We start from the raw sequence: 57,671 nt of genomic DNA on the forward strand, positions 1-57,671 counted from the left end.
TCCAGAGTTGGAAAATAGACAGTGGCATCCATACTGTAATCGACCACCACATTTCCCGCAACCGGCCAGGTCAGCGGTACGCTGTCATCATACGCTACGGTTGGCTGGATATTGGCTGAGGAGGCATCCACACTGGCTTCGGTCTCATTCTCTGCCTCAGCACTCAGATCCGTCTCCTCCTCCTGAGGAAAGCTGGCGGGGTCCACATCCATCTCATTGGCCAGGGGCAGGTCAGCCTGAGCGTCCGCGTTGTTTACGCGCTGTGCATCCGTCTCCTGTTCTGTGGCTTTTGCCGCATCTTCCTCTTCTGCATCCTCTTGCCTGGCCTCCTCATTTAAGTCAACCAGCTGTTCCTGTTCCTCTTTTGCTTTTTCTGCGCGGTTCATGGTGTAAAATGTAGTAAACGCCGCTCCCCCCACCAGACAGAGGCTAAGTATCAGCATAGCCCCTTTTTTTCTTGTAAATTTCTTTCCATCCTTATTCTGCATAATCTTCACCTCATACTATAGTCAATTAGTTCAACTATAGCATTTCCAAAAGCTATACAATTATACATTTCGGAAAGTAATATTGTAAAATCTGAACATAGGTTTTTCCCGATTCCGCCAGGCTTTCGGCCCCATACTGGCTCATACCCAGACCATGCCCCAACCCCTTTGTAGTAATCCGAATCCCCTTCTGATCTTCCTCAATATAAAAGCAGCTGGAATTGAGGTTCAGCAGACTACGGAACTTTTCACCGGACATCTGGGTATTTCCCACCCGGACCTGCTCTACATAGTCTCCGCTGTCTCTCTTAATCACCTCTATCTGATCCGCCAGATCGCCCTCTGCAAGGATATCCGGACCGGCTTGTGAGATGGCATTCCTTACCTGCGAAGGGCGCAGGAATTGTACGTCCAAATAGCGCTCTGCCTCAACATCCTGGTGGCTGGCAACGGAGGAAAGCCACTCATACTTCCCTTTTCCGAACGCCTCCTCCCCTGACCGGGTGGTGCCGCTGCTGACGGCGTGAAAGGGAGCATGAATAAGTCCGCCCTCATAGGTCAACACCTGCCCCATAGTTGCCTCTGCAGCCTGCATCATGGCCTGGGCGGTTCCCCGTTCCTCAAGCTCCTCCAGGGTTATGTACGGCTCAGACAAAAGCTCCCCGGGATTGTCCTCCAGCTGCTTTTTCAGTTCCGTTCTCGCCAAAACCATCTGGGCTTTCAAAGCCTCGGGCTGGGTGTTTCCATCAATCTGCGTTGCCGCCACGCCCATCACATAATCCTCAAAAGAGACCTCCTGTATGGCCTCCCCCTGGCGTATAGAGATAAAGTCCTCTGTGGCTGTCTGCACCACATAACTGTCCCTTTCTTTACCGGAAAAGAAATTAGTGATCATATATGGCAACACTAGTATCAGCAAAACTGCTGTCAGAAAGGTCTGCGCCGTTTTTCTCATATTCAGCATATCCTTTTTCTTATTATTCTATGACATGCTGTCCACAAAAATTGATAAATCCTTTAATATTTTTAATATATAAATCATTACCGGGGAGCCAATACATGAACCTGCAAGAAATTTCCTGAATATATTAATAAAAAAGGATTATATAAAGAATCTTATGGTAACTGAACGTTATTTAATTAATTTTTACAGCATAGATGAAAAGAGCTTTACCAAAGATACAATCATGGACTTATGGCGTGCGGCAGCCTCAAAAGAATGTAACCACGGCGGGTGCTATATTGATGCTGTTGTGGAGGAAGCTGACCTTATATACAACATGAACAGCGGTTGTACAAACGGTAAGACCATACGTCTAACCACAACAAGAAATCCTGCTTTTACAGACAGCAGCACACAGTATTACGATGCTATACGTAAAATCATCTTTGAAATCAAGCATAAGCTGGATCATCCTCCGGTCTCCATCAGCATCAACACCACTAATTTCTTTTTCTTTGACAGCGTATAAATCATTCGTTAAACAAAAATTGACTAAAAAATGAAATTTTACCTTCTGGCATCCAATAAACCATACCACAATCCGCTGCCATCCTGGCAGCATCCACACAGTAAGCGGACATACAGCAGTCCTGGGCAGTGGGGCCGGCAGACATTGTGAGGCCGGTTATTCCCTGCTCTTTCACTTTATCTGTCAATTCTCTTGTCATAAGGTTGTGACGGCCTTTCATAGCCTTGATAGCCTTTGTATCACCATAGTCCTCCAAATCCCAGACAGACTGCATAATCAGCGCAGTGGTAAACTGGCCCGCCCTCTCCCTCATCTCCTGAACCGTTCCGCACTTGGGGGGACAGTTGGGGAGCTTATTGTAATTGCCGCAGACATTCTCCTCGCAGTATATTCTATACTTTTCCACAAAAACGAGCTTTCTTACAGGGAGAAATGCTGTATGTGCAAATCCTATATTCAAAGCATTATCTCTCATAAACTTTTGTATATTATTCATAAAAATCTCCATTTTGACCGGGTCATTTTTGAAAAACGACCGGGTCATTTCCGAAAATGACCCGGTCGAAATTGACAAGTATTTTATTGTACGGTTACTTTATCCAGATGCCATATCTCATCCACATACTGCTGGATGGTTCTGTCAGCCGTAAACTTCCCGCTGCACGCCACATTCAGGATTGCCATTTTAGCCCATCTTTCTTCATCCCTGTATGCTTCCTCAACCCGTTTCTGAGCCTCGGCATAAGGTTTGAAGTCTGCCAGTATAAAATAGGTATCCGCCTTCGCACTACTGTTTGTATTCAGCAGGGAATCGTAAATATCGCGGAAACGCTCGGGATCATCCGGTGCATATTCACCGTTGATAAGCTGCATCAGCACACGGCGGATATCCTGGTCGTTATTAAAGTAATCCATGGGATGATAACCACCATTTTTCTCGTAGTTGATCACCTCATCGGAGGAAAGGCCGAAGATAAAGGCATTCTCCTCTCCCACTTCCTCAACAATCTCCACATTGGCACCATCCATGGTGCCCAGCGTGGGCGCTCCGTTGAGCATAAACTTCATGTTTCCTGTTCCTGAAGCCTCCTTGCTGGCTGTGGAGATCTGCTCAGACACGTCCGCTGCCGCAAAGATAATCTCTGCGTTGGATACCCGGTAGTCCTCTATAAAGACAACCTTCAGCTTGCCCTTGATGGACTGGTCATTGTTGATAACCTCCGCAACTGCATTGATCAGCTTGATCGTCAGCTTCGCACGTCGGTAACCTGCCGCTGCCTTAGCGCCAAAGATAAATGTTCTGGGGTAGAAATCCATCTCCGGGTGATCCTTGATGGTATTGTACAGATGCATCACATGGAGAATGTTGAGCAGCTGACGCTTATACTCATGAAGTCTCTTAACCTGCACATCAAAGATAGAACGCGGGTCTACATCCACTCCATTGTGCTCTTTAATGTATTTTGCCAGGCGCACTTTGTTCTGATATTTGATGTTCATAAACTCCTGCTGTGCCTTTTTGTCATCGGCGTAGAGTTTCAGTCCGGAAATCTTGGAGAGATCTGTAATCCAGTCATCTCCGATATGCCCTGTCACCCAGCTTGACAGCAGTGGATTCGCATGGAGCAGGAATCTTCTCTGGGTAATACCGTTGGTCTTATTATTAAATTTCTCCGGCATCATCTCATAGAAGTCTCTCAGCTCCTGATTCTTCAGAATCTCTGTGTGCAGACGCGCCACACCGTTGACGGAATAACCTGCTGCAATGGCCAGATGAGCCATCTTCACCTGTCCGTTGAAGATGATCGCCATCTTATTGATCTTCTCCTGATTACCGGGATACTTTGCCTTGATGTCCTCTATGAATCTGCGGTTGATCTCCTCAATAATCTGATAGATACGGGGAAGCAGTCTGGAAAACAGCTCAATCGGCCATTTTTCCAGAGCCTCTGCCATAATAGTGTGGTTCGTATAAGCACAGGTCTTTGTAGTAATCTCCCATGCCTCATCCCACTCCAGTCCTTCCTCATCCAGAAGGATGCGCATCAGCTCCGCCACTGCCACTGTTGGGTGGGTATCGTTGAGCTGGAAGGTCGCCTTCTCGTAAAATTTATGGATATCGCTGTGTTTCTTCTTGTATTTTTCAATCGCTGCCTGGACACTTGCGGAGATAAAGAAATACTGCTGTTTCAGGCGCAGTTCCTTGCCTGCATAGTGCTCATCTGCAGGGTAAAGCACCTCCACAATATTCTTTGCCAGGTTCTCCTGCTCCACAGCCTTCATGTACTCGCCTTTGTTAAAGGAGTCCAGCTGGAAGTCAGAGATCGGTTCCGCATCCCATACGCGGAGCGTGTTAACAATCTTATTTTTATATCCTACTATGGGAATATCATAGGGTACCGCGCGTACAGACTGGTATCCCTTCTGGATAAACCGGTTTCTGCGAGCGGCAGAATCATACTCCACCTGCACGTATCCGCCAAATTTCACTTCCTTGGCATATTCCGGGCGGCGCAGCTCAAAAGGATTCCCGTCCTTCAGCCAGTTATCAGGGATCTCTACCTGATACCCATCCTCAATCTTCTGCTTAAACATACCGTAACGGTACCGAATGCCACAGCCATATGCACTGTAGCCCAAAGTGGCAAGAGAGTCCAGGAAGCAGGCAGCCAGACGTCCCAGTCCGCCGTTTCCAAGCGCTGCATCCGGCTCCTGATCTTCAATTACATTTAAATCAAAGCCCAGCTCATCCAGAGCCTCCTTAATCTCATCGTAATCTCCCAGATTGATCATATTGTTTCCCAGAGCGCGCCCCATCAAAAATTCCATGGACATATAGTACACGGTCTTTGGATCATCTTTCTCATACTGGGCCTGTGTTTCCAGCCAATTGTCAATAATCGCGTCCTTCACTGCGTAAGATACCGCCTGAAACACCTGCTGCTGGGTTGCCTCGTCAATCGTCTTGCGGTAAAGCGCCTTTACATTGTCCTTTACCTCGGCAATAAATGCCTTCTTGTCGAACTTCTTTAACATTCAAATCCTCCTTGTGCAGACGTGCACCCCCACACACGCCTGTTTGAGTTAGTTTTGCTTTTTTACGCCCATGGTCACTGTCTCGCCATTGATGTTCCATTCCTTCACATAGCCATCCGCAGTCCCTAAAGTGATGTCATCTGCCAAAACTTCAGATTTGATTTTCTCTGCGTGTGTGTTCAGGATATCTTCAATCTTCTGATTTCCTGATGCATAAATAATGATTCGGTCCGTTACTTCAAAGTCAGCTTCCTTACGCATGGTCTGGACCTTACTGATCAGCTCACGCACAAATCCCTCCTCAATCAGTTCGGGAGTCAGGTTTGTATCCAGCACAACCGTGATCCCGCCTTCCTGCTGGGACTCATATCCCTCTGTCTGGGCTGTGTCAATGAGCAAATCTTCCTCTAATAATACAACCTCGGTTCCCTGAATGTCAAGCTTAATACTGCCGCTGGCCTTCAGCTCATCCATAGCAGCATTTCCGTCCAGGGCCGGAAGTGCCTGGCGGATGCCTCCCAGCAATTTCCCGTACTTGGGTCCCACAGTCTTCAGCTGCGGTTTGAAACTGTAGGATGTAAATGCCCTCACATCCTCTGTAAAGGTCACTTTTTTGGTATTCAGCTCCTCACGAATAATATCCGTAAAGAACTGGGGCAGCGGGGCAAAAGCCTTCACAAACATATTGCCGATGGGCTGTCTGTTCTTAATGTTGGCCGCATTTCTGCAGGCACGCCCCATCACAACTACCTTCAGCACCTCATCCATATTGGCCTCCAGCTCCCTGTCAATCCGGGCTGTATCCGCCTTGGGGAAGTCACACAAGTGCACACTCTCCGGAGCAGACTTATCGATTCTGCACACCAGATTCCGATAAATATCCTCCGTCATAAATGGTATCATGGGAGCCGCCGCCTTGCTCACATTCACCAGGGCCGTGTACAGGGTCATGTAAGCATTAATCTTATCCTGCTCCATCCCCTTTGCCCAGAACCGCTCACGGCTGCGGCGCACATACCAGTTGCTCATGTCATCCACAAACTCCTGAAGCGCTCTTGCTGCCTCCGGAATCCGGTAACTGCCCAGGCTGTCGTCTACATTCTGGATCATGCTGTTCATCTTAGAGAGCAGCCACTTGTCCATTACAGACAGCTTGTCGTAGTCCAGTTCAAACTTCGTAGCGTCAAATTCATCTATATTCGCGTACAGCACAAAGAATGCATAAGTATTCCAAAGCGTTCCCATAAACTTCCGCTGCCCCTCCGTAACCGCCTTGCCATGGAAGCGGTTGGGCAGCCAGGGTGCACTGTTGATATAGAAATACCAGCGGATCGCATCCGCTCCGTAGGTATCCAGAGCGTCAAAGGGATCTACCGCATTCCCCTTGGATTTACTCATCTTCTGTCCATTTTCATCCTGCACATGCCCCAGGACGATAACATTCTTATAGGGTGCTTTGTTAAATATCAGCGTTGAAATTGCCAGCAGAGAGTAAAACCAGCCTCTCGTCTGATCCACAGCCTCAGAGATAAAGTTTGCAGGGAACTGCTGCTCAAACAGCTCCTTGTTCTCAAAGGGATAGTGGTGCTGCGCAAAAGGCATTGCCCCTGAATCAAACCAGCAGTCAATCACCTCCGGAACCCGGTGCATCTCCTTGCCACACTCGGGACATTTGATGGTCACCGCGTCAATAAATGGGCGGTGCAGTTCAATATCCCCTGGGCAGTTGTCCGACATACTTTTGAGCTCCTCAATGCTTCCGACAGAGTGCATATGCCCGCACTCACACTCCCAGACATTCAGCGGCGTACCCCAATAGCGGTTCCTGCTGATGCCCCAGTCCTGCACATTTTCCAGCCAGTCCCCAAAGCGGCCTTTACCAATGCTCTCAGGAATCCAATTGATCGTATTGTTATTGCGGATCAGATCATCTTTTACAGCCGTCATGTTGATAAACCAGGATTCACGCGCATAGTAGATCAGCGGCGTATCGCAGCGCCAACAATGGGGATAGCTGTGCTCAAACTGTGGCGCCGAAAACAGCAGACCTCTTTCCTTCAGATCCTTCAGAATCAGAGGATCTGCCTTCTTGCAGAAAGTCCCCTTCCAGGGTGTGTCCTCCGTCATCTCGCCTTTACTGTCCACCAACTGTAAAAATGGAAGGTCATATTTCCTGCCCACCTTAGAGTCGTCCTCACCAAAGGCGGGGGCAATGTGTACCACTCCGGTACCGTCTGTCAGTGTAACGTAGGTGTCACAGGTCACGAAGTACGCCTTTTTCTTCAGCTCCACAAAGGGGAACAAAGGCTCATACTCCTTGTATTCCAGGTCTTTGCCCACATAGGTCTCCAGAACCTCATAAGCGCCCTCTCCCAGAACCTTGTCGCAGAGTGCCTGTGCCAGATAGTAAGTTTTTCCATCCTCTGAGCTCACTTTTACATAAGTCTCCTGGGGATTTACACAGAGAGCCACATTAGACGGGAGGGTCCAGGGCGTTGTGGTCCACGCCAGGATATAAGCGTCCTCCCCCTTCACCTTAAAACGGGCAATGGCAGAGCGCTCCTTCACATCCTTGTATCCCTGGGCAACCTCATGGCTGGACAGAGGCGTCCCGCACCGGGGACAGTAGGGCACGATCTTATATCCCTTGTAGAGCAGCCCCTTTTCCCAGATTTGTTTTAATGCCCACCACTCAGACTCAATAAAATTATTCTCATAGGTGACATAGGGATGATCCATATCCGCCCAAAAACCCACAGTGGCGGAAAAGTCCTCCCACATTCCCTTATACTTCCACACACTGTCCTTGCAGTGCTTGATAAACGGCTCCAGACCGTACTCTTCAATCTGCTCCTTGCCATCCAGGCCCAGCATCTTCTCCACTTCCAGCTCCACCGGAAGCCCGTGTGTATCCCATCCTGCCTTTCTGGGAACCATCTTACCCTTCATGGTCTGATACCTTGGAATCATATCCTTAATCACGCGCGTCAGCACATGGCCGATATGAGGCTTTCCGTTGGCTGTGGGCGGTCCGTCATAGAAGGTGTAAGTCTCACACCCCTCCCGTTCTTTGATACTCTTCTCAAAAATATGGTTATCTGCCCAAAATTTTTCTGTTTCCTTTTCCCGGTCAACAAAGTTTAAATTTGTCGATACCTTTTCATACAACATGACATTCCCTCCTTAGCGTTTTTTGCTGCACAGAGAAGTCCAAAGGACGTTTCTGTGTAATAAAAAACCCCGCCCTGAACTAGGACGGGGTAAAAGCTTCCGTTAACCACCTGTTACAACATACTATCATACGCGTTCCCTGTAACGGGGGAAAACCGTCAGAGCCTACTATCGGATGCGTCTGTGCCTCCGCTTCAGCCTGCGACTCAAAAGTGATCTTCTACTTATCCTACTCATACCAGGCTTCCACCGCCCCCGGCTCTCTGTAACTTTCAAATAAATATACTGTCTTTCTCACCGTCGTTTTACTCTTTTCCTACCCATGGCCCCTTTCCGGTTATCCGGCAGGCACGGATAGGTTTGTGTATTATTATATATGCGAAAATCCCCAAAAGTCAAGGCATTTTTCGGGATTGTACATTACTGTTTACACGTTCACAGTAACATGCATGAATCCATGCAAAATCGCCTTTGGCAATGAGGTTATTGCACCCTCCGCCTTAGTCTGCTATAATCAAAACCAACAAAGGAGGTATGAATATGGTAACAACATACAAAACGCATGGTGTCTGCTCCCAGGCAATCCACATAGACATGGACGGGGACACCATCAAAAAAGTAGATTTTATCGGAGGCTGTTCCGGCAACACTCAGGGCGTAGCCAGGCTGGTGGAGGGAATGAAGGCGTCCGAGGCCATCGCAAAGCTGGAGGGAATCAAGTGCGGCCCACGCCCCACCTCCTGCCCGGACCAGCTGGCAAAGGCCCTGAGAGAAATATCAAAATAACCACAGATTCCATAATTCATGGAACCCTGCCTCAGAGGGGAGGACTACCCGCAGGCTTTGCGCCTTGGGGAAGCCCTTCCCTTTTCTTTCGCATCTTTGATTTGCTTCCATATCCAAACCACTCATGCAAACTACTGCCAAAATATGCAAAAAACAGCCATTTTCTGAAGAACTTATTGAATCTTTTTACGCAGTCTGCTATAGTTTACTAAGACAAAATATGACCTTTTTTCATTTTTTCCTCATCTTTATATATTGGAAACTAATTTGCGACGGTTGTTCGTTAAGATATAAATGCAAAAAAGGATTTATTTTGACGCGTAAGGTTGGTATAAGGGGGAATAAACTTGGATGACACATTGAAAATTCAAATGTTTGGAGAGTTTTCGATTTCAAATAAATACTATAGTATGGTTTCTACCACGAGCAACAGCATGCAGGTTCAGATGCTGCTATCCTACCTGATCGCAAACAAAGATACAAAGGTTTCAAAGCAGAAGCTCATGGAAATACTCTGGCCCGGCGATACCTGCAACAAGCCAGCAGGTGCCCTGCGAAATCTGGTATATCGGGCGCGTAAGGAGATGGCAAATTTTTTTCCGGATGGGAATGAAGAGTGCATCATGCTGGTACAAAATGCCTATGTGTGGAACCCGCAGATCCCGTGTGAAATCGATATATATGAGTTTGAGATGTATTACAATCTGGCACAGCGTGAGGAAAACCCCGCAAAGCGTTATGAATATAGTCAGAAGGTTCTGAATCTCTATAAAGGTGCCTTTCTCCCTCTCCAGTCCGGGGAAGAGTGGGTAATGTACCGCAGTGTATACTACCACCGTCTGTTTACCAAGTGCGCCCTGTCCATGATTAATTACCTGGAAATTTACAGCAGCTATGACGAAATCCTGCAGCTGTGCGATCGTGCGATTGAGCTGGAGCCCTCTGACGAACCCTTTCACAGAGAAAAGCTCTGTGCTTTGCTTAAAATGGGGCGTATACAGCCAGCCATTGAATATTACCACAACATTACAGAACTCTTCTCGCAGAAATACGGGATAGATATCACAGATTCTCTGCAGGATATTTACAAACAGCTGGTACACGCCCTGCCCAACAGCAATCTGAGTATGGATACCCTGGAGGAAACCCTGCGCGTGGATACACCGCAGAAGGGCAGCTTTTACTGTAATTTTGACATCTTTAAAAATATCTACCAGATCAATCTTCGCTCTGCAAGGCGTTCACAGAGCCGGCGTTATCTGGTGCTTCTCACTTTGTTCGACACCAAAAATGACGGTATCTTTACAACAGATATCCGTGAAGAGATGGATACCCTTTACGCTGTGCTCTCCAAGAATCTGCGAAGCAACGATGTATTCACACAGTCCAGCATCTCACAGCTCTCCTTGATTCTCACTGTGCCCAACGAAAGGGGCTGTCACGTGGCACTGAACAGAATCACAGAAAAATACGAAAACAAAAAGACGCATCTTAACATAGAATTACACGTAGATGTGAAACAGATCATATAACAAAACCACCCCAGGCACAAGATGCCGGGGTGGTTTTTGTTATAAATATAGGTTCCGAATTATTTTCTTTTTGGCATTTCCCTTATCGGTCCCACTTGTCACACATGGAGTCAATCTGGTCAGCAAATTTCGCCAGATCTTTATTGGCTCCGCCCTCATTGTGGCGGATCACTGTGAGCAGACGCTGGCCTGCAGCCCAAAGTCTGGAATAGACGGTATTGCCCCTGGCAGCCTTTGGAATTTTGGTCAGTGCTTCTGTCTTCTGAACCTTTACGGGTACTTCTTCTTTTATGAACACATTCCTTGCCAGATCATAGATGGTTCCGCTGTACGGCGCCATCGCATCCAGCCCCAGTTCTCTTCCCAAACGCTCTGCAAAGAGATCACAGACACCATCCTCGCCGTGTACAATAAATACCTTTTGAGGCTTTTTCTCCATCGCACGCATCCAGTCCATCAGTCCCTCATTGTCCGCATGCCCGCTGATACCTCCGAGCCTGCGTATCTTGGCCCTAACCTCAATCTCTTCGCCAAAGAGTTTCACTTTGGTGGCACCTTCCAACAAAGCCCTTCCCAAGGTGCCATAGGCCTGGTAGCCTACAAAGAGCACGGTGCACTCTTCCCTCCAAAGATTGTGCTTTAAATGGTGTTTGATACGGCCAGCTTCACACATTCCGCTGGCGGACACAATGACCTTTGGCTGTTGATCAAAATTGATCTGTTTGGACTCGTCACTGGTCACAGAAGTCCTGAGGCCGCTAAAACCGATGGGATTGATTCCCCTATGAACCAGTTCCAGTGCCTCATCGTCAAAGTCATCATACATGTGTTCCATAAAAATATGGGTTGCCTCTATAGCCAGAGGACTATCCACATAAACCGCAAAATCGCCGTGGTTCTTTACCAGTCCATCCTCCTTTATCTTGCGGATAAAATACAGTAATTCCTGGGTTCTGCCTACAGCAAACGAAGGTATCACCAAATTTCCTCCACGGTCAAAAGTCTGCTGAATAATGGAGGCCAGCTCTGTCACATAATCGGGCAGATCTCCATGGCTTCTGTCGCCATAGGTGGATTCCATCACCACATAATCAGCCTCTCTAAGATAATGAGGATCTCTGATCAACGGCTGATTCTTATTTCCAATATCGCCGGAGAAGACAATCTTCTTCTCTATGCCTTCTTCCTCTATCCATACCTCAATGGATGCGGACCCGAGCAGATGACCTGCATCCGCAAAGCGAACGGTAATGCCGTCAGCTACGGATATCATTTTATCATATTCACAGCCCACAAAGCACTTGATGGCTCCCTCAGCGTCATCCATATCATAGAGAGGTATGAACTCTTCTTTTCCAGCACGCCTTCCCTTTCGGTTGCGCCACTCTGCCTCAAACATCTGAATATGCGCACTGTCACGCAGCATTATCCCGCACAGATCCTTAGTAGCATCTGTAGCAAAGATCTGCCCCCGAAAGCCCCGCTGATACAGCAGCGGCAGCTTTCCGGAATGGTCAATGTGCGCATGTGTCAAAAGCACCAGATCAATGTCACTGGCGTTCACTGGAATCTCCTGATTCTCGTATTCGTCAGGTCCCTGCTCCATTCCACAGTCGATCAATAGTCTTCTATTGCACGCCTCCAGATAAAAGCAGCTGCCAGTTACTTCATGTGTTGCACCCAGAAACGTTAGTTTCATCGGAACACCCCCTTTGCGTATATAAACTATTATACGCTACTTTCCTCATATGAGATAGGGGTTTCTCAGATACGTTTCTTAAAAAAGCCTGAAGCACACAACCCGTATCTGCTGTTTGTCAGCACTGGGATGTGTCTGGGGCCTTTTTTCAAAATTGCCATCAGGGCCTCCCCGTTTCCTTCTGCCCCAGAAGGCGCTAAATAGTACCGATTTACATTTTCGTTGACTGTATCAATCCAATTTAAGAAGCTATTTGTAATGTATTCTCCACTTCCACCGTTAGGCAATGTTACAAAGCGTACACCGCTCTTTTCTTCCTCAAACATCTGCTTAACCTCACTGCCATGAGCAGTCAGATCCACGTTGCCCAGAAGAAGTGTTCCGGTGACATAGCCTTCACTGTTCTTTGCATTATGTCCCTTGCAGGTATCGAAGTCATTATAAAGGCCGCATCTCATACCACAGTTGTGGTTAACACCATCCACACACGCAGTACATGGCAGTGATTCCGCGGAAGGCTTCACTGTCAGCACACAGTCGTCCTTCTCAGGTGAGTTTTCCTCAGGCCCATGGAACATGACCAGAGAAGCACTGGTCTCTTTTCCAAAGCATCCGGCCTTCACCTTCCAGCCGGCTTTGGCGAATTCAAAGACTTCACCTGCTTTTAAGGAAATGGCCTGACTGGCTCCTTTTGAGAGAAAAGCCTCTTTGACCTTTCCGACCTCAATTCCTTCGTCAGGCAGAATGACCTTCTCTACCCGATTGCTCTCCATCAGTTTCAGAGCTTGTTCCACCGTGGCTTTCTCAAAATCCGCTACTGCCAGCAGGTCGATTGTCTCCGAACAGGAAAGGAATCTGTCATCCAGCCTCATATTGGCGCCCGCAGTCCCCTTCAGGCTGCTGACATAGAATACATTACAGTTGCTCCCTCTTTCAGTGTCCGCCACACTCAATGTGTGTGCTGATCCACCTTCAACGTTTTGATACATGAAACGAAAATATTTTGCTCTCATAGTTTTCTCCCCTTTACCCTCCACGAGACAAAAGATTATCCGTTTTTTCCAAAAAATATCTTATTGATTCTTCTTATCATTTGATATTTTCACAGATCTTCCTTTATCTGTGAAAGTTCTTTAATTTTGTAGTTTGTAATTTTGCTTGTCTTGTGTTGCTTTTGGTTTTTATCAACTGCTGGCAAAAGGTAATGTAGGGGTCAGTTGCCGAGTGGTGATAAAAATAAAATATTTGTGTATTTCCCATATAACGCTTACTCAATATAAATTCCTTTAGTTCTTGTTGTATTTGTCTCTGTAACATTACCTTTAATTGCTGCATGAGATCCTTTTACACGATAGTAATAATTTTTAGGTACTGTCAGATATACTCCTTCCGATAGCGAAATTGCATTTTCACTATCGTAAAATCTCTGTGCCGCAGGTACCCATTCATTCCCCTCAAGCCGCTCTAAATAAACAAAAACTTTAAGTTTATCACAGACTTGGTATCCAAAGGTCTCCCCTGCTAGATAAATCACTCCGCTATATCGATTAATTATTTCTGATGAACCCATAGCAAGGATAGCTCCTCTTGATACTTCTTGAAAACTATCTGTAGCAGATAAATCACTGGTAAGAAGTGAACCATCTACTATTTCACCATCTCTAGGGCCAGCTGCTTGCACATTAACCCCAAAACAACTAAAACAAACAAATAAAATAAGTATGGTTAATACGGGTTTTAATTTAAAAATTAGCTCTCCTCCTTTCTTAAAAAAAATCTACATTACATATAAGAAAACGTATGAGTGACCGTTTTGTGACGCAATATTAAATATTTTTTTCAATTTTGTTATAAATTTATATTTTCAATCATCTTACTAAACTCTAATTTGTCTATTTTTCCCCAAATAGCATAATAAGTATTTTCATGAACAAATTGAGTCAAATAAGCATTTTTTTCATCACTATTCTTTGACTCCCAAAGTTCTACTTCTGTATCACTAATATTTATTGTTATTTTATCAATAATCTCTCCGTCAAATGTCTGATTGCGTACCCTTCTATCAGAACTATCCCTTATATATACTGTGGCTATTGTATCCTTATAGTCATAATAAATTGTGGCACTCTTCATTTCTTCATTGATCTGATAACCATGGTATTTAAACCCAGGCGGATAATACATCAACTGAGGAGCTTTCAAATTTAATTTTTCAAGTATTTCTTGATATGCTTCTTTTTCTCCCCAATTACTTTCAAGCGTCTTATCATTACTCCCAATATCTGTTTTCAGACTGCTTCCAAAAACAGCGTTAATTATTCCTGTAAAATATATCCTATTAGCATCACTGCTCATACTAATCAAAAACATCCCAATAAAGATCGCTGCCACAGTGCCACCATACTTAACAACTCTCTTCCACTTTTTCCTCCCCTGCACCTTAAGTCCTAATTCCAAAGCTGCCCTGTCATCATCGCTCAAAAGATTGTAGATTTCATCCTTGGTAAGTTCTACCCTTTTATTCATCCACTCCGTATCGGCATTGATAGCTTCCTCGTCCTCCTCCCAAATGTTCTTTTCCTTTAGTTCCCCCACGATCCGTTCGAAAAGGTCATCGGGGGCTTTGACGTCAGCCAAGTCGGGATTTTCGTTTAATTCTTTTTCATATGCATCTGCATCAGAAAGAAGACGCTCTTTGAAAAGGGCATCAAACTCTTTGTCTGTTTCCCTTTCCTCTTGAGAAGGGAAGGGCGTGATTTTGTTGTTGTTCTTTTTCTGATTATCATCCATTTTCATTGAATTAGAGAAGTCCCTTCTTGACTTTTTTTAATATCAGTATAAGATGTAACTAGAACATTTTTTGGAGGATAAATAATTATGAAACGAATTGTATTAACCGGCGGCGGTACAGCTGGACATGTCACTCCGAATATCGCCCTGATACCCAAATTAAAGTCTCTGGATTATGATATTCATTATATTGGCTCCTACAACGGAATTGAGCGCAAGCTGATTGAAGAATTGGACATTCCATACTATGGCATCTCCTCCGGAAAGCTTCGCCGCTATTTTGATCCAAAAAACTTCACGGATCCGTTCAAGGTTTTAAAAGGTTATGGGCAGGCCAGGAAACTGATGAGGCGCTTAAAACCAGATGTGGTTTTTTCAAAGGGAGGTTTTGTAACCGTCCCTGTAGTCGTATCTGCACATAAACGCCATATACCTGTAATTATCCATGAATCTGATATGACTCCAGGTCTTGCCAACAGACTCTCCATTCCCTCAGCGGAAAAGATATGCTGCAATTTTCCTGAGACCATGTCACATTTGCCTGAAGGCAAGGCAGTCCTCACAGGTTCCCCCATACGTCAGGAGCTGCTTCACGGGAGCAAACTGGAAGCCTTAAAATTCTGCAATTTCACTGCCAACAAGCCTGTACTGATGGTGATCGGCGGCAGCCAGGGATCAGCAGTTGTCAACGATGCTATCCGAGGCGTACTGCCTGAGTTATTAAAAACCTTTCAGGTGATCCATCTATGCGGCAAGGATAAACTGGATACCAGTTTGAATCATCTGGAAGGTTATATTCAATTTGAATACGTAAAAAAAGAACTGGCCAACCTCTTTGCATTGGCCGACGTATGTGTGTCAAGAGCGGGTGCAAACGCTATCTGCGAGATTCTGGCCCTGCGAAAGCCAAACCTGTTAATCCCGCTCTCCGCCAATGCCAGCAGGGGTGACCAGATCTTAAATGCTGAATCCTTCCAGAACCAGGGGTTCAGCGAGGTCCTCAGTGAAGAGGAACTTGCCCCTACTATCCTGATTCCTACAATTTTAAAGCTTTATGAAAACCGTAGCGCCTATATTGCTGCTATGGAAAAAAGCGAGCAGAGCGACGCGATCTCTAAAATTGTGGAATTAATTGATTCAATCCACTCCCGGTAATTTTATAGGTACGACTACATCTATCGATGCGTAGATTGATCTCATGTCAGTGGGGGATACCGTTTTCTCTATGCCCCCACTGCCGTTACTCTTGTTTTTGGTGATTCCTCTCTCCATCTATAAACGTAGGAGATTCTCACTTATTTTGTTGAAGAGTCCGTAGCCCAAAATTATTAGAACTCCCGATACTCATCTTCATACTTACTGCGGATATATTTTCTGGCTCTGTACAGCTTAGCTCTGAGTACCTGCGGCGTAACTTGCAGATATTCTGCCGCTTGTTCCTGTCTCATCTCTTGAACACAGACCGCCTCTATTACTTGATACCAGCCTTCATTTGTCTTTTTCAAGTCTTCCAAAATGCGGAAGGATAGCTGTGCATCCACCATCCGGTCTACAATTCTCTCTGTATTATCCTCAGTGATAATTTCATAATCCGTTAAATGACAATCTGACATTGGAAACTCTCTTCTGAAATTTCTCTTTCTCAGATAATCAATTACAGCATTCTTTGCTGCTAACATTAACCACGGCTTGTAAAATGTCTTGTCTATTGTATCCATCTTTTGATAAAAAGCTACAAACGCCTGTTGACATATTTCTTCTGCTAAATCGCTGTCGCCAGATCTGTCTACTACAATTTTCATTAACAGGTGTCTGTAATCCGTGTACAGAATAGTGAATACTTTATTTTTCATCTTTGGTTATCTCCATCCTTTTCTCCTAATATTAATTTTTAAACTTGTTGAGTATTTCCGTTCTCTCATCATCTGATAAAGATCCCGGCTCCCAGGTGATTCCAACACTATCTCCCTCATAGCGCGGAATAAGATGCACATGAAAATGAAAAACTGTCTGTCCTGCCGGTGCTCCGTTGTTTTGCACAATATTGATTCCATCACATTGTAATACCTCTGCTAATTTATCTGCCATTTTTTTTGCCAGAATAAAAGCTTTGGCAGTCAGCTCTTCTGGCAGCTCGTGTAAGTTGGTGAAATGATCTTTCGGTAAGATTAGGGCGTGCCCCTTCGACGCGGGCCCAAGATCCAGTATCACGCGAAAATCATCGTCTTCATACAATGTCGCTGATGGTATCCCGCCATTGGCGATCTTGCAAAAAATACAATTCTGATCACACATTCTTTCTTCTCCTTCTAATATTTTGTCAGTAAAAATTCAGTCCTGGCTCCCCTCACGCCAATGACTGTTAGCTTTATGGTAATGCTTTTGTAAAATTATGTCAATAAGAACCGTTTGATATTTTTAATATTCAATGCTAGAATGTAGTCGATAAATATATGCAAACAAAAATAACGAGGTCAATAATGTCTGAATACAACCACATAAAACAACTGGAAGCCACAATTGAAGATCAGAAATTCGCAATATCAAAGATATCCCATGAGGTCCGTAACCCTGTCACCCTCATTAACAGTTCCCTTCAGCTCATTGAACAGGAGCACCCTGAGGTGACCGGCTTTGCGTTCTGGAATGAGACGCGGGCAGACATGAATTACCTGATACGTCTGCTGGAGGAACTGTCCACCTACAACAACGGTCAGATACTGCACCCAGAGCATCTCTCTACCTCTAAATGGTTAAAAGAAACAGCCGCCTCCCTAAAAGCCGCTGTTTCAAAAAATTATACTTTTAAAATCGATGTAGCAGAGGATCTGCCTTCCATCACCGCTGATCCGGTAAAACTGAGACAGGCTCTTTTAAATCTTCTGCGCAATGCATTTGAAGCGGTCTCTGAAAATGGTTTTGTCTCCCTGGGTGCCCATGCGGATGCAACTAATCTGACCATCACCGTCCGTGACAACGGCTGCGGCATTCCGCCGGAATACCTGGATGATCTGTTTAGGCCTTTTGTCACACACAAATCCGGCGGTACCGGACTTGGGCTTGCCATTACCAAACAGATCGTAAACGCGCACAGGGGTAAAATCGTTATACATACTGCTCCGGACCAGGGTACTAGCTTTGATATTGTACTTCCCTTGGCCTGCGGTAAAGGATAACCCCCAGAAGAAATCCACATACAAGTCCGCCGATGTGGGCTGCATTGTCCACTCCGATTGTGGTAAACCCCTGGAAGATCGTAAGTCCCGCCATCAGAAGCAGCCTTCTGCCGGTTATATCCTCCAGCCGTCCCTTGTTTACAATCACTATATAGAGCAATGCGCCCACCACCGCAAAAATCGCACCGGATGCGCCCGCTGAGGCCGCGTAGTCCCCGCTTCTGAGCTCAAGCCCATAGGAAATCAGGCTGGCCCCCACGCCGCCTGCCAGGTAGAGCAAAAGGTATTTCCACTTTCCAATGGTCCTCTCCAAAGTGTCCCCCAGAAAGATCAAGACCAGCATATTGTTGAACAAGTGCTCTATGCCAAAGTGGAGAAACATGCAGGTAAAGAGCCGGTAATACTCTCCGTACTCCTGAATCCAGGGCGCATAGCTGGCGCCATGCATAAGCATGTATTCTACATCATTGGTATTTCCCCCCATCTCCAATATCAAAAACACCAGAATATTGGCAGCCACGATTGTAAGGTTCACTACTGTTCTGGATCTCAGAAAATCCTTAATCTCCTCCATGTTACACACTCCTTTGATCTCTGTGTTAACACACATTGTATCAAAAGATCTGGGGCTTGCCTATCCTTTTCCCATTTTTTCATAATTATTTTATTATAATTGTTTACTATTTTCATAGTTACTTTTTATTCTTTATATTTTCATGTAATACCCCGCTCCTGCAAAATATATTTCATCCCCTGTGCGGACCTGTCTGCATTCATCAGCCTGCAGGCGTTCCCCATTTACAAAGGTACCGTTGGTAGAATTCAGATCCGTGAGAAAACATCCCTCCGGATTCCGCTCCAGTTTGGCATGTATGCGGCTCACAGCCGGAAGATTTAGGAGAATATCAGCCTGACCCTTCATTTTGCCGATCACCAGCAGCTCCCGGTCCATCACTATATTCTCCCGTATCTCCGGGTGAATGCTAATGAGAACAGGGAATACGCCAAAGCTACCCTCCTGCAAGACTGTTGTCTGACCGTAGGCTGTCCCGGCATCATCCTGTGATACATTCTCTTCCACCTTTGACTGTTCCCCCATGTCCCGTACATCCTTTTCTTCCTTTGTCTGTTCCTCCATGTCCCACGCATCCTCTTCCGGCTGTTCGTAAAATTCATAGGGTTCCTGCTCTGCCTCAAGTGAGTCTTCCGGGATTCGCGCAGACTTGGCTGCCTTACTCTTTCTTTTCTCATCAACTATGTTTTTCCGGACACGTTTCTCCTCTTTGATGAAAGCTCTGCTCTGCTTTTCCTGCTGCTCCCCTTGCTTCTCATCATTTATAAACAAATACACACCCACACAGATTGCCAGAAAAAGCAGCCCTCCTGTCTGTGTTAGGCTTAAAATCTCCAGAAGGCCCAGGGCAGAGATTCCTCCAATTACTACAATACCGGTTCCAGCAATACATAATCGTCTTCCACTACCTGCCCTGCATTTGCTTTTCCTCCGGGTTTTTCCCTGGCTTTTTCTCCATCCCCTCCTCTCTCCCCTTTTTCCCTTTTGTGTTCTTTTCTCTTTGTGCCCTCCCATGGATATTCCCGGCCTTTGTATACCATTTTGTTCTTCGCCGGACTGAATCATACGCTCTCCGGCCCTTCCCCCGGTCATGTTGTCCTTCCTTCCAGTATCGCAAGTCCTCTTCCCACTATAAGACTTCCTGCTTCCTTTATTTTCTTCCCGCCCTTTCTCCTCCTTCTGCCATTCCTTTTCCTTGCCTCTTTCTCTCTCCTCCTCTTTCTTTTCCCGTTCTTTTATCTCCTCCCCTTTATCCTTACACTCTTTTTCCGGCCCTTTCTCCACTGGCTCCTTACCGGACCCCCAAGTCTGCCTCAAAGACTCTCTAAGTGCCTCCCTGGCGCTGTAGTTCTCCACCTCTGTCTTGCTGTATAGTGCGTATCCCCAAAGTACGGCCTGGTCATCCCTGTGGTCCAGTCTTTTGAGTATATACTCTGTAAGCTTTCGAAAAGCGTCTTCCCCATCCTTCTGAGAGGCCGGAAGATAGCACAGATACAATTCCCGGCTCTCTACATCCATGTACATAAGCCCAGGGTCAAGCAGGAAAGACTTTCCGTCCAGAAGAAAAACAGCGGCGCTCTCAAACGCCCTGTACAATCCCTCCACCAGTGCACGGATGTCTCCGCTTCCCATCCTTTTTTTCTCATAGATCCTTCCCACCGGCTGTTTTGAAGTAATATCGTAAAAAAATTCTATTTTATTGTCGATCATACGCATTCGGGCTTTCAGGCATCCGGGAATATCGTTTGCCAGCAGCATCCTCACCTGGTATTCATTTCCCTGAAGACTCTCAGAGGCCTCCAGCACCATATAGTTGCGGTCCATGTCATGGCGGAATCTTGGCTTCATTTTCTCATTTCCTCCGCAATCTTTTCCAGGCTGCGCAGCCTTACCACTGTGCTGCCGGGTTTTAACAGGGCCAGACTTGCGCTCCCCTTTATCTCAAGTACAGACCCGGAAGTGTAGCGCATCACCAGTCCCGGAAGCTGCATCTGCCCCTTGTATTGAACCGTTACCCTGTCCTCCTCAACCAATGTATTTCCGGAAACCCCGCGCGTCCCCAAAAGCCGGCCTGAGATAAGTTCCCTGCTTCTCCTCTCAACCAGTTCCCTGCACTCTTCCTTTTCCCCGTATAGACTGGCATACACGGCTGTCTCATACGCGGCACATTTTAACAGAGCGCAGTTGTGCAGGTAAAATCCAAGATACAGAATCCCTGTCAGTACAGGGATCACAATTGTCATCAAAAGAGCTGCCTCAATTGTATAGCTCCCCCTCATCCTGCCACCTCCCCGCTTCCCATCAGCATCCATACTGCCCATGCGGCTGCCAAAAAAGGCAGAAAGGGAATCCTGTGTTTCTTTTTAACTTTCCCGGCTGCCAGCAGAACCGCACAGACCACAGCAGACATACAGAGTCCCACAAAAAGGATCTCCACAGCCGCCCCCAAGCCCAACCATATGCCTACCACACCCACAGCCAGGCCATCCCCATATCCAATGGCCTCTCCGGTAAGGCAGCCAATTCCCATAAGCGTTGCCCCGGCCAAGCCGCCCAAAATCCACCACCTGACATCCATCATCTGTCCCAGCAGTTGTGCCGCAATCCCTCCTAGTCCGAATACCACAGCGGCAGAAATGGGTATCTCCTTTTTCCGTACATCCGTTATACTACAAATCAATAAAAATAACCCTGCAATCCATTTTTCCATAAAATATATCCCTCCTGTCACCCTCCGCACCTGGAACAGGGAGACCAGGACTCCACCTCCGAAAGCCGTACTCTCAGAACACCGCGTTTAAGGCCCTTGCACGTGACAGAGCTGTGATAACGGTCACCGGTCTCTGTGATATACACATTTTTCCCGCTTCCCCGGCACGCCTCGCAGGGATAGTACTTCCCGCCTCCGGTATTTCTCAGGTTCGGTATTGCGCTACGGTCCACTGCATGTACGGAGAGTCGTATGTGAGTACACTCCCGGTCTTTGTGGTATACACTGCCGTTAACGGTGACATAGACCCACTCCTCTTTGCCCTCCTGCGCTTCACCGTCTCTATTGTCTCCCTGCCTGCCCGTCCAGGCCCGCACTCTGGCACGCTGAACTGTGTAGATTCCCGCGCTTTTTAAAAATTCTCCAGAAAACTTCATGCGGTACTCTGCCACCAGATCAATCATCTCATCCTCTTTCATAATCCGTGACCGCCACAGTTCCACTTTGCTGCCTGCATCCGTCAGATTCCTGGCCAAAACATTTTCCCGTACCCTCTGGTTAATCTGATTCTTCGCATAGGCCAGAGACAGTATCTTTGTTGCTGTCTTGCCTGTCTCTGAGCCCTTCCCGCCCTTCACAGCCGCGTAGAGCGCCATCTTCTTTCCAGACTCCTGTAACCCCTCTGACACGCTGCAGGCTAAGGACGCTGCACTGATCAGATAAAGAACGGCTGTCATTGCAATCAGAAAGAGTGGCAGGGTACAGGCCGCCTCTACAGTCATACTGGCTTGCCCCCACCGACCCTTTGGCCCAACTGCAGTATTTAGGGAGGCGAAAGGGGACGTCCTCACCTTGTATGTTATGGAATATAAGTTCATTTTCGGGAGAGAGCCTATTTCCTTTCTCAGATTTAATCGTTTACAGGGAGAGGACATCCCTTTTCACCTCCTTTTTCTACTTCTCAATTCAGTACGCCAGGCCGCCACTCACACTATAGCTGGTCCCCTGACTGTTCAGCCCCAAAAACACAGCAGGCACTCTTAAAAATACGGGTTTGATCTCCCACTGCACCTGGGCCTTGACCTCAGCAACCCAATGATCCGCCCGGGCATTCTTCTGTCCCGCCTGCCTCAGCACACCCTCCGACATATCCAACGCTCTCAAGGGATATTTGTCTTTTCCACCGAGGCAGAGCAAAATCCGTAGGTAATCCACATAACGCTGACCTTTTCCACCGCCCTGGTCACACTCCGTTAGCACAGTTTCCAGATTCCCCAGATTTTCCAGGGAAAGTTTCCAGGTATCCGCGGTCTTTGCCAGGGGTACCTTTCCTCCAGCCAGCAGAGTGCGCATATCCAGAAGGCTTTCCCCATAGGCCCAGGCCAAAAGGAGAGCTGCCCGGACCGCAGCGGTAAGACCCGGTACCCCCACACCGGCCGTGAGCGCCAGCGCCAGGATACCCGCCTGCTTGCGCATATCGGCATTTGCCACGGCATAAGCAAAGTTTACGCCCTCCCGGAGCAGGAGAAGTCTGTGTACAATGCTTTTAAGATTTTCAATATCACTGTCCTTTCCAGCCAATATGTACTCTATCTGGTAATCCAGGGAGCCGGCCTGCTTTCTCTGGGGCATACAGGAGAAATGCTCCAGGAGGTATTCCTGAAAAATAGCCTCATTCGCAATACCTGCATCTTTTTTGCAGTCCAGTGATCCCTGATTCAGACCGCGCACGGAGGGAAGTTGTGATTTATCAGCCTTCTTATCGGACAAGCCGGAGGTATCCCCCACCACCAGCTCCAGGATTCCCATTTCTTTGATCCTTTTTATTGTGTCCAGCGGATTGGTCACAGGGGCTGGTTCCGCCTGAACATTCTCCTCATCCCCGGGCGCTCTCTCTGTCTCCTCCTCACCCTCCTGGTTCTGCTCTTCCTCCCTTTGCGCTATCTCTTCCTCAAGCTCTTCCAGTCTCTTCTCGATCTCCCTGTCACTCTGTTCATAGTTTCTGCCATCCTCATCTTGCTTTTGGGCATCTTTAGAATTTTCCAAATATCTGCGCAGCACCTGGCTCCCCAGATTCTCCTTCAGATTGCGCACTGCCTGGTTATAAAAAACCGCTCCCTGCCCATCCGTAGCCAGAGCATACTCTGTAATCTGTATCTGTCCAGAGGACATAGGAAATATCAGGAAACTTCGGGGCACGTTTAAGCCTTTGGCAGGCTCTATGTTGTACTCCATATAATTCCGAAGCTGCAGTGCGATACGCTCCTGATCAAAGCTACCGCCTCCGTAGCTTCCATCCAAAAAAAGAACGTCAAAAGACTCCAAAAGGTCTCTGTCATACTCTGCGAATACTGAGAACAAGCCCAAATCTGTCACCGCAGATGCCTGTGCTCTGGCTCCCTGCACTCTGGCCGACTCTGCCAGAGTACAGATCAGGGACAATACCAGTACGCTTACCAGACTCAAAAAAACGGTGATCGCCCCTGTGCATCTGTACCTTTCCATTTTCTCCCCCCTGTCAGATTCCATTGCTTTGGCTGGTGATTTTCTTGAAAATATTGTTTACCAGGCTGGTTAGCTGCTTTTTAAAGATTATGACCAGACCGATTAAAACCACCAGAATCAGTATGATTTCAACCACCCCAATTCCATCTTCCTCCTGTAAAAATGCCCTCACATGTTCCATCCCTTTACCTCCTTGTTCTGTTAGACCTCTGTGATCGCTGCCCCGCTAAAATGCCATCATTGCCGGTATAATCAAGATCACCAGTACAACCACCAGCATCAGCATCATGGGGAGCAGCAATTTTGTCCCTGCCTCCTCCCCCAGCTTTCTGGCCGCATTTCTGCGCTCCTCCATACCCGCCTGAGCCTCACCCTCCAAGAGCTGGCCCAGACCCCTCGAACCCTTTTTCAGGTTCTGGGAGAGAATAGCTCCTAGTTTGATATATCTGAGTTCACCGCACCGCCTGCCAAAATTTTCGTAGGCTTGTGCCTCTCCGGTGCCGCTTCGCATCTCCCTGCAAGTGACCAGCATTTCCTCATACACATACCTAGGCTGCCTGCTCCGCCTTTCGCTGTACTCTGAGGCAATTTTTACAAAAGCGCCTTTTATGGTCATCCCGGCGCCCAACAGCATCGTTAGTTTAAAGAGCAGGTCAGGGTAGTCCAGGATCAACTGGTTTTTCCTCTGCTGTTCCAGCTTTTCCAATCTTTTATCCCTCTGCCAAAAGACAGCCAGCGCTGCTGCCGGAACCAGCATAATTAAGACAATGCCCTCACCTCCTTCCTGACTGGCCCAGCTCACACTCCGGCCGTCCACCTGCCGGGGCAGGCTCAGCGTATCCTCATGGATACTCTTTTCATCCGCCTTTGACACCTCATTTAGAAGTTCTGCCTCCAATCTCTCCCGGGGTGTCTTGACAGGTGGGTATATATGGGCATAACAGCTATACTCTGCCTCCTGATTTCCATATCTCATCAGCGCAGTCAGTTCCACCACCTCCCCCTCCTCACTTACTTCCTTTTCGATCTGTCCCTGGTCATTAAGCACATCCGGGGGTTCCATCACCCACTCCAGAGCCACCGTCCCGTCGTACATGGCTGTGGGGAGTGTCAGATCGCTGCGCACTTCATCCAATGTCTCATTTTGTCCCAGTATTCTCCGGTCCATATCCTCCATGATCTGCGCAAACATCTGCTGCACCTCTTTTTCTGTATATCTGCGTTCACTGATTTTCAGAGACATCTGCGCCTCCCCGGTCTCCCCTTCCACATAGGCAACCAGCTCCGTCTCCTGGTCACCCTGCCCGTAAGAGGGCCTCCTCACGCTCCAAAATTTCTCGCCTCCATCCGCTTCCGAAGCAGCCTGAATCAGCAGCACGACCCCCAGTCCCCAGAACAAAACCGCCATCGCTGCCGCCAGACTTTTGGCATAATGTTCCTCCAGAGTTACCCGTTTTTCCCCATATCCCAGGGCTTTCAGCCTCTCTTGCGTACGCCCCACGCGATCTCCTGTTTTCCTAATAGGAAGCTTTTTTATAATCCACAAACTGATAATATAGAATGGCTTTATCCATCTCTCCATACACCTACACCTCAATATCCACAATCTTTCTTCCCAACAGCCATGCCCCCACGTATGTCAGAAGACATCCCGTCATCACTGCGCATCCCGCCAGGCTGTGATACATTGTATCCAAAAATCCAGGAGACCCCAGTCCAACATAGGCCAGAATAAAAAGTGGGACTGCACTCATCACATTTTGTTCCAGTTTTCTGCTGGCAATGGTAACCTGAATCTCCCTGCGAGTCTCCTCTTTCTGCGTCATCACAAAAACGGTATTGCGTATAATTGCAATCAGATCACCCCCGCTCCTTCTGGCAGCCGTAAACACTTGGGCAAAGCTTTCAATATCCTCCGCCCGGCTGCGGTTTGCCAGATCCAGAAGCAGTCCCTCCAGAGGCCGGTTATAGGAGAGCTGTCGGGCAATCTGCTCGAACTCACGGACAGAATCTTCCTTAGGGGCAAACACTTTTCTGAGCTCCCCCACCGCCTCTATAAAGGCGTTTTCCACGGAATATCCTGCGCTCAGCGCATTGGAGACAGCCTGAATTCCAGTCAGGAATTGACTCTCCAGAGTCCGGAGACGCCGCCTTCTCAGGTTTCTGTTTTGTTCTTTTAGAAAGAGCACAAGCCCGGGAGACAGCACCGCAAATGCGATCCAGGACCGGTAAAAAAGCAGGCTCACAATTCCATCCAGGACAAGATAAAGTCCGGAATAAAAAGCCAATTCTCTTATTGAAAAACGATATTTTCCATAATCCAACAGCCCCTCTCCTTTCTCGTGCGTTTCACAGGCACAAGCCGGCATTTGCCAGTTTCTGTGTATGTTCTGGCTCAGCACACTGTACAAGCCTGCCGCGCACCCTCTGTGTATCTTTCTTTTCCTCCTCCCGGAAGATAAACAAGGGCTTTGTGAGAATCTCCTCCGTCTCATACCGGTAACCCGTCACCTCCACAATCTCCAGCACCTTTCGGGTCCGGTCACGCATTCTGCCCAGGTGTACCATTATATCTATACCGGAAGCGATCTGACGCCGAATGGCAGAGACCGGCAGCTCAATCCCCATCAATACCATTGTCTCAAGCCTGGAGAGCATGTCCCTCGGGCTGTTTCCGTGTCCTGTGCTCATGGACCCGTCATGGCCAACCTGAAAACTCTGAAGCATATCTACCGCCTCCCCGCCCCTGACCTCTCCCACAATAATCCTGTCAGGCCGCATTCGAAGGCTGGCTTTGATCAGATCTCTTATAGTAATCTCATGCTCTCCCTCCGTGTTACCTCTGCGTGCCTCCAGTCTCACCAGATTGTCCACCCCCTGAATCTGAAGTTCTGCGTTGTCCTCTATGGTTATGATCCGTTCCCCCTTAGGTATGTAGTCGGACAATGCGTTCAGAAATGTGGTTTTGCCGGAACCGGTACCTCCGCTGATAAAAATATTGTATCCCGCAATCACCATTTTCCTAAGCAATCCCACGGCCTGGGGCGTTACCGCCCCCCAATTGACCAGTTGTTGCATGGTCACCGGCTGATTCGGGAAACGCCTTATGGTAATAACCGGTCCATTCAGGGCTACAGGCGAAAGGACAATACTCACCCTGGCACCCCCCTCCAGTCTGGCGTCCGCAATGGGTACTGACTCATTCACAATGCGGTTACACCTGCCTGCAATCTGCTGTACCAGATCCTCAAGTTTTCCGGATGAGAAAAAGTTCTTCTTCCATTTTGTGATCAGACCCTTTCGCTCCACAAAAATCCCCTCTGTCCCGTTAACCATAATTTCCGTCACCTCATCGTCATCCAGAAGCTCCTGCAGCACGTCCAGCCTGCGCAGACTGTTAAAGAGCTCCTGCCCAAATGTCTGCCTCTGCTTCAGAGACAGATATCTCTCCTGCCCCTCCCGGCAGATCACATCATCGATCTCGGCACGTATCTGTTCATCCTCCAGGTCCCCCAGGAGCTCCAGTCTTTCCATGAGGCGTTTTCTCAGCTTTTCCACTATAATTCTCTCATTCACACTCTCCGACTCCCCGGATGGAAAATTCCCCATCTGTCTGTTCATCCCTTACCAGCTTTCTCACATAATCTCCCAGTTCACCCCAAATCAACTGTTCCACATAACGCTCCCCAGTGCCAAAGCTGCTGTGAAAGGGAAGCTTTATCTTTCTGATCCTCCCACTCAGATCCTCACATCCGCTAAGACTAAGCACCTTGTCAAACTGATGCAGTTTTGCAGCGGATATATTGTCCTCCTTCACAGGCATATAGACTACATGGCACCTGCCCAGCAAAGACAGGAACCCGTCCGCACTCTCATCCATATCCAGGATCACGGTATCATAGGCGCTGTATCCCTCAATGGCCTCCAAAAGTGTCTGCCAATCCTGACAGGAGACATTTTTCAGATCCTCAGGGGACAGAAACGGAGGAAGATAGTCCAGATTTTCAAAGCTCTGTACCAATGACTGCAGTTTATACACAAGCCCCTCCCCGCCCCTGGAAACGAAATACATCAAATCCGAAAGATCTTGGGTAAATTCCCTTTTCATCAGGCGTTCAAAGCCGGACCAGGGTTCCAGGTTCAGATACAAAACGCCTCTGTTTCTGGCCAATACCTGTCCCAACGTGAGAGCAAAGGAGGTTTTTAGCACTCTGCGGACCGGTGAGTAAACACCTATTACCCGCATCCTGCTCTTGAGTACCTGCGAAGGGCTTCCCACTGGGTCAGCGGCATATCGTTCCATCACTTCCCCTATCAAACTGTCCGATGCCTGATACTTGTAGACCGCGGGATACCCTGTCAGCTCCTCCAGCACCTCCCCCTCAGATAAAATCATAATCTTATCTATGGAAAGTTCCCTCACCCGCTCGCACATCAGCTGAGAGGCAATCAAAAGCAGGGTAATATGCTTCTTCCCGGCAAACTCACATAGACTGTTCACACTGGTAAACGCCTGTATTTCAAAAGAAGCACCCTGCCTTGTGTTTAAAAAATCTGCCAGCCGGCCCGCATACTCCGCCTCCGGATCACAGACTGCAAAGATTTCTTTTTTCAATAGACTCCTCCTGCATACAAGATCAAACTAAAAAGAACAGGTATCGAAAATGTAAAACTGCATTCCTTTCCCAACCCTATTCGGTAGGGAATCCATTTTTTAAATTGGATAAAGTTGCTGATATAAGCAAAGAAATAATGTAGACGCTGCCATAAGATACGGCGTCTGATCATAAGAAAGGCAGAGATGAGCGCTCCTGCCAGAAAAGAAACAGTGATACAGGCAAACACAGACCGGATACCTAGAAACCCTCCGATAACTGAGAAAAGTTTAATGTCGCCTGCTCCAAACATGCGAAAATAAAATAAAATTCCAAGAAGCAGAAGAGGAAATATGGCTCCGCCCAAAAAATCCAGAGCTCCGTAGATTCCCTTGTCCGTCAGTTGGAAACACCATCCGGCAGAAAGCCCTGCCACGATCAGAGCATTTGGAATCTTTCCTTTCCACAAATCCCAAAATACCGCCAGACAGCCAATGAATAAAAGAAACCACTTCTCCATGATTCACCGCCTTTGTCTTGATATCTGAATTATAAACCTTTTGAATCATTTTTTCAATAGTAAGTGATATACTTTTATATTTTTGTTAATTATAACCAAAAATGCTCAAAACTACCAGGTAATTTCCGGATATGACCCGGTCATTTTTGAAAAGTGACCCGGTCGGTTCCGAAAAAATAAGCGCGACGCCAAATGAAACACCAGCGCCGCACCTAATCCTCAAAAAAATTTGCATCCCGCAATTCCGTATAACATTGCCACTCCTGGAACCCCAAGGGTTCCTGCTGCCATCAGGCTGAAAGGGTTTAACCCCACTGCCACATCTACTCCTGCCTGCGCCAGTCCATAGTTGATTACCAGTATCAGAGCCACCCCAACCACCAGGCGGAGTACAAAGTTCATCAGTATCTCCTTTTTCTTCTGCCATCCCGCGATCAGCAGCACAATCCCGCAGGCCCCTGCCATCCAGACAATCCCCTGTCCCATCTCCATCTTCAGTTCCCGTCCGCCTTTTTATATCACTATATGCACGGGTGGGACAGCTTATGCGTAATGATCCGCCAGTCTAGAATTTAAACACCGCTGCCCCGTAAGCCGGAAGATCATATGCAAAGGAAAATGGCCTTCCATCGCACTCCTTCTTTACAGCACGGTATACCTCCGGCTGCTCTTTACCGCTTCCGCCAAATTCAATGGCGTCACTGTTCAGGATAAGACGGTACTGCTTTCTTCTGGGTACGCCCACCCGGTAGTCCGGCCTTGCCACAGGGGTGAAATTTACCACAAACAGCAGATTGCTCTTTCCGTCCTCCGAGTGGCGGATGAAGCTGAATATACTCCTGTCCCCGTCATTGGCATTCACCCACTCAAACCCATCCGGGGCATTATCCGCCTGGTACAGGGCCGGTGTCTTCCTATATAAATGCAAAAGTGCCCTTACATAGTTCTGCAGCTCCTGGTGTCTGGGCTCGCTCAGGAGATACCAATCCAGTTCTCTGGCTTCACTCCACTCCTGGAACTGTGCAAAATCCTGTCCCATAAACAGCAGCTTCTTTCCAGGATGTCCCATCATAAAAGAATAGCCGGCTTTCAGATTCGCAAACTTATCATCATAGAGACCAGGCATTTTGTTTATCATAGAACATTTCAAGTGCACTACCTCATCGTGTGAGAGCACCAGTATGTACTTTTCAGAGTAGGTGTAGCTCAGAGAGAATGTCATCTTGTGATGGTTGTATTTGCGGAAGTATGGGTCCAGTTTCATGTACTCCAGAAAATCATTCATCCAGCCCATATTCCACTTCATGGAGAATCCCAGGCCGTCCTCATCCGGCTTTCCGGTCACCTTCGGCCAGGCTGTGGATTCCTCGGCAATCATCATGGTTCCATGGTTGCGGCCCAGCACCACACTGTTTAAATGCTTGAAAAACTCAATGGCCTCCAGATTCTTGTTTCCCCCAAATTTATTGGGAATCCACTGGCCGTCCTCCCTGCCATAGTCCAGATATAGTATGGACGCCACCGCGTCCACTCTGAGGGCATCTACATGGAATTGCTCAACCCAAAACAGCGCGTTTGAAATCAGGAAGTTCTTCACCTCATTTTTTCCAAAGTCAAACACCTTGGTTCCCCAGTCCGGATGCTCCCCTTTTCTGGGGTCCGCATACTCAAAGATACAGGTACCGTCAAATTCAGCCAGTCCGTGGGCATCCTTTGGGAAGTGGGCAGGCACCCAGTCCAGAATCACACCGATCTTATTCTTGTGCAGATAATTCACCAGATACATAAAATCTGCCGGGCTGCCATAGCGCGCAGTGGGGGCGAAGTACCCTGTCACCTGATATCCCCAGGAACCGTCAAAGGGATGCTCCGCGATGCCCATGAGCTCCACATGAGTATAGCCCATGTCCTTCACATAGTCCACAATGGCATGCGCAAACTCCTTGTAATTATAGAATCCGTCCTCATCGCCGTCCACCAGAGGATGCTTTTTCCAGGAGCCCGGATGTACCTCATAGATAGAGATAGGCATCTTGTTTACATCCTGCTCCTCCCTGGACTTGATCCAGGCCGCATCCCCCCATCGGAAGTTGGAAATGTCTGCAATCCTGGATGCATTTCCGGGACGCATCTCCGATGCATTGGCAAAAGGGTCCGCCTTGTAGAGTTTTCTGCCATCCTTGGCATGGATCATAAACTTATACATCTGCCCCGTCTGTGCTCCTGGCACAAATGCCTCATAGATACCCAGGGGTTCCAGCCGTTCCATAGGGATGCTCTCCTCGTCCCAGCCATTGAACTCTCCGATCAGATTCACTTTTTTTGCGTTCGGCGCCCACACTGCAAAGTAGACGCCATTCTTCCCTTTTTTCTTTGTCTTATGTGCTCCCAGCTTTTTGTAAATATCGTAGTGGGTTCCCTGCCCGAACAAATACTGATCCAGGTCTCCCACCCTCAGAGAATCATCTTTTACCACCACTTTTTTACTCTGTTGTTTTACTGTCTTTTTTTCAGCCATAAGCCCACCTCTAAATTATTTTTATCAGTAACGTTATAGTCCTACTGGTTCGTTACCTTTATCACAATGCTGCCGCATGCGTTCAGTTCAGCACAAATCTTTCCTCCCTCAACGGAAATCTCCTCACCGGTAAAAGCATCCGTACACGCCTTTGCCTCCATGGGAAGGGGAATCTGGATCTTGGCCGGCTGCTCATCATTATTGACCGCAACCACCACTGCCTCGTCCCCCAATATTCTGGCAAAAGCATATTGGCGGTTTGTGAGCACAAGCTCTCTGTATCTGCCCTCCGCCAGAGCCTCATTTCCTTTTCTCAGCTCACCCAGAGCCTTAATATGCCTGGTGAGCTCAGGATTTGGATTCTCCTTTTCCATCTTCTCCAGCACAATCCTGGGCCGCAGGCCGTCATCGCTCGTCCCCTCCTTTTTTCCCTCCACGCCCCACTCAGCGCCATAGTATAAGGAAGGAACCCCTGGGAGTGTGTACAGAAGTGTGTAAACCGGAAAGACATGCTCTTTGTTGGTCAGCTTACTTGTTATCCGGTCCACATCGTGGTTATCCACAAAGGAGTACAGGGTCCTGCCCCGGTAAATCCCGCCGTTTTCATCGAACTCTCTGCGTATGGTATGGGCAATCTCGAAATAATTGTGGTCATTATGTCCGGAATACAGCCCTTTGTGCAGCTCATAGTTGGTGACAGAGTGCAGCATCTCATCATTTGCCCACCTGCTGTAATCCCCATGGATCACTTCCCCCATCAGCCAGAAATCTGCTTTGGCCTGGGAAGTCATGGCCCTCATCTCCTTCATAAAATCAAAGTCCAGACAATCCGCGCAATCCAGTCGGATACCGTCAATGTCAAACTCATCAATCCAGAACCGAATTACATCCAGCAGATAATCCCGGACTTCCCTCTCCCACAGGTTTAGGTTCACCAGCTCGAAGCAGTTGCGCCACGCCTCATAGCCAAACCCATCATTGTAGGGATTATTTCCTCCAAAGTTTATTCCCTTATACCATTTGCAGTAAGGGGAGCCCTCCCTCTTTTCCTGGATATCCCGAAAAGCAAAAAACTCTCGCCCGGTATGGTTGAATACCCCATCCACAACCACCTTAATTCCCGCTTCATGTGCCAGAGCCACAAATCTCTTAAAATCATCATTGTCTCCCAGCCGTCTGTCCACCAGCTTATAATCCCTGGTGTCATAACCGTGGGTTGTGGATTCAAACAGGGGGCCTATATAAATGGCAGAACAGCCGATCTCCCGAATATGCTCAATCCAGGGGAACAACTCCTGAAACCGGTGTGTAACCTCATTTTCCCTGTTTTCCTTCGGGGCTCCAGTCAATCCCAGGGGATAAATGTGGTAAAATACTGCCTCGTTGTACCATGCGCTCATAAATCTTACCTCCTAAATATACGCCTGAACGTATTCATGTCTTTCAAAATATTGCCTTATTATGCCGTCTATGAGTAAATTCCATACATAAATTGATCAACCAATGCTCTCTTTGTTTCCTCGCTGACCTCCTGGCTTCCCGTGCACATAATCAAAATGTACTGGTTTAGAATACCCACAAACCCGATGGCAAACTGTCTCTGCCTCCCCCGGATATTCCCCAGCTTGGGCGTAGCCTCCTCAAAAAAACCGATAATGGTACCGTAAAACTCCTGCATCCAGGGCTGGATTGCCGTGTAGGCCTCATTCTCCTTTGCGGAATAAAAAAGCGCCATCATCAGCATATACATTTTACGGTTAGCATTGGCAATATCAATCAGTGTGCCTGCCATCCGGTACAATGTCTTGGGAACATCCCCGTCATACCGGGCCGCGTTTTTCATCTCAGCAATGAGCTGGGTAAACTTTGTATCCAGCAGGGTCTTTAAAAGACCGTACTTGCTGCCAAAATAATAGTACAGCGTGGGCTTTGTAATGCCAGCTGTCTCCGCAATCTCCTGAACCCCCACTGCATCGTATCCCTTGGCATAAAAGAGGTCAAGGGCACATTCCATGATTCGTTCTTTGTTATCCATAGCCAGCCTCCTTTAGCTCATTATACCGTTCGGTATATAATATGTCAAGAGAGCAAATTTGCTATGGGGTGGTGTGGGAAGTGCAGGGCACTTTACCGTGTCGCTGGGACTTTCTAAAGGGCTGGAAAACGCTTAAACCATTAAAAGCGTGGCAGCCATTATTCACAGAGTAGTGGCAGGCAGGAGGGAGGGAAATGGGTCCGTAGGCTGCATGTAGTGAGCTGAGGACTTACTTAAGGGGCAGGGACTGCGGTCAGCAAAAACGGGGCCTTGGACCCGAGAGAGGCATTGTCTGAGCCGCGTTTGCATCAGGCAAACGGGGCGAGTTGCCGAACGCTTTTAGCGTATCGAGCAGTCCCTGGCCCTTTAGTAAGTCCCAGCGACACGATAAAGCAGCCGCAGGACCCATTTCCCTCCCTCCTGCCGTTCAACTCCCACAAAAAAAGGAGCCACCTTACTACGGCAACTCCTCCAAATGTATCTTATCAACCTATTTGTTGCAATCCACGCTCGGCAATTTCTCAGACTACAACTACATCTTAAAGTCTTTCTCATAAAGTATAATCCTGTCGTCCTCGTCATACCGTTTTTTGCTCAGAATCATTCCCAGCTTCCGGAATCCAAAGCGCTCTGAGTGACGGATGGCCTTGTCGATAATCTCTTTTACGTCCGTCACGGTTACCGGATGCTCAGGTGTCTGCAGCTCCCCTATGCGATTGTACAGCGCCAGGGTTGCCATGTTGTCTATCTTGTAATCCTCGTCAAAGGCGTATGTCTTTCCAAAGGATACCAACTCGTCGTTTGTAAAGATAGGGATGTTTACCTCTGAGGTAAATTTCTCCGCAAATTCCGGATGCCGCTCAAACAGGCCTTTTAACAGCTTTTTCTCATCCTCCAGGATGATTACCAGACCATCTGTCCGAAATTCCATGGCTGTGGTCATCTGCTTTACAATCTCATCCTTCAGGTCCGCCGCTTCCTCGATGATCAGCGTCCCTCCCGCGATCTTTGCGATGGTGCTGGGAATATCCTTATTGTTGAAATCCTCAGCATAGATCTTGGCAATTCTGGCGCTGGTCTCGCCCTTGCTCTTGCTCAGGACTTTGGCAAACCGGATTCCCAAGGTGGTCCTTCCGCTTCCGGGGTCTCCCGTCACTACGATATTTCCACTCCTTGAGGTCTTATCCATCTTTACTTTTTTCTTTGCCTCACTTAGCGCCATTGCGATCTGCTCCCGCAATCCTGCAATTGAGGAAAAGTATGAAAAGATATACTGCTCATCCTGCGTAAGCTTGGGTGCCACAGGTGGTTCCGGCTCCAGAGGCGGAACCGGCTGGGGCGCCGGCTGCTGGTTTCTCGGCTTCATGTCTGATACACCTGCTGCGCGCTCTAAGGCTGCTGACAGATCTATGGTGTCTCCAGTGACTGCAGCTGAACCACTCTGTACCGCACCTGATGCTGCATTCATACCTGCAGTTGTTGCCAGGGGTGGTTCCACGCCCACGTCAGATGACACTCCCTGGGCCTGCGGCACTGGGGTTCCCACTGACGCTCCCTGGACTGGCGGCACTGCAGCTCCTGCTGGCACTCCCTGAACCGGCGGCACTGCGGCTCCTGCTGGCACTCCCTGAAACGGCGGCACTGCGGCTCCTGCTGGCACTCCCTGGGCCGACGGCACGGCTGCTCCTGCCGGCACTCCCTGAAACGGCGGCACTGCGGCTCCTGCTGGCACTCCCTGGGCCTTGGGCACTGCAGCTCCCACTGATGCTCCCTGAACTGACGGCACTGCCGCTCCTGCCGGCACTCCCTGGGCTTGCGGCACTGCAGCTCCCACTGACGCTCCCTGAAACGGCGGCACTGCGGCTCCTGCCGGCACTCCCTGGGCCTGCGGCACTGCTGCTCCCACTGACGCTCCCTGAGTCGATGTCACATCTGCTCCTGCCGGGGTTCCCTGAGCGGACGACACGGCGGCTCCTGCCGGCACTCCCTGGACCGGGGCTAAATCCGCTCCCGCCACTGCGCTCTGCACTGGCGTTTCGCTGGCTCCTGCCGGGATACTCTGTTCCTGAACAGTGTCTGCTGCTGTACTGTTTGCAGCTACGTTCTGTCCATTATCCACACTTTGATCTGCAGCCTGGGCCTCTGACGGAACCGTGTTGGTGTTCTGGCCTGCGGCTGTCTCCGCTGCCATTGTGGTCAGAATATCGTCTATTGATAACTGTCCCGGAAGCTCTTCCTCCTTCAGGATAGTGCTGTCCGTATTTACAGAATCGTCATAGCTCTCATCATCCAAAAACGGCTTGTCGTTCATTGGCTCAATGATGTCATCATCGCTCTCCTTCACTGTCATTCCTGCCACGATCTCTCTCATGCTATTGGCCAGCTCTTTCTGAAGGTCCTCTGTATTGAAGGATGGAGCGGAATTGGGGATGTTTGTCATTTGCGGCGCGACTGGCTGAGCCTGCCCCTCACTGCCAAATACCTGGGTATCTCCAAGTCCGATCTTTCCAGACATAGATGGATTGGTACCTGGGTGGAAGCGCCAGTCCTCATCCTGGTCTTCCCGCTTTGCCTCCGCCTCTGCTGCGTGCTGTGTCACTGCCTGGGCCAGCTCCCTCTGGGTTTCAGTGATGATATGGTCTGTAATGGCCTCCTCCTCAGAGCTGGGCATTTTCTCAAGGATCACTTTCTCAATCTCTGGCACTGCTGCATCCACCAGCTCAGATTTGGATGGCATGTGCTCATCCTTGTGGTCATAGATTGCCTGCTGCACCGGAGTCAGCGGAGACATGGAGCTCTTCAGCTCCAGAGCCTTGATCACATATTTCCCCTGGCGGAACCACAGGACAAGATCATCGCACTCCTCCACGCATTTCTGGATCAGTCCTGCCTTATAGTACAGCTTTGCCAACTCATAGGCCCATTTCTCTGTGTACTCTTTCTGCTTATACTCCTCCAAAATTGCAATCTGGTCTTCAAGGGATGACCCTCTTCCCCGGTAAATCTTATATTTCAATACAAAACGTGAGTTGTCGTTAGGAGCTGCGTTCACAAATTCACTGTAGTACTCCACGGCCTCGTCAAACTCCCGCATCTTGATGGCAACCTCTGTCAGACGGTAAAGTACAATACGTCCCAGCTGGGATCTGCGGTATGCACGCAACAGAATTGCCTTACTGTCCTCCAGGCGGCCGTTTGCCTCATAGATCTCACTGATCATGCAAAGGGTTCTGGCATTACGTACCCTTCTCCAATCAATGGTATCTGCAATCTGGGCCGCGTCCTCATAATTTTCGTTCTCAACCAGCCTGTTGATTTCCTCCAGCTTGAGATTGTATTCGTATTTATCCAATTCTTTCACCTCTAAGTGTATTCTATCTCATCACATAGTTGGTTTAAGTTTATCATACCTCATTTTATATGTCAAAGCCTAAGCTCTTTTCCGGTTTTGGTAAAAACTTGGAAGGGTTACTGTTTAAACCCTTCGAGTGCAAAAAAGAAAGCTGTTACCGGTTCACCAACTCGTTCACCTTGCAACAGCCTTCTATTTATAATATTCAATTTTTTATCTGTTTTTAATCGGAGGTTCTTAATTCTACTGTTTCCTGCTTTCTATATTAAATCATTTTTAATATTGAAATTTACGTGTCCTACAAAGCTTTCGACTATATTTCTCAAATATTCATCTTCTATACTTTCTTCTATATAAGTCCTTTTGATAAATGAAAGTCATTTCACTACCTTTTGTGTCTTATACAAATTACTCATATTTTTTAAGTTCTGTTTCTTTACACAAAACTTAAAAACCTTTGAGCACTGTGGTAATTCCTTCAATATGATGGCTATCTTCTTTATCTCTCTGATCCAGTGTCTTCTCTCCGATTTATCTATACTATATTCGACCATTACTGGTTTTTAAATAAGATAAAGGTCTTTTCCGCAGGAAACCTCTGCCATACCACATTCATATTGAACTGTTTTTATCTCGATACTGTCCACGGGACTCGACCTCCTCCTTTCGTAATCTTTTCATAATTACTTGATATTCAACAATAATCATGTCTTAAATCTCATTACCATCCAAAATTTCTCGTCTTTTGAAAAGTAATTGGAAGTTTTTAAGTACATGTTTTGTTGTTGTCATTATAATAGCACTCACTTGCGTTTTTGTCAACACTATTTTCAACTTTTTTACCTTTTATTTAATTTTCTTAATTTTCTGACTATTTATCGTGTCTTTTCCTATTATCTTCGATAATAATCAGATAATTATACAAGACTAGCAAGTGCGCAGAAACCGTTCCAGCGGCACACCCCAGGGAATCCTGCCAAAGCGTAGCACTCATACCCCTGAAAACACTGACCGCCATGCAGGCCCGTTTTCCAGGGGTATAATATTTTATTATGATTTTCTTTATTACTTTGTCTTACATTTCACTGCTTTGCTCCACTTTCCATAGACTCGGTTCCCCACTGAGTCTGTCCTAAAAGCCCTTACCTTTACAAAATAGTTCTTTCTGTGTTTCAGAGCATAGACTGTACAGTCCGCTTTCTTATAGATCAGCTTTTCCGCATTTTTCATCTTTTTCTTGGCGGAATAAGCGATCTGGTATCCGATATCCCCGGGATTGCCTGCACTTTTTTTGATTTTGATTCGGATGGAGCCTTTACCGGGCTTTACGGAGCGTATCTTTGCACTGTATACCTTTACCTTGGACCAGTGGGCATAGCAGGTCATGTTTCCATTACACGGGGTAGTTGCCGTCACCTTTGAGCCTCCCCTGGCCTTGGTAAACCACCCTGTAAATTTATACCCCCTCCGGAAAGCCTGGGGCAGTGCATTGCCAAGCGTGCTCCCCGCACTGCAGGTAATTTCGGTTCCCCCGGCTGTTCCGCCGTTCCCAATGAATTTCACTGTATACTTCGTCCCACCCACAGAGTTTCCCGGCTGCTTGGTGGGTGTCTGCGGCGTGTCTGTGTTGTTCTGCTGTGGTTCCTGCGCTTTGACCACCACATCATAGTATTTTGTACAGTTATTGTAAATGTACCTGGTCTCATAATGTCCGCTGGACACATACCCGTCATACCCCGGAACCCAGATCTGATAGGTCTTAACCGCTGATGTATAGCAACGGACAGTGGCTCTCCCTGGTGCAAGTCCGGTGACCATACACGTTGTCCCGTTTCCAAAGATGGACACTACATCGGAGTCGACGGTGGACCAGGATTTGTTTACAATCCCTCCATTGTAATAATTTGTGTCCGATATGCTGATGGTCTGCCCCACCTTGACGCTGAAATCTGCCCGCACCTCCATACCGCCGCACCACAAACAGGTAAACATCAGGGCAAAGAACATTCCTGACAGCCACTTCGCTCTACTCTTTGCTTTCATTCTCCTATTCCCTCCCGTCTTCAGACAGAATCCACAGCTTATACCTTTTTCACTGCACTGTATTTGCCGTAAATCTTATTCTTTGCTGAATCCAGCTTGTAGGCCCTCACTTTTACAAAATACCGGGACTTTTTCAAGCTCTTAATGGTCTTGCTGGTGCCTTTTATGAAAATTGTCTTTTTATTTTTCTTAATTTTCTTGTCCGCTGCATAGACGATCTGGTAACCATCCGCCCCAGATACTTTTTTCAGGCTGATCTTCATCTTCTTATTGGATATTCTGACGGCAGCCTTTATGACTGCTTTTTGGGGCTTGGCAATCTTCTTCCACTTTGCGTACAGGGTGTATCCCGAAGCACTTTTTGTGATAGAAGTAATTTTTTTGGTCTTCGCGGCATTTGTATACCATCCCATGAACGCATAGCCTTTTCTGGCAGGGCTTTTCAGTTTCACAGCCTTACCGGTATAGTAGGCAGGATTGTCCTTGTGGTTTTTTCCTCCTCCCAACACATAGGTGATAGGGCATCCCACGGTTACGGTACAAACCGCGCTCACTCCCTGGGAGGACACTGTGATAACAGCCGTCCCCTGGGCCACGCCTCTGACATTGCCCGCCGCGTCCACACTGGCCACCCCGGGATTTGAACTTGTATAAGCCACTGCGCCTTCCGCATTTGCCGGCTGCAGTACAGCGGTGATCTTTCTCGTCTCACCGATGCCCAGCTGTAATGAGGCGGCGCTCAGCTGGATTCCTGTTGGTTTGGGGAGTACATACTGTAGGGCTTTTTCCGCATTGATCAAACCCGCGCCTGTATACTCGTCCTCCCCTGGTAAATATAAGTCCGTTGCTGTATTCTTGAGAGCAGTCTTCACCTGGCTGGGCGTTATGGAAGGATTCGCCGCATAGAGCATGGCCGCTACACCGGTTGCAGACGCGGATGCCATGTCCACTGAGTACTCCCATTTATCATACCCCACTCCCAGATATGCCTCCCCATAGTCCGAAAGCGGTTCATCCAGAGGATTTGTGGTCACAATTCCTTCCCCCGGTGCACAGATATCCACGTGCTCTCCATAGTTGGATTCTCCGCCATCCTCTTTCTGTGAATCAGTAAAATCAGAGCAGGCAGCCACGCCTATCGTTGTGTCAAAGGCAGCCGGATAGCACACCTGATTGTCATCCGAGCTGGGTACCCCCACAGAGCAGACCAGAGTAATATTCTTATCGTAGGCTTCCTTGCATTTTGTCTGGAACGCCTCATCCACATAGGTAATCCAGTCGCTCATGTTGATGACCTTTGCTCCCTTCTCAATGGCATATGTGATGCCGGCGCAGAAGTCTTCACTTGTCACCCAAAAGAAACTAGTAAAGCCCAGGTCATACGTCTTCCATACCTGAACGGAGAACATATCCAGTATATTATTCTTTCTCCCGGCTGCCACTCCCGTAATCCCTGTGCCATTGTTGGAGGTAGCGCCAATAACGCCACACATACCAGTACCGTTGTAGAGAGAGTCTGTTGGACGCTGTATGATCTCTCCGCCATTTACATTCACGCACAGGCTCTTGTTCAGATTGGCCTGCAGATCCGGGTGCTTTGTGTCACATCCGCTGTCCAGCACAGCAACCCTCACCTTGCTGGTGCTCCTTCGGTCCAGAATATCCCACGCCTCAAAAGTGTGTATTTTGTTGAGATACCACTGTTCGGACACATAGGTGTCATTTGTAGCTGAAGCGGTACGTGCACTGGGCTGGCTGCTCCTGTTCTCCCTCTGTACCTGCTTCTGCTCTGGTTGCTTTTGCTCCGGCTTTTTCCTCCGGGTATAACAATAGTTCGGCTGAACAAAGGTAATGCCTTCGTACTCCCCGTACATCTCCACCGCTTCCTCCACCGTCTGAGAATCCGGAAGCTCTACAGTTGCCATGACACCATCTCCCATGGGGAGCAGTCTGCTGCACTCGCCTCCCAGTTCCTCTATGGATGCTCTTATCTGCGCTTCCCCCATGCTCTGATTAAAAGCCGCAAGCACCTCACCCGGCATATAGGACATTTCCTCTGAAATATCCGTCAGAACAGCTTGTATGCTCCCATCCTGTGATTCCGCCACGGCCAGCTCTTCTTGATCTCTGTCGGCCGCTAAGGCTGCCACGGGCATGGAAGTTACGCACACTGCGCAGCAAACTGCCAGCGCAATCCCTCTTAATATGTTACTTTTCATAACCAGCACCTCCAAATGTTTTTTCATTTACCTGCAATTCTTTACATGCTCCTGTCTCAGGTACCTCCTTTCAATATTTTTCATCCCTGCAGGCCCCGCAGAGCCCAGGTGCGGCATCACATAATTTGTATTATGTGGTCTCTTCTGCGGACCATGTGCTGAACAGGCGGCAGGATCGTCTAAAAAAACTGAATTACCCGCAAGCACAAGTGCTGCAAACACAAAAAACAAACTTTTCCGTGACCCATGAACAGAAAAGCTTATTTGCTGTGCCTCTTTTTTCTAAAAACGCAGCCCCAGTATGTTGACAAAACAGAAAATGAACGGTATACTTATGTAAATAATCATTCTTTGCAGATGTCTGAATCTGCGCACACCACATAATACAAATTATGTGGTTATTTTTTGTCTCTACAGCACCAATTCCAGTGCGTCCATCCTGCGGCGGTGCTCCTGGCCGGATGACATGATATAGATCCGTGTAGTATTGATGCTGCTGTGTCCCAAAATATCCGCCAGCTTTGCGATATCCTTGTCTAGGGCGTAAAAGCATCTGGCAAAAAGATGGCGCAGATTGTGAGGGAATACCTTTTGCGGCTCCACTTTTGCTCCTGCACACAGCCTCTTCATCATTTTCCAGATATTTGACCTGTCCAGAGGCCGCCCTGTGCGCGTTCGAAATACTGGGCCGGAGACGATTTTTTCATGCCGCAAATAATCTCGGAGAGCTTTTCTCAGCTTACCGTTCAGAAGAACTACCCGGCTCTTCCCCTTCAGGTGAGTGCAGGCCTCCCCGCTTTTTACCGCCTCAGCCGTGACACAGCTGAGCTCGGACACCCGGATACCTGTGGCGCAGATTGTCTGGATCAGGAGTGACAGTCTTTTGTTTTTCTTCCGGTCCGCTTCACAGACCAAATTTCTGTAGTCTGCTTTTGTCAGCTCTTTTTCCCTGGGGCAGTATACCTTTTTCTGTATCTTGAGCTGCTTTACGCACAGCTCTCTTTTTCCCAGATAGGAAAAATAGCCATTGATGGCTGCCAGCTTTGTATTTACACTGGAAGGCTGGTATTCGCTCATTAGTCTCTCCTTGTATTGAATCACCAGCTCCTTTGTTACTGCCCGCCCCTGCACATAGACCAGAAAGCACTGAATGTCTCTTTGATACTGACGCCTGGTGGACAGGCTCCTCTCCTCTTTTTCCAAAAAGCAAATATACCCCTCAATCTGCCGGGCGATTTCTCTTATCATAGCATTCCACTCCTCAAAGACCTTTTTTCCGGATTTCTCTCCTCCGGTATTCCTATTATCCCTCAGGTTTACAAAAAGATAACCTGTATCACAAGGAATTGTTGTATAATGATTTTATAACTGGGTCAAACACAGATATGTTTGAAAGGAGTATGCACATTGGATCGCATTATTTTTCATATTGATGTCAACAGTGCCTATCTCAGCTGGACCTCCGTGGAAAATCTAAAGCAGGGCTGCGGGCCGGATCTGCGGGAGCTTCTTGCTATCATCGGCGGAGACCAGGCAAGCCGGCGCGGAGTAGTCCTGGCCAAGTCTATCCCGGCGAAGGCGCTGGGTGTGAAAACCGGAGAGCCCATTGTCTCTGCCCTGCGCAAATGTCCGGATCTGATGATCTTTCCCCCGGACCATAAGCTTTACTCCAGGTACAGCCGCCGGCTGATGGAGTACCTAAAGAACCTCACCCCGGATGTGGAGCAGGTCAGCATTGATGAATGCTATCTGGACTTTACCGGGATCGCACACAGGTATCCATCCCCCCTATCCGCTGCGGTCAGGATCAAAAAGGAAATTTTTACCCAGTTTGATTTCACGGTGAATATTGGTATCTCCTCAAACAAGCTGCTGGCAAAGATGGCCTCTGACTTTGAAAAGCCGGACAAAGTCCACACCCTCTTCCCCCGGGAGATCCCCCAAAAGATGTGGCCGCTGCCTGTGGAAAAGCTCTATATGGCAGGGCGTTCCTCTGTGGATACCTTTCACAAACTGGGCATCCGCACCATCGGGGATCTGGCTTCAACCGACCCCGGGCTGCTGGAGTCACACCTAAAAAGCCACGGCCGCCTGCTCTGGGAGTATGCCAACGGGCAGGACAGCGCGCCGGTTCTCTCCGGCCCCCAGGAGGCAAAGGGTATCGGCAATTCCACCACGCTATCAGAGGATGTCTCCACCCTACGGGATGCCCAGGCAGTTCTGTTGCAGCTCGCCGAGAGCGTCTCTGCCAGGCTTCGCAAAGCGGGGCAGATCTGCACAAACCTGTGCGTGGAGATCAAATACAATACCTTTGTCACCGTGTCCCATCAGGCCCCTGTGGACCCTCCCACAAATACCTGCGGAAAAATCTACCAGACCTCCTGCAGCCTGTTTTCCTCCCTCTGGAACCACACTCCCATCCGGCTGCTGGGCATCCGCGCCACAAAGCTCCTGCCTGAGGACACCCCCATTCAGCTCAGCCTGTTTGATTTGAGAAACGAAACGGATGAACGCCAAAAAAGGCTGGACAAGGCCTTAGACAGCATTAAGCAGCGTTTTGGGGATCAGGCAGTTGTGCGTGGAAGTATGTTAAAACCCCCCGCTGTGCACTTGCAAGACCGGAACATCGGAGAGGACTCCGGGGGCGATTGAGTCCTCAAAGCAAAATAGCCAACCTCCTCATCTTGAGGGATTGACTACTTTGTGTACCGAAATATGGCTGCGAAACAGCCTCTCTATATACTGGCCTGTGTCAAGAATTTTTTAACATTTCATCCACATTCACCGATGAACTACTGCTAACCTCCTGTATCTCACAGGTCAGAATCAGGCATTTGTTTTTATTTACCTCCAGAAAGGCGCTACTGATTCTGTCTGCAACCATCTGAGCTGTGATCTCGGTGCAGGTGGGCAGGAGCACGATGAACTGGCTGTCACTGTACCGGGCGGCCGCGTCACCTCTGCGCAACTGGCTTCTCAGCACATTTTCCAGCTTCTCCATGGATCGCTTGGTCAGATATTCCCATGTCTGCTCCTGCGCCTCCTTCTCCTCCCGTTTAAGACTCAGCAGTATAATGTACTCTGTGATACCCAGCCGGTCCAGTCTCCTGTTCTCCAGGCGGTATATCTCTTTAAAAATGGTGTACTCACACATAAACACTGAGTCGGGGTTTCTGGATTCCAGAATATCCCTGCGGATTTCTTCCATGTTGCCATACTGGTTGTTTTTCATTGACAGCAGGTTTTCATAAACAGATTGCAGTTTGAGGGAGCCGCGCATCCCCAGGCTCTCATAAAGCTGTTTCTCCGCCCGGTGGTAATGGGCCAAAGCCAGGTTTTTCTTTCCCTGCATGATCAGAGCTTTGATCAGGCTGCAGTGGAGCTGCTCGTCCAGCCCGTCGTACGTCAGCGCCTCGCTGCACAAGTCCTCCATCTGTTCATACAGCTGGCGGTTCTCATAGTAATCTGACAGAAATTTGACGGTATCCAGATAGCAGGAGTGGAAGTAGGTCTCCAGAGGAAGTCCCCACTGCTCTGAGGCAACCTTTGACGGAAGGGTCCCATGGTAGATCTTGACCGCAAGCTGTGCGGCAGTCACCTTCTCATCCTCCGTTACACTAACATCCGTAGCCTTTCGGCTCAGCTCATCGAACTTTTCAAAGTCCGCCTGTACCTCTATATCCTGATTCCAGCAGTAAAATCCCCTTCTGGTGAGAATGAAATCACCCCCACCTAAAATCTTCATGCTGCCTCTCAGCCGGTACATGAGGTTTTTCAGAGCGCCCGCCGGGTTTCCGGAAGCACTGTTGGGCCAGAGAGCATCGCAGAGCTCCTGAACCGTCAGATCCTTTTTCCTGAATATTAAAATATAGGAGAGCAGGCGCAGCAGTTTATCTGAGTGCAATGTCTCCCGGTTCAATATTCCGTGACTGTTTTTCACTTCAAAGTTCCCGAGTAACTTTACGTATAAAACTTCATTTGGCATCTCTTTTGTTTCCTCCGGTTATGTCTTTTTCTGGTTGCGTCGTTTCTTTTTTACCGAGTATCCAAAAGTGCCCAATGGTTTTCCAAGCTCCAGATACTCTCCATGGGAATAGGCAATCAGGCCTGTGCGGTTCAACTCAAATTTTCCCTTCTCATCCATATAGGAGTCATCCACATGCACCGTTCTGACCTTTGCTAAAAACATATGATGGGACCCCAGCTCCACAATATCGGTCACAGAACACTCAATGTTTACGGGGCTTTCCCCTATCAGCGGAGCCCCCACCTCTTCCCCCTCCACAGGGGTGAGGTGCATCTCCTGAAATTTGTCCACATCCCTGCCGGAACGCACTCCGCAGTAGTCTGCAGCCCTGGCCAGCTTTTTCGTTGTCAGGTTGATCACAAACTCCCCGGTCTCCTTTATAATATCATAGGAATACCGCTCCGGCCGGACGGATATGTAGGCCATAGGCGGGTTGGTACACACCGTTCCCGTCCAGGCCACGGTTATGATATTGGGCCTTTCCCCAGGCCTGGCACAGCTCACCATCACCGCGGGCAGGGGATACACCATATTTCCTGGCTTCCAAATCTGTTTTCCCATAGTCTCCTCCTACTGCTGCAGAGCATTCATAAATGCGGGGATGAGCTGCTTCTTTCTGGAGACCACCCCGGGAAGCACCACAGAGTGCTCCCTGGGATCCCTGTGGAATGCCTCTCTGGCCAAGTCCTCGCTGTCGCCGCCGTAGCACAGCAGCTCCGTGGACTCATTGATGATGTCCGTCAGCATAAAGAAGAGCATGGTTTCCCCATGGCTTCCCAGCGCCTTCTCCATATAAGGAAGCAGTGTGTCCCTGATCTCTTTTAACTCATCGGGGTTCATGGAATTTATCTGGCCCACTCCAAAGCTGGCCTTATTCAGCTCAAATTTCTTAAAATCCTGATAAAAGATCTCCTCCGGTGACTTCCCCTTCAGCCTGCTGCCGGCCGCAAACATCTCTGTGGCAAAGTCCTCACACTGGATGCCCGCAATCTCTGCCAGCTGCTCCGCAGCCTTACGGTCCACAGACGTGCAGGTAGGAGAGCGGAACATGAGCGTGTCCGAAATAATGGCCGCGCACAGAAGCCCTGCAATCCGTGGCGGAATTTCCAACCCTTTTTCACTGTATATCTGATACATAATTGTGGCGGTACAGCCCACGGGCTGATTTCTAAAAAACACCGGAGCCATAGTCTCCAGGGAGCCCAGCCTATGGTGGTCTATAATCTCCAGGATCTCGGCGCTCTCAATGTTGTCCACCGCCTGGGAGACCTCATTGTGGTCCACCAGAATCAGCTGGTTTTTCCGTATACCCAGCAGATCACGCCTTGAAACCATACCCACGTACTTCCCGTATTTATCCAGAACCGGAAAATCCCGGTACCGTTTCTTTGCCATAATCTCCTTTATGGAGTCTGTGTAATCGTCCATCTCAAAGCAGATCAGATCCTTCTTTTTCATAAAATGCTTTACTGGCATACTCTGGTTGATCAGCCTCGCAACCGTGTAGGTGTCATGGGGTGTGCTGATTACCGCACAGCTCTTATCCCCCGCCAGCCTCTGTATCGTTCTGGAAACAGGGGCCCCCTCACAGACAATGATGCAGCCCGCGCTCATCTCGATGGCGCAGAGCTGGGACTCATACCGGTTGCCTAGGATGACCAGGTCATCCTCCTCAATATAGTTTTCCATCAGATCCGGGTTTGCCGCTGCGATCACTACCTTGCCCTTAATAAAGTAAGAGTGCTCGTTTCCCACTACCATGGTGCCGTCCAGAGTCTCCAGAATATTGCGGTACTGGGTTCTGGCTGTGGATAAGATGGAATTGTCATACACATCCATGTAGGACTCGGCGATATCGCTGATGGTGATCAGGCCCTCCAGCACATTGTCCTCCTTGGTGATGGGCAGGGTATTTACATTCTCATTACGCATCAGAGTCCAGGCCTTTTTCAGGGATATGTGGTTGTCAACTCCCTGGACACAGCGCACCTCCATGTCCTTTACCCTGGTTCCCACATTGGGGACATAGCCCGGAGGGTCCATCTGAAAACGGTCCAGCACATACTGCGTCTCCTCGCTGATCTGCCCTGCCCGCTTTGCCACATAGCGCCCCTCATCCTCTGCCCTGTTTTTGATGTCCGCATAGGCAATGGCTGAACAGATGGAGTCCGTATCCGGGTTCTTATGGCCGATGATATAGATTTTTTTCTTGTCTGTATACTGCATATTCCGTCCTTTCCCGAACCAGGCAAATTCCCGGTCCACCTCTCTCCCCTCTGCCGGAGAAACGATATTCTACTGCAACTGTTCCGTACCTTCACAGTTACATTCTACTTTACACTATTTTCCTCGAATCTGCAAACTTCATTTCCCTCTACTCTGGCCAATATAAGGGGCTGCTGGGCCGGCGGCTCCTCCTGAATATCCACCGCATCTGCGAACACAGAGGCAGCATCCTGAAAAAGCTCGTCTTCAGAGGCGTAGAGCACCGCTAAGGTCTCCCCCTCCTCCACCGCATCTCCGGTCTTTTTTGTGAGAACAATGCCCGCTCCGTAGTCAATGGTGTCCTCCACCCTGGTGCGCCCGGCTCCCAGCAGGCAGGAAGCGGTTCCGCATTTCTCCGTATCCATGCGGCTGATATAACCGCTCTTTTGGGCCCTCACCGAAAAGCTAAGGGGTGCTGTCTTAAGCAGGGACGCATCCCGGATCACTTCCGGGTTTCCCCCCTGAGCCCTGACCATCTGCGCCAGCTTTTCCAGGGCGCTGCCGTCTTCTATGGATCTGCGTGCCATTGTCAGACAATCCTTCAGTGTACCTCTGCCTGCCAGGTAGAGCATATTTCCTGCCAGCTGCAGACACACCTGCGTCAGATCCTCCGGGCCCTGTCCCCGCAGGGTCTCCACCGCTTCCTGTACTTCAAGGGCATTCCCGATCTTTTTGCCCAGGGGCAGGTCCATGTTGGTGATCAGCGCCGCCATACGGCGGCCTGCGTGCTCCCCGATGGCAGTCATCTTTTTTGCAAGGGCAATGGAATCCTCCAGTGATTTCATAAATGCCCCGCTGCCTGTCTTTACATCCAGCAGGATGCTGTCGCTTCCGGCGGCCAGCTTTTTGCTCATGATGGAGGCCGCAATCAGGGGAATACTGTCCACCGTGGCAGTCACGTCCCTGAGCGCATACATTTTTTTATCCGCGGGGGCCAGATTCCCAGACTGTCCCGCCACACAGAGTCCGGTTTCATTCACAATATCAAAAAATTCCTCCCTGGTGAAAGAGGTCCGAAGGCCGGGAATGGACTCCAGTTTATCCACCGTCCCTCCAGTGTGGCCCAGCCCCCTGCCGGACATCTTTGCAATCTTGACGCCGCAGGCCGCCGCTATGGGGGCAATGATCAGTGTGGTCTTATCCCCCACGCCCCCGGTTGAGTGTTTATCCACCTTCACTCCCTCAATGGGAGATAAATCCACCATATCTCCGGAACGGGCCATGGCGTCCGTAAGCGCTGCAGTCTCCTCATCATCCATACCCTGGAAGTAGACTGCCATCAGCAAGGCGGACATCTGGTAGTCCGGCATAGCCCCTGACACAAATTCCTCCACCATCCGGGAAATCTCCTCCCTGGTCAGCTTACCGCCGTTTCGCTTTTTTATGATCAAATCATACATTCTCATTATCCCTGTCCCCCTTTTACAGCGAAAAACTCTCCGGAAGCAGCTCTCCCAGAGTATATTCCTCAATGTTCCCCTGTGCATCCCCCAAAATCACCAAAAAATCAGGTCCGCAGAACTCCGCCATTACCTGCCGGCAGACGCCGCAGGGCGGACAGGACTGCAGTTCTCCCCCCGCTCTGCCCCCGGCAACCGCTATGGCCTCAAACTCCCGCTCACCCTCAGATATTGCTTTGAAAAAGGCTGTGCGCTCCGCACAGTTGGTGGGTGAGTAGGAGGCATTTTCAATATTGCATCCATGATAAATCTTCCCGGTCCTCCCAAGCAGGGCTGCCCCCACCTGGAATCCCGAGTAGGGGGAGTAGGATTGTTCCCTGGCCCTGACTGCTTCTTTATAAAGTGCCTTCTTATCTGTCATTTCGAATATCCTCCCAAAAACTGCTGCCACAGATGACCCCCTCCACGCCAAATATCTCCTGTATGGTGGCCGCAATATCCGCAAAGCTTTGGCGTGTCCCCAGAGAGACGCCTGCCTTGACCTCACTGCCGCAGGCCAAAAGCGGAACATACTCTCTGGAGTGGTCCGTGCTGGGTGTTCCGGGATCGCACCCGTGATCCCCGGTGATCAGCAGCACATCCGTGCTCCTCATTTTTTCCAGAAACACTCCTAACTGCCTGTCAAACCTGGTCATAGCTGCCGCATATCCGTCCACATCGTTCCTGTGTCCGTACACCATATCAAAGTCCACCAGATTTACAAAGCAGAGACCTGTAAAGGATTTCTCCAGCAGATCAAGGGTCTTCTCCATACCGTCCTCATTGTCTTTTATGGATTGGGTGTGGGCGATGCCCTTTCCCGCAAAAATATCATTGATCTTTCCCACGCCGTAGGTGTCATACCCTGCCCGCTCCAGCAGATCCATTACCGTGTCTGCGGGAGGTAAAAGGGAAAAATCGTGGCGGTTCCTGGTGCGCACAAAGTCAGGGTACGCTCCCTCAAAAGGCCGGGCAATCACCCTGCCCACCGCATGCTTTCCAGTCAGGATCTTCCTGGCTATGCGGCAGTACTCGTAGAGCTTTTCAGGGGGAACCACCTGCTCGTGGGCTGCAATCTGAAACACACTGTCAGCGGATGTATAGACAATTAAATCTCCGCTCTTCATGTGCTCCTGTCCATACTCCCGGATCACCTCCGTCCCGGAATAGGGCCGGTTACACAGTACACCCCTGCCTGTCTGCTCTCTAAAAGGCTTTAACACCTCCTCAGGAAACCCCTGCGGATACAGCGGCATAGGCTTGGGGGAAATGATCCCCGCAATCTCCCAGTGCCCTGTGGTGGTGTCCTTCCCCATAGATGCCTCCTTAAGCCTTGCAAAAGCACCCAGCGGCTGCTCCTCGCCCTCCTTGCAGGTCACCCCGTCAATATTAAACAGTCCCAGGCGTTTCATATTCGGCGTGTGATACTCCTGTGAGGCGGCAATGCTCGCCAGAGTGTTGCTTCCCTCATCCCCGAATGCCGCCGCATCCGGCGCTTCCCCGATGCCGAAACTGTCCAAAACGATCATAAAAACCCTCTTTACTGCCATTTTATACCTCGCTTCTCTTACTTTCTTTTATCTTATCATTATTTCCCGCCATCTTCAACCAAATACAAGCTATCCTTGCTTGAATTTAACGCCAAAAAATGCTATAGTTTTTGCATATGAGTCACTAACTTAAGGAGGGCAAACCATGTCAGAAGAATTGCAAAACGTAACACAGGAAACAGAGACACCCGTTGAGGCTGTGGAGGAGGCTGTAGCAGCAGCACCGGCGGCAGAAGAGGCTCCCACGGTGGAAGAAGGAATGGTGGAAGGACAGGCTGCAGAGGAGAATCCCGCTGCAAATGAACCGTCCGCAGAGGTACCGGTGGAGGAGGCTGCACAGGAAGAGGCAGCTCCTGAGGAGGTCACAGAAACCATGGAGGATTACGCACAGGAGCTGGAGGCGTCCTTCAAGAAAATTTACGAGGGCGATATCCTCACCGGAACTGTAATCGGAGTTTCCGAGACAGAGATCACCCTGGATTTAAAATACTACACCGAGGGTATTATCCGTCTGGAGGACTTCAGCAGTAACCCGGACTTTAATCTCAAGGAGGATGTACATATCGGTGACGAAATCTCAGCCACAGTGATCCGCACAGACGACGGGCAGGGTCATATCCTCCTCTCAGCCAAGGAGGCAAACGATACCCTGGTTTGGGAAAAGCTGAAAAAATGGATGGAGGATGGCACAAACCTGACTGTAAAGGTGGGCGGCGTGGTAAAGTCCGGCGTGATCGCCTATGTGGAGGGAATCCGCGGGTTTATCCCAGCCTCCAAGCTTTCCCTGAACTATGTGGAGGATCTGGAAACCTGGTTGGGAAAAGAGATCCAGGTGCGCGTCATTACCGCTGAACAGGAGGGCGACCGCCTGGTACTGTCCGCACGTGAAATCCTGCGCGAGAAGGAAGCAGAGGAAAAGAAAGCCAGAATCTCAAATGTACAGGTGGGTCTGGTTACGGAGGGTACTGTGGAGACCATCCAGCCCTATGGCGCATTCATAAATCTGGGCAGCGGGCTCTCCGGCCTGGTACATATCTCCCAGATCAGTGAGAAAAGGATCAAAACCCCCGCCGCAGTGCTTAAGGTGGGCGATAAGGTAAAGGTAAAAGTCATTAACATCAAAGACGGCAAGCTAAGTCTCAGTATGAAGGCCTTAAATGATGTGAGCGCTGAAGAGATCCAGGAAGAAACCTACGAACTGCCCAAATCAGAAAGCGTAACCACCAGCCTGGGTTCTCTCTTTGCAAATATCAAATTAGATCAGTGATACTGTAATGCTTTAAAGCATTGTAGGTAAATTTTTACAAAAGCAGGCCTGTGGCGGGCCTGTTTTTGGTTGTTTTCACAGTAAATTTACCTGTAATTCATAGTTTGTTCACATTTGATTGCTATACTTTAAACATCTCGAAAAGAGATGCAGACAATGGTTTATAGCGTAATGTTTTCATTACACATATAGATAAATTTTTTCATAATAGCCTCCGGTGTACCAGACGCCGGGGGCACTCCTCATTTTAGTATAGTTATGAGTTGGCCAGATCTTTGCCAGCCCCAGTCTGAACAGAAATAAGGTGTGTAAGTTGTTTATTCAACTTACACACCTTATTTTACACTCTGCGAGCTAACATAAATACCATTCTATTTAGAAGTAATTAATCTGAGTATTTTGTTATATGTTTGTGAATCAGCCGAAAACGCTCTACATCTTTTATATTCTTCTTTTTCAGCTCAACAATATATTCATTATTCGCGCTCTTGCCTCTTATATCTGTTGTGGGACCAGATGTTGACGGCGGTGTATATATATCGTTAACTGTTATGGAACAGACCACCTTTCCTTTTATCATTTCTTTTTCTACTTTGATTATCTCAAATTTTGACGGTATTATAACCGCGGCATTTGTATAATACAAGCTTTTTGAGCAAAAGAACTTCCGGTTATATTTTTTCAACTGTTTTAAAACAAGCTCTGGATAATCATAATTTTTTTTAATTAATTTTTTTAGTTTTTGCAGCTCACTGTACGTCGATATAAGCAGGTTCTGATCTCGCATTTTTCTTCGAATACTTTTATTGACACTATACCCCAATTTTTGCTCAGAATCATTCTGTACGATTATCGGCTTATAGGAAACCTTTTTATTACTAAACTTCTGTACTTTCATTTCACATGAACACCTTATCTTACTGTCTGATTTTGAAATAGCCGTTATTGTAACAACACCTTCTGATATTCCTGTTACCGTTCCAGACTGATTGACAGTCGCAATCTCTTTGTCACTGCTTTTCCATTTTACGCTCTTACCATTTCCTATCGCAGCACCTTTGTTGATTTTCAATTTACATTTTTGTCCAATATAAATTTTTTCTTTCTTTGTGCTTATATTCATTTCCGTATTTCTTTTAGATGTAGATGCTTGTACTAACGTATTAGACATAAGTCCTGAAATGCAGATAACACCTATTACAAATACAATTAAGCCTTTGTTTATTTTGTTCACAAAAATCACCTCTCTTACTTTTAGAGTTTGATCACTTTGCCACCTTACAACTTAATATCCCTGAATAATCTGTATATTTATTTCCACCATTATATTTCATTGCTGCTCTCACCTTATAATAGTATGTTTTTCCTGCAGTGAGACCACTGTCTGTATATGTTGTAGCAGTTCCATCTGTAATTGTTTTGATTAAACTGTAAGTTCCTGTTTTGCTTGTTGCACGATATACTCTTATTTCTTCTGGTCCATAAACATTAATAGTACTCCAATTAATTTTTATTTTTCCCTTGCTAGGAGAAGACAAACTTGATAATTTGATTTTACTATTCTTAAATTCTTCATATTTTGCTCTTTCCACTGCAAATCCTGCATTTAACAGCCCTTTGCCAAATATACTGGCACTACCAATATTAGTAGCTGTATTATACAAGAAACTTCGTATTTGTTGTGGTTTTAGACTCGGATTAACGCAGAACATCAATCCTGCCGCTGCAGCTGTTATCGGTGCCGAGAAAGAGGTACCGTTTACAGACGGATATTTGTTTTTCAAATCTGTAGTGACGATACCACTACCTGGAGCCGCCATATTTATCCAATCACCATAACAAGAAAAGCTACTTTTTGCGTTGGAACTTGTTGTTGCCGATACACATATTACGCTGCTAAAAGCAGCCGGGTATCGCATTATATTATTATTATAATTACCCGCTGAAGCTACAACAACTACCCCTGCTGCTTCTGCATAGTCAACAGCTTCCTTTAACAATGGTGAAGCATACGTACTGGATATGCTAATATTGATAACTTCCGCACCTTTGTTTACGGCATGTTTTATTCCTTTTGCAATATCAGCATCGCTAATGATTTCCTTTCCTTCAGTATTTACTCCATCTGATACTTTAACAGCCATCACCCTGCACGCTCTATTATCATAACCAGTTGCAATACCTGCAATGCCTATCTTGTTATTTCTTTTTGCTGCTATGACCCCTGCTGTAAGTGTACCATGACTCGAATCATATGTTTTAGACAATTCTGATAATCGTTTATAGCTTCCGTCTGAATTAACTTTAGTTACGTCAACAGAACTATCTGTCAAATATCTTCCTTGCAAATCATTTTGCGTTAAGTCAAGTCCTGTATCTAATACCGCTACCCAAATATCATAAGTGCCCGCTGTCGATACCGAACTCCACGCTTCTTCCGTTTTTATTTTGTTCAAATACCATTGATTGGAAAGCTGTGGGTCGTTTGTAGAAACACCATCAACCTCCATATTATAGTTCTTTTCAGCAGTTTCTACAAATTCATACTCTTTAAATTGACTAATTGCTCTATCTGTTGATTGATCTAAGCCAGTTTCAACAACTATTGATGTTTTTGCTTGATAGTTCTCTTGAAAATCAATCAACCGTTCCTTTCTTCTTTCATTTAGGTCTTCATCAATCTCAAATTCATCCTCCATTATCACTTCATAGGATTCAGATAAATTTTCTACCAGTTCATCTATTAGTTCTTTTTGGACTCCTTCTTTTAATGTTACTACAATTTCCTTAGCCGCATAATCAAGATTCTCCTCATCCACCCTCTCTTCATAGGCTTCTTGATAACACTCTAACATTTCGCTTGCAGCATCATCAATATTGTCAATAAAATCTTCTAAAGTATCACTGATCTCATCGTTTTCATAGTATGTATTAAGAATTTCCTTTACTGCTACCACAAATGTCTCTTCATCGTTATCTGCAAATTCATTAATTATATCTGCTGCACTTTCCCCATCTATTTTCGATATATCAACAGCTTCTTTTATTACCTCTTGCTCATCATTATTCAGCTTTTCAATTGTTAGCCGTTCTTCAACCTCATATAGGTTCTCATCTAATAATTCTGATTTCTGATTAGCTTTTGTCTGCAGTGGCATTATATTTGCGCAAAAATAATATGCTAAATTTTTTTATTTGCATAAAAGATACGCTTTTTAATTCACCCTCTCCTTTCTATCTTATGTTATCAATATTAGACTAGAATATAATAAAATGCAAGTATTTATTAGAATTTTTTTCATATTATTTTTTTATAATTAAGACATTAGCAGTGATTGTTAAAAACGTGGACGCTGACACACCTGCCCTCTGGAATAAGCCTGATCCCCGTTCCAATATCCTTACATCCATTTCTTTATTACATTCTCACTTGCCAGATAAAACATATTTCAGTGACATATCACTTGGAAATACACTTTTTGTCTTTATTACTTTTCTATATTTCTGGTTTAGCCCTTATATAAATATTTGTAATGCTATCACGATGCCGTTATAAGTGGTACACATTACTTTGCCAATCTCACTACCATAATCATATAACTACTCCACGTAACAGCAATTCCTCATCCATACATAAAGCACCTCCGATTATTGATTCAGATTTGCTTGAATTTCGGACCAGGAGGACAGTGTAGGGACGTATCCAAAAAAACAGATAAAATCTTATCTTCAATAGCTGGTACATCAAGCGACCATGCCAATCACGTTTATGAAAACGCCAATACAAGCCACTTGAATGAGTTCTACATAAGCATACGTTCCTCTGCTATATGCCACAAAAAATGTTGTTTCCACTCTTGCAGGCCACCATACCGAGGGAACGTATTTCCAAATGGATTCTCTCAAGCTGGTAAAGATAAGTGCTTACACACTTTCTACAATCCCTAAACCAATGGATACCCCTTTATTCATTAGAAACGACAGATATAAATGCAGAAGGTACATAGTTATGCTGTTTCCAAGGGTACTCATTTTTCCTATGACAACCGTATCCATTCAAGTTTACTTTAATTGCATCTAAAACCGATTTAAAATCTTGTCCATTGCACGAATGACCGGTGAGGACGGAAATGAAAAATGGGTGGATTATTCTAATTCCTTCTGGCATGTGGAGCGTCTCCATCGGGAAATGACTGAACTAGCTTCCACACTTCCTGAATACAGTACCGTAATGGGCATCTATCGCGTTGAAAAAACCTACAGCCCGCAGCTCATCGTTAAGATCGGAGATGTGTCCAGATTTACCCACAGGGAGACACTGACCGCCTTTGCCGGTGTGGGTCCGGGTGTAGACGAATCCCGTCAACACAAGTCCAAGAGCAACAGAGCTTCAAATGTTGGTTCCGCAAGGCTGTGCAAGACGCTGTTCCAGATCAAGTCGACTCTGCTCCAAAACGCACCCACCTAAAAAGGATCTTTGGATTCAGTTTTCCAAAGATCCTTTTTAATAAAAAATCTCTATTTTCAACTTTAATCTACTTCTCAATCCCTCCTCTGGCCCTCTGCCCTTCATCAAAGGGATGCTTTACCTTCCGTATCTCAGACACATAGTCAGCGGCCTCCACCATAGCCTTACTGGGATAGTTGCCAGTCATAATGACTTCTAAGTTCTCCGGCTTTTCCTTCAGATAATCCAACACCACCTGTTCATCCAGCAATTTGGCGCCGATGGTGTAAATGATCTCATCCATAAAAAGCACATCGTACTTTTCTTCCGCAGCCAATTGGGTAATCCTGTGAAACTGTTGCTCATAAAACCGCCTGCGTTCCTCTTTCTCTTCCTCTGTCATCTGAAAGCTGAACTTTTCCTGATTCAGCCCATCCACAATGGTGATATTCCTGACATGTTCCAAAATATTTCGCTCACTTGTCTTGTTATCCTTCATGAACTGGTATAGCAGCACCCGGTAGCCATACCCTGCCGCACGCGTAATCAGGCCCATACCTGTTGTCGTTTTCCCTTTTCCGTCCCCGTAATAAATGTGCACCAGACCGGTATCTCTCTTCATACAAGCACCTCTTCTTTCCTAACTATTATTCCATTCTTTAAGTGTTATATCCTGTCTAAATCAAGTGCTTCCGTTCTGCTCTCTTCTTACAGGCATAATTCTGTTATCGTACCGGAACCCCGCCAGATCCCAGTGTTTTGTCCTCTCATAATATTATACCAAAGTCTTTCCTATAATTCCAGCTTCATATCTCCCTGCCTGATCCATCCCTTTTTGCGCATAAATTCTGAGATCGCCAGGGTAATGACTGCAGGGAGAAGAATCTGAAATACCACTATAATGATCATGGTCATCCGGCCTCCGAGATCGGGCGCCATGGTCTGATAAGTCATGATCTGTCCCACCAACCCGGCGGTCCCCATTCCGGAACCTGTTGCATTGTTGGTCATGCGCACCAGCATGGTGCTCACAGGGCCCAGTATGGCACTGGAGAGTATGGCCGGAACCCAGATGATGGGCTTTCGCACGATGTTGGGCACCTGGAGCATTGAGGTTCCCACTCCCTGAGCCACCAGTCCGCCGATTTTATTTTCCCGGTAGCTGGCAACCGCAAATCCCACCATATTGCAGCAGCAGCCAATGGTTGCCGCCCCTGCAGCCAGTCCGGAGAGATTCAGGATCACTCCCAGGGCTGCGGAGCTGATGGGCAGTGTGAGAATCATTCCCATGAGCACCGACACCACCACACCCATAAGGAAGGGCTGCTGTTCCGTTCCCCAATTGATAATGGAGCCCAGCCAGGTCATAAAGCCGGTGATAGGCGGCCCCACCAGAAGTCCTACCGCAGACCCGGAAAGGATGGTGGTCACGGGTGTGACCAGAATATCAACCTT

At 47.8% G+C, this 57,671-nt stretch carries 49 protein-coding genes (2 of these 49 only partly in view); 8 read left to right on the forward strand and 41 right to left on the reverse strand.

Going from position 1 to position 57,671, the window contains the following annotated elements:
* Together AC0THY_RS02890 and AC0THY_RS02895 are read right to left on the reverse strand one after the other, a co-directional pair.
* A protein-coding gene (locus AC0THY_RS02890; RefSeq protein WP_489992970.1) for a peptidoglycan DD-metalloendopeptidase family protein crosses the window boundary here: on the reverse strand, window positions 1–488 show its 5' portion. Its footprint begins 322 nt before the window's first position; 488 of the gene's 810 nt are visible here — the first part of the coding sequence; it begins with the start codon at window positions 486–488; the stop codon falls past the left edge of the window.
* A gap of 52 nt (window positions 489–540) precedes the next feature.
* Window positions 541–1,443 carry a SpoIID/LytB domain-containing protein gene (locus AC0THY_RS02895; RefSeq protein ID WP_489992971.1) on the reverse strand — a complete coding sequence of 301 codons (903 nt, stop codon included), beginning with the start codon at window positions 1,441–1,443 and terminating at the stop codon, window positions 541–543.
* Window positions 1,444–1,606: 163 nt separating this feature from the next.
* Here AC0THY_RS02895 and AC0THY_RS02900 point away from each other — a divergent pair, with 163 nt between their 5' ends.
* Window positions 1,607–1,960, forward strand: coding sequence for a hypothetical protein (locus AC0THY_RS02900; protein ID WP_489992972.1), 354 nt, complete (start codon window positions 1,607–1,609; stop codon window positions 1,958–1,960).
* A 1-nt stretch (window position 1,961) separates the two neighbouring features.
* On the opposite strand, the gene AC0THY_RS02905 is transcribed toward AC0THY_RS02900, so the two are convergent.
* The 3 genes from AC0THY_RS02905 to ileS all read right to left on the reverse strand — a co-directional run bounded on the left by AC0THY_RS02905 (window position 1,962) and on the right by ileS (window position 8,167).
* Complete coding sequence (locus tag AC0THY_RS02905) at window positions 1,962–2,456, reverse strand: DUF2284 domain-containing protein (RefSeq protein WP_489992973.1); 495 nt, start codon at window positions 2,454–2,456, stop codon at window positions 1,962–1,964.
* 83 nt (window positions 2,457–2,539) lie between these two features.
* Window positions 2,540–4,996: a glycogen/starch/alpha-glucan phosphorylase gene (locus tag AC0THY_RS02910; RefSeq protein ID WP_489992974.1), complete on the reverse strand. Its 2,457-nt coding sequence runs from the start codon at window positions 4,994–4,996 to the stop codon at window positions 2,540–2,542.
* A 48-nt stretch (window positions 4,997–5,044) separates the two neighbouring features.
* Entirely contained in the window at window positions 5,045–8,167 is a 3,123-nt protein-coding gene (gene ileS / locus AC0THY_RS02915; protein ID WP_489992975.1) for an isoleucine--tRNA ligase, read from the reverse strand.
* Between the two features lie 540 nt (window positions 8,168–8,707).
* On the opposite strand from ileS, the gene AC0THY_RS02920 reads away from it, so the two are divergent.
* On the forward strand, window positions 8,708–8,953 hold the full coding sequence (locus AC0THY_RS02920; protein ID WP_489992976.1) for a TIGR03905 family TSCPD domain-containing protein: 246 nt from the start codon (window positions 8,708–8,710) through the stop codon (window positions 8,951–8,953).
* Between the two features lie 347 nt (window positions 8,954–9,300).
* Window positions 9,301–10,485 (forward strand): AfsR/SARP family transcriptional regulator, encoded by a 1,185-nt coding sequence (locus tag AC0THY_RS02925; RefSeq protein WP_489992977.1) that lies wholly within the window; start codon window positions 9,301–9,303, stop codon window positions 10,483–10,485.
* 82 nt (window positions 10,486–10,567) lie between these two features.
* On the opposite strand, the gene AC0THY_RS02930 is transcribed toward AC0THY_RS02925, so the two are convergent.
* From AC0THY_RS02930 to AC0THY_RS02945, 4 genes are all read right to left on the reverse strand, one after another.
* Window positions 10,568–12,184 (reverse strand): MBL fold metallo-hydrolase RNA specificity domain-containing protein, encoded by a 1,617-nt coding sequence (locus tag AC0THY_RS02930; protein ID WP_489992978.1) that lies wholly within the window; start codon window positions 12,182–12,184, stop codon window positions 10,568–10,570.
* Window positions 12,185–12,249: 65 nt separating this feature from the next.
* The gene (locus AC0THY_RS02935) at window positions 12,250–13,197 is read right to left on the reverse strand and encodes a hypothetical protein (protein ID WP_489992979.1); all 948 of its coding nucleotides are present in this window, start codon (window positions 13,195–13,197) and stop codon (window positions 12,250–12,252) included.
* A 254-nt stretch (window positions 13,198–13,451) separates the two neighbouring features.
* Window positions 13,452–13,865, reverse strand: a complete 414-nt coding sequence (locus AC0THY_RS02940) for a DUF6147 family protein (RefSeq protein ID WP_489992980.1) — start codon at window positions 13,863–13,865, stop codon at window positions 13,452–13,454.
* Window positions 13,866–14,032: 167 nt separating this feature from the next.
* A complete protein-coding gene (locus AC0THY_RS02945) occupies window positions 14,033–14,980 on the reverse strand; it encodes a DUF4367 domain-containing protein (protein WP_489992981.1) in 948 nt (315 codons plus the stop codon).
* A gap of 81 nt (window positions 14,981–15,061) precedes the next feature.
* Here AC0THY_RS02945 and murG point away from each other — a divergent pair, with 81 nt between their 5' ends.
* A complete protein-coding gene (gene murG / locus AC0THY_RS02950; protein WP_489992982.1) occupies window positions 15,062–16,129 on the forward strand; it encodes an undecaprenyldiphospho-muramoylpentapeptide beta-N-acetylglucosaminyltransferase in 1,068 nt (355 codons plus the stop codon).
* Between the two features lie 173 nt (window positions 16,130–16,302).
* On the opposite strand, the gene AC0THY_RS02955 is transcribed toward murG, so the two are convergent.
* Together AC0THY_RS02955 and AC0THY_RS02960 are read right to left on the reverse strand one after the other, a co-directional pair.
* The gene (locus AC0THY_RS02955) at window positions 16,303–16,827 is read right to left on the reverse strand and encodes an RNA polymerase sigma factor (protein WP_489992983.1); all 525 of its coding nucleotides are present in this window, start codon (window positions 16,825–16,827) and stop codon (window positions 16,303–16,305) included.
* A 31-nt stretch (window positions 16,828–16,858) separates the two neighbouring features.
* Window positions 16,859–17,269 (reverse strand): HIT family protein, encoded by a 411-nt coding sequence (locus tag AC0THY_RS02960; protein WP_489992984.1) that lies wholly within the window; start codon window positions 17,267–17,269, stop codon window positions 16,859–16,861.
* Window positions 17,270–17,454: 185 nt separating this feature from the next.
* Between AC0THY_RS02960 and AC0THY_RS02965 the strand changes: the two genes are divergently transcribed.
* Complete coding sequence (locus tag AC0THY_RS02965; RefSeq protein ID WP_489992985.1) at window positions 17,455–18,150, forward strand: sensor histidine kinase; 696 nt, start codon at window positions 17,455–17,457, stop codon at window positions 18,148–18,150.
* Here the strand turns inward: AC0THY_RS02965 and AC0THY_RS02970 are convergent.
* From AC0THY_RS02970 to AC0THY_RS03065, 20 genes are all read right to left on the reverse strand, one after another.
* A complete protein-coding gene (locus AC0THY_RS02970) occupies window positions 18,107–18,724 on the reverse strand; it encodes a rhomboid family intramembrane serine protease (protein WP_489992986.1) in 618 nt (205 codons plus the stop codon). The two genes, AC0THY_RS02965 and AC0THY_RS02970, sit on opposite strands and share 44 nt — an antisense overlap.
* Before the next feature lie 132 nt (window positions 18,725–18,856).
* Window positions 18,857–20,572 (reverse strand): DUF6382 domain-containing protein, encoded by a 1,716-nt coding sequence (locus AC0THY_RS02975; protein WP_489992987.1) that lies wholly within the window; start codon window positions 20,570–20,572, stop codon window positions 18,857–18,859.
* Window positions 20,569–21,003, reverse strand: a complete 435-nt coding sequence (locus AC0THY_RS02980; RefSeq protein WP_489992988.1) for a TadE family protein — start codon at window positions 21,001–21,003, stop codon at window positions 20,569–20,571. Before AC0THY_RS02980 ends, AC0THY_RS02975 begins: the two co-directional genes overlap by 4 nt.
* The gene (locus tag AC0THY_RS02985) at window positions 21,000–21,434 is read right to left on the reverse strand and encodes a prepilin peptidase (RefSeq protein WP_489992989.1); all 435 of its coding nucleotides are present in this window, start codon (window positions 21,432–21,434) and stop codon (window positions 21,000–21,002) included. Before AC0THY_RS02985 ends, AC0THY_RS02980 begins: the two co-directional genes overlap by 4 nt.
* Window positions 21,435–21,451: 17 nt before the next feature.
* Window positions 21,452–22,216, reverse strand: a complete 765-nt coding sequence (locus AC0THY_RS02990) for a hypothetical protein (protein WP_489992990.1) — start codon at window positions 22,214–22,216, stop codon at window positions 21,452–21,454.
* Window positions 22,217–22,400: 184 nt separating this feature from the next.
* The gene (locus AC0THY_RS02995) at window positions 22,401–23,939 is read right to left on the reverse strand and encodes a DUF5702 domain-containing protein (protein ID WP_489992991.1); all 1,539 of its coding nucleotides are present in this window, start codon (window positions 23,937–23,939) and stop codon (window positions 22,401–22,403) included.
* Window positions 23,940–23,952: 13 nt separating this feature from the next.
* Entirely contained in the window at window positions 23,953–24,120 is a 168-nt protein-coding gene (locus AC0THY_RS03000; RefSeq protein WP_489992992.1) for a Flp1 family type IVb pilin, read from the reverse strand.
* A 45-nt stretch (window positions 24,121–24,165) separates the two neighbouring features.
* Window positions 24,166–25,440, reverse strand: a complete 1,275-nt coding sequence (locus AC0THY_RS03005) for a hypothetical protein (protein ID WP_489992993.1) — start codon at window positions 25,438–25,440, stop codon at window positions 24,166–24,168.
* An 85-nt stretch (window positions 25,441–25,525) separates the two neighbouring features.
* Window positions 25,526–26,263 (reverse strand): type II secretion system F family protein, encoded by a 738-nt coding sequence (locus tag AC0THY_RS03010; protein WP_489992994.1) that lies wholly within the window; start codon window positions 26,261–26,263, stop codon window positions 25,526–25,528.
* A 25-nt stretch (window positions 26,264–26,288) separates the two neighbouring features.
* The gene (locus tag AC0THY_RS03015; RefSeq protein WP_489992995.1) at window positions 26,289–27,515 is read right to left on the reverse strand and encodes a TadA family conjugal transfer-associated ATPase; all 1,227 of its coding nucleotides are present in this window, start codon (window positions 27,513–27,515) and stop codon (window positions 26,289–26,291) included.
* Window positions 27,508–28,554 (reverse strand): P-loop NTPase family protein, encoded by a 1,047-nt coding sequence (locus AC0THY_RS03020; protein WP_489992996.1) that lies wholly within the window; start codon window positions 28,552–28,554, stop codon window positions 27,508–27,510. The genes AC0THY_RS03015 and AC0THY_RS03020 overlap by 8 nt, the downstream gene beginning before the upstream one ends.
* Window positions 28,551–29,054, reverse strand: a complete 504-nt coding sequence (locus AC0THY_RS03025; RefSeq protein ID WP_489992997.1) for an A24 family peptidase — start codon at window positions 29,052–29,054, stop codon at window positions 28,551–28,553. Before AC0THY_RS03025 ends, AC0THY_RS03020 begins: the two co-directional genes overlap by 4 nt.
* A gap of 219 nt (window positions 29,055–29,273) precedes the next feature.
* The gene (locus tag AC0THY_RS03030) at window positions 29,274–29,546 is read right to left on the reverse strand and encodes a pro-sigmaK processing inhibitor BofA family protein (RefSeq protein WP_489992998.1); all 273 of its coding nucleotides are present in this window, start codon (window positions 29,544–29,546) and stop codon (window positions 29,274–29,276) included.
* 73 nt (window positions 29,547–29,619) lie between these two features.
* On the reverse strand, window positions 29,620–31,572 hold the full coding sequence (gene glgB / locus AC0THY_RS03035; protein WP_489992999.1) for a 1,4-alpha-glucan branching protein GlgB: 1,953 nt from the start codon (window positions 31,570–31,572) through the stop codon (window positions 29,620–29,622).
* Between the two features lie 41 nt (window positions 31,573–31,613).
* The gene (locus tag AC0THY_RS03040) at window positions 31,614–32,972 is read right to left on the reverse strand and encodes an alpha-amylase family glycosyl hydrolase (RefSeq protein ID WP_489993000.1); all 1,359 of its coding nucleotides are present in this window, start codon (window positions 32,970–32,972) and stop codon (window positions 31,614–31,616) included.
* A gap of 68 nt (window positions 32,973–33,040) precedes the next feature.
* Window positions 33,041–33,607, reverse strand: a complete 567-nt coding sequence (locus tag AC0THY_RS03045) for a TetR/AcrR family transcriptional regulator (RefSeq protein WP_489993001.1) — start codon at window positions 33,605–33,607, stop codon at window positions 33,041–33,043.
* A 532-nt stretch (window positions 33,608–34,139) separates the two neighbouring features.
* On the reverse strand, window positions 34,140–36,959 hold the full coding sequence (locus AC0THY_RS03050; protein ID WP_489993002.1) for a hypothetical protein: 2,820 nt from the start codon (window positions 36,957–36,959) through the stop codon (window positions 34,140–34,142).
* Window positions 36,960–38,024: 1,065 nt separating this feature from the next.
* Window positions 38,025–39,002 (reverse strand): InlB B-repeat-containing protein, encoded by a 978-nt coding sequence (locus AC0THY_RS03055; RefSeq protein ID WP_489993003.1) that lies wholly within the window; start codon window positions 39,000–39,002, stop codon window positions 38,025–38,027.
* A 38-nt stretch (window positions 39,003–39,040) separates the two neighbouring features.
* Window positions 39,041–41,221: a S8 family serine peptidase gene (locus AC0THY_RS03060; protein WP_489993004.1), complete on the reverse strand. Its 2,181-nt coding sequence runs from the start codon at window positions 41,219–41,221 to the stop codon at window positions 39,041–39,043.
* A gap of 411 nt (window positions 41,222–41,632) precedes the next feature.
* Window positions 41,633–42,469, reverse strand: a complete 837-nt coding sequence (locus tag AC0THY_RS03065; RefSeq protein WP_489993005.1) for a tyrosine-type recombinase/integrase — start codon at window positions 42,467–42,469, stop codon at window positions 41,633–41,635.
* A gap of 159 nt (window positions 42,470–42,628) precedes the next feature.
* On the opposite strand from AC0THY_RS03065, the gene AC0THY_RS03070 reads away from it, so the two are divergent.
* The gene (locus tag AC0THY_RS03070) at window positions 42,629–43,873 is read left to right on the forward strand and encodes a DNA polymerase Y family protein (RefSeq protein ID WP_489993006.1); all 1,245 of its coding nucleotides are present in this window, start codon (window positions 42,629–42,631) and stop codon (window positions 43,871–43,873) included.
* A gap of 100 nt (window positions 43,874–43,973) precedes the next feature.
* On the opposite strand, the gene AC0THY_RS03075 is transcribed toward AC0THY_RS03070, so the two are convergent.
* From AC0THY_RS03075 to AC0THY_RS03100, 6 genes are all read right to left on the reverse strand, one after another.
* The gene (locus tag AC0THY_RS03075) at window positions 43,974–45,206 is read right to left on the reverse strand and encodes a BTAD domain-containing putative transcriptional regulator (protein WP_489993007.1); all 1,233 of its coding nucleotides are present in this window, start codon (window positions 45,204–45,206) and stop codon (window positions 43,974–43,976) included.
* An 18-nt stretch (window positions 45,207–45,224) separates the two neighbouring features.
* Window positions 45,225–45,809: a flavin reductase family protein gene (locus AC0THY_RS03080; protein ID WP_489993008.1), complete on the reverse strand. Its 585-nt coding sequence runs from the start codon at window positions 45,807–45,809 to the stop codon at window positions 45,225–45,227.
* Between the two features lie 9 nt (window positions 45,810–45,818).
* Window positions 45,819–47,474 (reverse strand): putative manganese-dependent inorganic diphosphatase, encoded by a 1,656-nt coding sequence (locus AC0THY_RS03085; protein WP_489994138.1) that lies wholly within the window; start codon window positions 47,472–47,474, stop codon window positions 45,819–45,821.
* Window positions 47,475–47,578: 104 nt separating this feature from the next.
* The gene (locus AC0THY_RS03090) at window positions 47,579–48,919 is read right to left on the reverse strand and encodes a pyrimidine-nucleoside phosphorylase (protein ID WP_489993009.1); all 1,341 of its coding nucleotides are present in this window, start codon (window positions 48,917–48,919) and stop codon (window positions 47,579–47,581) included.
* A 16-nt stretch (window positions 48,920–48,935) separates the two neighbouring features.
* Complete coding sequence (locus AC0THY_RS03095; RefSeq protein ID WP_489993010.1) at window positions 48,936–49,334, reverse strand: cytidine deaminase; 399 nt, start codon at window positions 49,332–49,334, stop codon at window positions 48,936–48,938.
* Window positions 49,324–50,502, reverse strand: coding sequence for a phosphopentomutase (locus AC0THY_RS03100; RefSeq protein WP_489993011.1), 1,179 nt, complete (start codon window positions 50,500–50,502; stop codon window positions 49,324–49,326). The genes AC0THY_RS03095 and AC0THY_RS03100 overlap by 11 nt, the downstream gene beginning before the upstream one ends.
* Before the next feature lie 145 nt (window positions 50,503–50,647).
* Here AC0THY_RS03100 and AC0THY_RS03105 point away from each other — a divergent pair, with 145 nt between their 5' ends.
* Window positions 50,648–51,769, forward strand: coding sequence for a S1 RNA-binding domain-containing protein (locus AC0THY_RS03105; RefSeq protein ID WP_489993012.1), 1,122 nt, complete (start codon window positions 50,648–50,650; stop codon window positions 51,767–51,769).
* 385 nt (window positions 51,770–52,154) lie between these two features.
* Here the strand turns inward: AC0THY_RS03105 and AC0THY_RS03110 are convergent, their stop codons facing one another.
* The gene (locus AC0THY_RS03110) at window positions 52,155–53,003 is read right to left on the reverse strand and encodes an Ig-like domain-containing protein (RefSeq protein ID WP_489993013.1); all 849 of its coding nucleotides are present in this window, start codon (window positions 53,001–53,003) and stop codon (window positions 52,155–52,157) included.
* Between the two features lie 31 nt (window positions 53,004–53,034).
* Window positions 53,035–54,927 (reverse strand): S8 family serine peptidase, encoded by a 1,893-nt coding sequence (locus AC0THY_RS03115; protein WP_489993014.1) that lies wholly within the window; start codon window positions 54,925–54,927, stop codon window positions 53,035–53,037.
* Window positions 54,928–55,958: 1,031 nt separating this feature from the next.
* Between AC0THY_RS03115 and AC0THY_RS03120 the strand changes: the two genes are divergently transcribed.
* Entirely contained in the window at window positions 55,959–56,237 is a 279-nt protein-coding gene (locus AC0THY_RS03120; protein WP_489993015.1) for a transposase, read from the forward strand.
* Between the two features lie 67 nt (window positions 56,238–56,304).
* Here the strand turns inward: AC0THY_RS03120 and AC0THY_RS03125 are convergent, their stop codons facing one another.
* Window positions 56,305–56,838: a cob(I)yrinic acid a,c-diamide adenosyltransferase gene (locus AC0THY_RS03125; protein WP_489993016.1), complete on the reverse strand. Its 534-nt coding sequence runs from the start codon at window positions 56,836–56,838 to the stop codon at window positions 56,305–56,307.
* A gap of 170 nt (window positions 56,839–57,008) precedes the next feature.
* A protein-coding gene (locus AC0THY_RS03130) for a PTS sugar transporter subunit IIC (protein ID WP_489993017.1) crosses the window boundary here: on the reverse strand, window positions 57,009–57,671 show its 3' portion. Its footprint extends 402 nt past the window's final position; only the last 663 of its 1,065 coding nucleotides appear in the window; its start codon lies off the right edge, out of view; the stop codon is at window positions 57,009–57,011.

The sequence above is a fragment of the Ruminococcus sp. 8Y-12 genome, assembly GCF_058119865.1.

Excerpts from the sequence above, each read along its gene's own strand:
- glgB (WP_489992999.1), bottom strand. The coding sequence starts at position 31,572 with ATGGCTGAAAAAAAGACAGTAAAACAACAGAGTAAAAAAGTGGTGGTA.
- AC0THY_RS03085 (WP_489994138.1), bottom strand. The coding sequence starts at position 47,474 with ATGCAGTATACAGACAAGAAAAAAATCTATATCATCGGCCATAAGAAC.
- murG (WP_489992982.1), top strand. The coding sequence starts at position 15,062 with ATGAAACGAATTGTATTAACCGGCGGCGGTACAGCTGGACATGTCACT.
- AC0THY_RS03075 (WP_489993007.1), bottom strand. The coding sequence starts at position 45,206 with ATGCCAAATGAAGTTTTATACGTAAAGTTACTCGGGAACTTTGAAGTG.
- AC0THY_RS02990 (WP_489992990.1), bottom strand. The coding sequence starts at position 22,216 with ATGACTGTAGAGGCGGCCTGTACCCTGCCACTCTTTCTGATTGCAATG.
- AC0THY_RS02930 (WP_489992978.1), bottom strand. The coding sequence starts at position 12,184 with ATGAAACTAACGTTTCTGGGTGCAACACATGAAGTAACTGGCAGCTGC.
- AC0THY_RS02980 (WP_489992988.1), bottom strand. The coding sequence starts at position 21,003 with ATGAGGGGGAGCTATACAATTGAGGCAGCTCTTTTGATGACAATTGTG.
- AC0THY_RS02985 (WP_489992989.1), bottom strand. The coding sequence starts at position 21,434 with ATGGAAAAATGGATTGCAGGGTTATTTTTATTGATTTGTAGTATAACG.
- AC0THY_RS02935 (WP_489992979.1), bottom strand. The coding sequence starts at position 13,197 with ATGAGAGCAAAATATTTTCGTTTCATGTATCAAAACGTTGAAGGTGGA.
- AC0THY_RS03120 (WP_489993015.1), top strand. The coding sequence starts at position 55,959 with ATGACTGAACTAGCTTCCACACTTCCTGAATACAGTACCGTAATGGGC.
- AC0THY_RS03000 (WP_489992992.1), bottom strand. The coding sequence starts at position 24,120 with ATGGAACATGTGAGGGCATTTTTACAGGAGGAAGATGGAATTGGGGTG.
- AC0THY_RS02910 (WP_489992974.1), bottom strand. The coding sequence starts at position 4,996 with ATGTTAAAGAAGTTCGACAAGAAGGCATTTATTGCCGAGGTAAAGGAC.
- AC0THY_RS03060 (WP_489993004.1), bottom strand. The coding sequence starts at position 41,221 with ATGAAAAGTAACATATTAAGAGGGATTGCGCTGGCAGTTTGCTGCGCA.
- AC0THY_RS02905 (WP_489992973.1), bottom strand. The coding sequence starts at position 2,456 with ATGAATAATATACAAAAGTTTATGAGAGATAATGCTTTGAATATAGGA.
- AC0THY_RS02975 (WP_489992987.1), bottom strand. The coding sequence starts at position 20,572 with ATGAAGCCAAGATTCCGCCATGACATGGACCGCAACTATATGGTGCTG.
- AC0THY_RS03045 (WP_489993001.1), bottom strand. The coding sequence starts at position 33,607 with ATGGATAACAAAGAACGAATCATGGAATGTGCCCTTGACCTCTTTTAT.
- AC0THY_RS02995 (WP_489992991.1), bottom strand. The coding sequence starts at position 23,939 with ATGGAAAGGTACAGATGCACAGGGGCGATCACCGTTTTTTTGAGTCTG.
- AC0THY_RS03105 (WP_489993012.1), top strand. The coding sequence starts at position 50,648 with ATGTCAGAAGAATTGCAAAACGTAACACAGGAAACAGAGACACCCGTT.
- AC0THY_RS02960 (WP_489992984.1), bottom strand. The coding sequence starts at position 17,269 with ATGTGTGATCAGAATTGTATTTTTTGCAAGATCGCCAATGGCGGGATA.
- AC0THY_RS03065 (WP_489993005.1), bottom strand. The coding sequence starts at position 42,469 with ATGATAAGAGAAATCGCCCGGCAGATTGAGGGGTATATTTGCTTTTTG.
- AC0THY_RS03100 (WP_489993011.1), bottom strand. The coding sequence starts at position 50,502 with ATGGCAGTAAAGAGGGTTTTTATGATCGTTTTGGACAGTTTCGGCATC.
- AC0THY_RS02945 (WP_489992981.1), bottom strand. The coding sequence starts at position 14,980 with ATGAAAATGGATGATAATCAGAAAAAGAACAACAACAAAATCACGCCC.
- AC0THY_RS03090 (WP_489993009.1), bottom strand. The coding sequence starts at position 48,919 with ATGAGAATGTATGATTTGATCATAAAAAAGCGAAACGGCGGTAAGCTG.
- AC0THY_RS03025 (WP_489992997.1), bottom strand. The coding sequence starts at position 29,054 with ATGGAGAAGTGGTTTCTTTTATTCATTGGCTGTCTGGCGGTATTTTGG.
- AC0THY_RS02895 (WP_489992971.1), bottom strand. The coding sequence starts at position 1,443 with ATGAGAAAAACGGCGCAGACCTTTCTGACAGCAGTTTTGCTGATACTA.
- AC0THY_RS02970 (WP_489992986.1), bottom strand. The coding sequence starts at position 18,724 with ATGGAGGAGATTAAGGATTTTCTGAGATCCAGAACAGTAGTGAACCTT.
- AC0THY_RS03125 (WP_489993016.1), bottom strand. The coding sequence starts at position 56,838 with ATGAAGAGAGATACCGGTCTGGTGCACATTTATTACGGGGACGGAAAA.
- ileS (WP_489992975.1), bottom strand. The coding sequence starts at position 8,167 with ATGTTGTATGAAAAGGTATCGACAAATTTAAACTTTGTTGACCGGGAA.
- AC0THY_RS03030 (WP_489992998.1), bottom strand. The coding sequence starts at position 29,546 with ATGGAGATGGGACAGGGGATTGTCTGGATGGCAGGGGCCTGCGGGATT.
- AC0THY_RS03055 (WP_489993003.1), bottom strand. The coding sequence starts at position 39,002 with ATGAAAGCAAAGAGTAGAGCGAAGTGGCTGTCAGGAATGTTCTTTGCC.
- AC0THY_RS03115 (WP_489993014.1), bottom strand. The coding sequence starts at position 54,927 with ATGCCACTGCAGACAAAAGCTAATCAGAAATCAGAATTATTAGATGAG.
- AC0THY_RS03095 (WP_489993010.1), bottom strand. The coding sequence starts at position 49,334 with ATGACAGATAAGAAGGCACTTTATAAAGAAGCAGTCAGGGCCAGGGAA.
- AC0THY_RS03080 (WP_489993008.1), bottom strand. The coding sequence starts at position 45,809 with ATGGGAAAACAGATTTGGAAGCCAGGAAATATGGTGTATCCCCTGCCC.
- AC0THY_RS02965 (WP_489992985.1), top strand. The coding sequence starts at position 17,455 with ATGTCTGAATACAACCACATAAAACAACTGGAAGCCACAATTGAAGAT.
- AC0THY_RS02955 (WP_489992983.1), bottom strand. The coding sequence starts at position 16,827 with ATGAAAAATAAAGTATTCACTATTCTGTACACGGATTACAGACACCTG.
- AC0THY_RS03040 (WP_489993000.1), bottom strand. The coding sequence starts at position 32,972 with ATGAGCGCATGGTACAACGAGGCAGTATTTTACCACATTTATCCCCTG.
- AC0THY_RS02900 (WP_489992972.1), top strand. The coding sequence starts at position 1,607 with ATGGTAACTGAACGTTATTTAATTAATTTTTACAGCATAGATGAAAAG.
- AC0THY_RS02920 (WP_489992976.1), top strand. The coding sequence starts at position 8,708 with ATGGTAACAACATACAAAACGCATGGTGTCTGCTCCCAGGCAATCCAC.